We start from the raw sequence: 57,435 nt of genomic DNA on the forward strand, positions 1-57,435 counted from the left end.
CGCGGCTCGAAGTCGAACTGGAGACCAAGGGCGCGCTGGGCCAGGAAGAAGCCGCTTCGGAGAAGCAGCGCGAGCTGGAACACGCCACGCGCCGATGCGCCGAGCTCGAACGGCGGGCGAGGGCGCTCGACCACCTGCTCAAGCTGCTGCGCGAGAAGCGCTCGGCACTGGCGCGGCGCCTGCGCGCGCCGCTGCAGAAGCACCTCGACCACTACCTGCAGATCCTTTTCCCCGGCGCGCAGATCGAGGTCGGCGACGATCTCTCGCCCGGCCGCATCACGCGCCAGGGCCTGCGCGGCGCCCAGAGCGGCGAGTTCGAGGAGCTCAGCGTGGGCGCGCGCGAGCAGATGGGCGTGGTCGCCCGGCTGGCCTATGCCGACCTGCTGAGGGAGGCGAACAAGCCGACGCTGCTCATCCTCGACGACGCGCTGGTCCACACCGACGAGGAGCGCCTGCGGCAGATGAAGCGGGTGCTGTACGACGCGGCGCAGCGGCACCAGATCCTGGTATTCAGCTGCCACCCCGAGGCGTGGCGCGACCTGGGCGTGGTGGCGCGGAGCATTCCCTGAAGGGGTTCAAGTTTTTGGCGGCTCGATGGGCGGGCGCGAGCCCGGCCGGTTTCACGCAAGTGGTTGCCCGGTAGTCCAACTCGTCGAGCCGCCGCCCCGTTTGACTCGGACGCGGTGGAGCAAAGCTCCCTTGAGCTATCAGGGGGCTCAGTCCGCGTGGCTATACTGCGCCAGTCGCGTCGAACAAGGGCGCGATCGGGCTTGGACTCCCGTTGAAACTACTGCGACGCAAGCCGCAGTCACCCCGCAGGGTCTGCGGCTTCGTCGTTCGTGCTTCCAGTTTTGGCGGCTCGATGGGCGGGCGCGAGCCCGGCCGGTTTCACGCAAGTGGTTTCCCGGTAGTCCAACCCGTCGAGCCGCCGCCCCGCTTGGACTCGGGCGCGTCGGTTTTTAGCAAACCGAAACCCTTGGAGGCCTCTCATGGCTGCATCCGCTCGCGCATCAGCGCGCGTCTCTTCCCCTTCCGAATCCTCCGTCTCTCACGACGCCGAGCAGCTCGCGCTGCAGCTGTGCGACGACATCGGCAATCTCCAATCGATGCAGCGCGCCTACGCGTGCCTCGAAAAGCTCATCGTCCAGCAGGAGGTGAATGACGCTCAGGAACTCTATCCCAGCAGGGCCGAGCTCGCTGCGCTGGTCGGTGTGGTCAACGATGAGCTGCAGCGACGCATCGACACGGCCGAGGCCACGGCGCAATCGCTGCGCCATGGCCTGGGAAAGAGCGGCACGCCCTGAACGTGTCCGGCGACGTGCTCGCTGCTACTTGTCGGCCGGCACGAAGAAAAGGTATTCGCCGCGCCCCACCTCGGGCGTGATCGTGTAGCCCGCGCACAGGTCCCCCGTGCACTGGAGGAAGATCACGCGCGGCCAGATGGTCGCGGCCGTGGGATAGCCAGGCAGGTACTGCGGCACGTGCCACACGCCGAGGGAACCGACGGGCAGCGCGTTTTCGGTGCCGCGCGCGTTCTGCAGGCCGCTGCCCATGTTCACGCGCTCGACGCGCAGCGGCTGCTGCTGGACCGCCGCGGCCGCCGCCGTGGTGGCCGCGCAGCACGCGGCCAGCCAGAGGATGAGTACGGACCGGGTCATGTGGCGCTCCGGTGCGGTCATTGCGCGGCCTGCGCAGCGCGCGGTGCGGCCGCGACGTCGTCGGAGCGCTGGTCGAGCATGCGCGACGCGGCGCGGATGGAGGCCGCTTCGGCCGGGTCGATCGGCGTCACCGTGGCGCTGATGACTGGCATGGTGACCACGCCCGCATCTTCGGAGGCGGCAGCGGCCTGCTGTTGTTGCTGCTGCTGCTGCGGAACCGGGGCAGGCGCCGGCGGAGCCACGACGGCCACAGGCTGCGGAGCCGCTGGGGCAGGGGCGGGTGCAGGTGCCGCCGCAGCCACCGGACGCACCGGCGAGGCGGGCGCGCCGCTGGCAGAGGCCTGCGGACCGTAGGCCGTTACGCGCTCCTCGGCCGTCATCGACTGCGGGCACTTGGTGCCGGTCATCTCCAGCGCGGCCATCGCGGCCGGGTCCATGCAGTCCATCGCGAGCGAGGCGGCCTTCATGCCCTTGTTCCACAGCTCGCGGCTCATCTTCAGGCGCTTGCAGTGCTCGTCGGTCCAGGTGGTGCCGAAGCTCAGGCCCACGCCCGCACCGTTGGCGCTGGCGCTGGTGCTGCCCATGCAGGTGTCGTTGCTCGTCGTCAGGTTGGGTCCGTTGACCGACGGCACGTTCTTGATCGTGTAGCTGCCGCGGTAGTCGACGGTGTTGGTCGTCGCACCGGTGTTGTTGACGTTCTGGTTGCTGGTCATCGTCGTGTTCACGGTCGCCGGACTCGAAAACGTCACCGACTGGCTGTTGCCCTGTGCCGACGTGGTGGCCGAACTGGTCGACCCGTTGTTCGCGCCGGTGTTGGTGTTGGTCTGTTGAGCGAGGGCCACTGCGGAAACGCCCAGCAGCGCAAGAAAGATCAGCTTCTTCATTTTTCGACTCCTTTGAGAACCTTGAGGGGAGGGGCGCCGCCCCTCCCCATTGCCGATGACAGCAACCGTGCGCGCCGGGCTCAGGGAGCCGAGGCGGTCGCGCTTGCGCCGGCCGTGCCACCGGTGCCGCCACCGTTGGTGAAGCCGCCGGCATTGCCGAAGGAGATGTTGGTCACGCCGAAGGAGCCGCCCATGGAGCCTGCCGTCGCCGAGGTGGTCGTGCCGTTGATGGGCCCGTTGATCGCACCGGAGGAAGCGTTGTAGCCCGAGGTGGTGGTCGAGGTGCGGGTCACCAGGGCGATGCCGCCGCCAGGGCCGGCTGCCGTCGCGGCCGTATTGTTGGTCGTGGAGGAAGCCGCACCGCCTGCGCTGCCGCTCACGTGCGTGGCGCCGCCTGCGGAGTAGTTGGCGCTGCCTGCAGAGGTCGCATTGGCCGAAGCGTTGGCGCCGCCGATGGCCAGGCCGTTGCCCGTCGTCACGGCCATGCTGGTCACCTTGCCCGTGGTCGTGGCCGAGCCGCCTGCGGAAGCACCGCCGATCGCGAAGCCTGGCACCGCGAATGCGCCGCCCGAAGCGTTGGCATTGGCGGCCGAACTCGACGTGGCCGAGTTGTAGCTCAGTGCGCTGCCCGTGCCGGAGCTGGCGGCCGTCGATCCGGCGGCGCTGGACGAGCCGGTGGAGGTGGATGTCGCGGCGACCGCGGTGCTGCCGACAGTTGCCGAGGCGACGCTGCCGACCAGGACGACTGCAATGGCGATGAGAGTCTTCTTCATGATGCTTCCTCGATTGATGTGGAACAAACCCCGATTGCCGGACCACCCGGCCATCAGCTGCGGTCCGTGACGCTGTGTGGAGTGGCTTGCGTGACGACCGGGGTGCAGTTTCTGCGTCGGGGAAGCAACGAAAAATGCCTTGTGCTGGGTACTGCGAGGCTATTGCGAAAGATGTGGTCGAAGGCGTTTGCGGCGCTGCGGAAAAACGCGCTCGCCACACGATGGCCGCCATCGCGACGAAGGCTGCGGCATGGCAATGAAGAACCATGGCAACCAGATGCAACCGAGGTAATCGAATCTGCGGGCGCTCTGCGGGTATCTCCGGGGTCGGCCGTCTGAAATACGCCGGCGCTGCACGCCAGTTCCGGGGCCGGCCCAACCCGCGAAAGAGCCTCCGCGGGCTCGTCGACCTGGCCGTTCGGCCATCTGTCCGTTGTCACGCCGAGCCCGGGCGCTTTGTCCTGCCTGCGCGGTTGCGCGTACGGGGGATTTGTCTCCCCCACAAAAGGGCGCAGCGCTCATGTGCGGATGCAGGCCGATTCCTACAGTCATCCCCATGGTCCGACGCCCAAGCCCAAGCGGGGCGGCAGGCAGTCGGAACCGCACAACCGGGGAACACGAATGGAACTGCTCGCACTGCTGCCGACGACCTTCATGAACCTGCTGCGCGAAGACGCCGGCATGTCGTTCATGGAGTTCGCGCTCATCGGGTCGTTGGTGATGGTCGTGCTCCTGCTGCTTCTGCTGGCCATCCGGCGCGGCGCCTGAAAACGGGGAGACCGACATGCATGAATTCGACGCCGTCCTCGAACTGCTGGCGATGCTGGTCTCCGACCTTCGCATGCTCGCGCTGTTCGCACTGCTGGCCGTGGCTGCGGTCAGCGACTGGCGCTCCTACCGCATTCCCAACTGGCTGACCTTCGGCGGCGCGCTCTTCGCGCTGGTGTACGGCACGCTGGCCGCACGCACGCCGGCCGTGGGAGTCGCCAGCGCCTTCGGCGGTCTGGGCATCGGCTTCGCGGCGATGGTGCCGTTCTACGTGATCGGGATCATGGGCGCCGGCGACGTGAAGCTGATGGCCATGGCCGGGGCCTTCATCGGGCCGGAGCAGACGCTGATGGCGGTGCTCTTCACCTTCATTGCCGGCGGCGTGGCGGCCATGGCCTTCGCGATCCACCGGCGCCGCGTGGGCCACATGCTGGCCAACGTCAAGGACGCCGCCCAGGGCGTGATGTTCTCGGGCATCGCCGGCATCCGACCTTCGGGACGCATCGACGCGAGCCTGTCCATCGGCAAGCTGCCCTACGGCATCTGCATCGCGGCGGGCACGGCCATCGAGGTGCTCGCGCACCAGCTGGGCTACGTCTAGGCGTTCCTTCTTCTCTTTCCACCCTCTCTTCATTCATCTGCGACGGAGGTTCACATGAAGAACATCAAGGCGATCGGGCTGATCCTTCTGGCCCTGCTGACCGGGCTGGCGGCCGCCGTCTATGCGGCGGGATGGATCTCGAAGCAGGGCGGCATCGCGTCGAACAAGGTCGTCGTTGCGGCTGTCGACATCGAACTGGGCAGCCGCGTCAACCCGCAGATGCTCACCACGGTCGACTGGCCCCGCGGCTCGGTGCCCAACGGCGCGTTCAGCGACATCAAGGCGCTCGACGAGCGCGTGGTGAAGGTCGGCGTGCTGCGCGGCGAGGCGATCGTCGAAGGCAAGCTGGCGCCGGTGGGTACCCAGGGCGGGCTCTCGGCGGTGATCGCCACCGGCAAGCGGGCCATGACGGTGCGCGTCAACGATGTGGTGGGCGTGGCGGGCTTCGCGCTGCCGGGCAACTACGTCGACGTGATGGTCAACGCCCAGCAGGAGAAAGGCCGCGGCGAAGAGGCCCTGCAGATCAGCAAGACCGTGCTCGAGAAGGTGCTGGTGCTCGCGGTGGCGCAGGAGGCCAACCGCGACGACACCAAGCCGAAGGTGGTGAGCGCCGTCACGCTGGAGCTCTCGCTCGAGGACTCCGAGAAGCTCGACCTGGCGCGCAGCGTGGGCACGCTGTCCCTGGTGCTTCGCAACCAGATGGACAAGACCACGGTGGCCACCGACGGCATCACCAAGGGCCAGCTCTTCGGCGCGAAGGAAATCGTGCAGGTCGCCGCCACGGCACCCGCGCCGGCTCCGGCCCGTCCGCGAGTCCAGCGTGCAGGGCCCGCGGCACCCGCTTCAGATTGCGTCGAAGTGATCCAGAACGCAGCCCGCTCGCTGACCTGCTTCTGATCGCCTCGCTCCCGACCAACTCCGAAACGACCGACACGAACCGACAGGAGGAACACCAAGTGCGCCATATCTCCACAACACTCGCCAGCGTTCTGGCGACCCTCGCGACCGTGTCGGCTCCCGCCACGGCTGCAGAGGCCGCCGCCGCAACCGCTTCCACCGTGGCCGCCGTGCCGGCGACCGCCATCGTCGCGGTGCCGCCGGCGGTCGCCGGCAGCACAGCCAACGGCACCCGCCGCTGCACCGCGATCATTCCCGACGACCAGCCCACGCAGGCCGTGCTGGGCAAGTCGGTCGTCATTCCACTGAAGACGCGCGTGGTGCGCATCGTGGTCAGCGGGCAGCCGCCGAGCCGCGCACCGGTGCCGGCCGCGGCGATGGCGGCCGTGCCCGCGGGCATGCAGCCCGTCGCGCCGCCGCCAGCGAACGCGAACAACGGCGACGGCATCGCCGACGTCGACGTCACGCTGCTGAGCCCGACGGACCTGTTCTTTCGCGGCCGCCAGGCGGGCTCGATGAACGTGGTGCTGCAAAGCGCCGACGGCACCTGCTACATCAAGGACGTGGTCGTCACCATCGACCCTATGGCGCTGCAGGCCAAGCTGGCCGAGCTGATGCCCGAGGAGCGGCGCATCCACGTGCGCAGCGCGGAGAAGTCGATCGTGCTCACCGGCGAGATCAGCGACGCGCTCAAGCTCGACGACGTGATGAGCCTGGCCTCCGCCTATGGCGCGGACGGCAAGAAGGTGGTGAACCTGCTGCGCGTGGCGACGCCGCAGCAGGTGATGCTCGAGGTGAAGATCGCCGAGGTGAGCAAGTCGCTGCTCGACAGGCTGGGCGGCGGCATCAATCTCTCGCGCACCAGCGGCGGCGGATTGAACAGCTACTCGCTGGTCTCGAACTTCCTGAGCGGCGGCGGCGGCCTGGTGCAGGCGCTGCGCATCGGCCGCGGCACGGTGACCATCGACGGCCAGAAGGACGACGGCCTGGTGCGCATCCTCGCGGAGCCCAACATCATGGCCATCAGCGGCCAGCAGGCGAGCTTCCTGTCGGGCGGCAAGATCTTCATCCCGGTGGCGCAGAACGCGGCCGGCGGCAGCGGCACCAACATCACGCTGGAGGAGAAGGAGTTCGGCATCGGGGTCAAGTTCACGCCCACGGTGCTCAACGGCAACCGGGTCAACCTGAAGATGGTGTCCGAGGTGTCGGACCTGTCGCAGACCGGGTCTCCCTTCACCACGGTCGGCGGCGTCACGGCGGTGCTGCCTTCGCTCACGGTGCGGCGCGCAGACACCACCGTGCAGCTCAACGACGGGCAGAGCTTCGTCATCGCCGGGCTCATCAAGGCCAACGTGACGGAGTCGATCAAGCGCTTTCCCGGACTGGGCGAGGTGCCCGTGATGGGCGCGCTGTTCCGCAGCACCGAGTTCCAGAACGAGCAGACCGAGCTGATGTTCGTCATCACGCCGCGCATGGTGAAGCCGCTGGCCGAGGCGCCGCGGGTGCCGACGGACAACCACGTGGTGCCCAGCCGCGCCGAGGTCTATCTCAACGGAGCACTCGAAAGCTCCACCCCGGCCCCGGCCGCCCCCGACAGCGAACCCAAGTGAGGAGCACCGTCATGTTCACCATCGCCAGAACGACCACCGTTGCGCTCGTGTGCCTCCTGGGCGCCGGCTGCTCGCACGTCACGCCCAACTACGACGCCCGCTTCGGCGACGCGGTGCGCGACGCGAAACGGAAGATGACCATCAACCCCGACGCCGGCAAGAGCAACGACCCCGCCGTCGGCATGGACGGCCGCGCCGCGCGCGAGGCGATGAACCAGTACCACGACTCGTACAAGACGCCGCCGCCGGCAGTGAACGTCATCAACATCGGCGGCCAGATCGGCGGACAAGGAGCAGGGAGCTCGAAGTGATGCACGCACACGTTGCATCGGCCAGGCCCGCTTCCTCGGGACTCACGCGGAAAGGAGAGTGACACGAATCGAAACGAACTTTCTTCCCTATCCATGTTTTCTCGAACCTGATCCCCAACCGTTCAAACATCGAAAGGAACGAATCATGCAAAACCTTTTCAAGGCCATCGGCCAATCGACCCAGAACTTCCTGCGCGAAGAAGAGGGCGCCCAGGTCGTCGAATACGCGCTGATCATCGCGGTCGTCTCGATCGCCCTGGTCGTCGCGCTGAAGGGCCTCACGGCGAACAACGGCGGCTTCACCTCGTTCATCACCCGCGTGACGAACTGCCTCACCACGGCCACCTGCTCGTAAGCCGCAGGGCGAGCGAGCCGGGCCTGGCCCGGCTCGCTGTACGCCAGCTGCTGCGTTCGCATTCTTTCCCGCATGGAAAAGGAGTAGTCCCATGTTGAAGTCATTTCTGAAAGACGAGAGCGGCGCGCAGATAGTCGAGTACGCGCTGATCATTGCTGTCGTCTCCATCGCGCTGGTTGTCGCGCTGCAGGTTCTGACGACGGGCAACAGCTTCAGCTCGTTCATTACCCGCGTCGCCAACTGTCTCGATGGCACGGGCTGCACCTGAGCCCGCGTCTGCCGGACCACTTCTGTTGCACAGGAGCCGATCATGCATGTCCGCCGTTCTCTTCGCCGCCAGCGCGGCGCGATGATCGTCACAGCCGCGCTGATCCTGCTGTTCCTGATGGGGTTCATGGGCATCGCCCTGGACTTCGGGCACCTGTTCGTGGTCAAGACCGAGCTGCAGACAGCTGTAGACAGCTGCGCCCTGTCCGCCGCGCGCGAGCTCGACGGGCAGGGCACGGCGATCACCCGGGCGACGAGTGCGGGCCAGGTCGCCGGCAACGCGAACGGCGTGAACATGCAATCGAGCAACTGGAGCGGGAAGGGCCAGATCGTTGCGAGCGACATCACCTTCCGCGACGCCTCCTATGCAGTGACGACCACGCCGGCATTGGCGCGCTATGCTCAGTGCGCGCACACGCAACCCGGCATCAACATCTGGCTCATGAAGGCCATGGGCGCCTTCACGGGCAACGCGGCCGGCAACCCTGCCACCCGCAGCGTCATCGCAAGCGCGGTCGCCACCCGTGCGAGCGCGCAGTCCGCATGCCCCATCCCGGTCGCCGCGAAGCCCAAGACCGGCGGCACGGCACCCAACTACGGCTTCGCCGTGGGCGAATGGGTGACGCTCATCATGGCGCAGAACGCCGCCACCGGCGGGCAGATCGGGTGGGCCAATCTCGATGGGAGCAACAGCGCCTCCGAAACCTCTGCCGAACTCAATGGCCGCTGCGGCGCCAAGGTGGGCGACACCATCGGAACGCCAGGCGTGCAGACCTCGGTGGCCGACGTGTGGAACCAGCGCTTCGGCATCTACAAGAACACCAGCGACCCGAGCACGGCGCGGCCCGACTACACCGGCTACGCCTACACCTCGCTCAACTGGCCCGCGCAGTTCAACGCGTACAACGGCGCCCCAGGTGCCGGCGCGGGCCCGACTGCCCAGAATTTCGTGACCAAGCGCGCTGCCTTCGCTTCGTGCGCCGACACGGGCACCAAGGTGAAGGGCGCGAACAGCTGCGAGTCGATCACCGGGCTCTCGCTCAACAGCTTCCAGTCGCTGGCCGCGCCGGGCAACGTCGCCGGAGGCCACATGCAGTACGGCATGGACCGGCGCATCGTCACGGTACCGGTCATCGACGGCGGCAACCATGTGATCGACTACCTCTGCATGCTGATGCTGCAGCCGTTGAGCATTCCGATGACTGACACGCAGCTGGAATTCCTCGGCAACGCCGGTGCCGCCGGCAGCCCTTGCACGACCAGCGGGCTGGCGGGCGGAACGGCGGGGCCGCTGGTGCCGGTGCTGGTGAGATGAGAAGCGAAGAGAACCCAAGAAAGGGGCGCATGCCATGAAGCAGCCATCCCGTCGCACTCAGCAAGGCGTTGCGCTGGTCGAGCTGGCGCTGATCATCCCGCTGCTGCTGCTGCTGACCTTCATCACCACCGAGTTCGGCCGCGCGATGTACGAATACAACGCGGTGGTCAAGTCGACGCGCGACGCGGTGCGCTACCTGTCGGTGCAGACGCCGGGCACGAAGATCACCGAAGCGCGCAACCTGGTGGTCTACGGCAACACCGCAGGCACCGGCTCGCCGCTGGCGCGCGGGCTGAGCCTGGCGAACGTGCCGGCGGGCACCTGCTGCACCTGGCAGTCGGCAGGCGCCGCGCCGATCATCACCACGGTGACGATCCGGGTGACCGGCTACACCTTCCATTCGATGTTCCCCTCGGTGTTCGGCGTGGTCTTCGCCAACGCGAGCGGCAACATCGCGTTCAGCGACATCACCGCCAGCATGAGGGCCGCATCATGAGACGCAGCCACAACCGCCGGCTCGGCGGCGCGACCACGGTCGAGTTCGCGCTGGGCCTGATCGTCTTCCTCATGTTCACGCTGGGCATCGTGGACTTCGCCCGCATGCTCTTCACCTGGAACGCGGCGCAGGAAGCGACGCGCGCAGGCGCCCGGTACGCGGTGGTGTGCGACGACACCACCCAGCAGGCGCTGGTGCTCGCGCGCATGAAGGCGCTGCTGCCGCAGATCAGCACGGTGTCGGTGGCGTGGTCGCCCTCGGGCTGCACGGCCGCGACATGCCAGGGCGTGACCGTGAGCATCACCGGGCTCAACTACCAGTGGATCTCGCCCATCTCGGGCGCCACGGCGCCCCTGATCCCGATGCCGGGCTTCTCGACCTACCTGCCGCGCGAGGTCATGCGCAAGGACCCGAACAGCGCGGCCATCTGTTCCTAGCCATCAACGCAACGGACAAGACCATGAAGATCGCCATCATCTCCCCCAACGCCAACCACCTGCAGGACATGCGCAAGGTGCTGGAGGCGCGCTCGCACACCGTGTCGCTGTTCGAAGGCGGCAAGAGCCGGATGCAGTGGGTCGTCGACAAGGCCTCGCCCGATCTCCTGCTGGTCGACGGCATGTGCTGCGACCCGCAGGAGCTCAACCTGGTCGAGAAGCTCACGCTGCAACATCCGTCGATCGCGGTGGTGCTGCTGTGCGCGATGCAGACGCCCGAATTCCTGATCCACGCGATGCGCGCGGGCGTGCGCGAGGTGCTGCCATCGCCCGCCGACACGGCCGCGCTGGAGGCGGCCGTGGAGCGCATCGCGCACAAGATGGCCGGCGCACAGGCACGCGCGCCGGGGCAGGTGGTGGCCTTCATGCCGTGCAAGGGCGGCAGCGGCTCGACCTTCCTGGCGACCAACATCGCGCACCAGCTCTCGAAGGAGCGCTCGGTGCTGCTGGTGGACCTGAACCTGCAGTTCGGCGATGCGCTGTCGTACGTGAGCGACCTGCGTCCGACCTCGACGATGGCGGACGTGGCCCGCGACATCGGCCGGCTCGACGCCTCGTTGCTGGCCGCGAGCGTGGTGCGCGTGTCGCCGACCTTCGCAGTGCTCGCGGCGCCGGAGGACATCTCGCGCGCGATGGACGTGAAGGCCGAGCACATCGACGCGATCCTGCACATCGCGCTGGGCGTGTACGACTTCGTGATCTTCGACCTGGGCCCGCGCATCGACACGCTCTCGATCCGCGTGCTGGACCGGGCCGACCGCATCTTCCCGGTGCTGCAGCCCAGCCTGCCGCACATCCGCAACGTGACGCGGCTGATGCACGTCTTCAAGTCGCTGGGCTACCAGCCCGGCAAGGTCGAGCTGCTGGTGAACCGCAGCGCGGGCGGAGGCGAGATCGGCCTGTCGGACATGCGGCGCTCGCTGGTGGGCGCGACGCTCACGATCGTGCCCGACGGCGGCAAGGACGTGGATGCGTCCATCAACCGCGGCGTGCCGCTGGCCGAGATGTCGCGCGGCAGCGCGCTGGCCAGGAAGCTCACCGACATCGCCCACTCGCTCAGCCCGCGCCAGGAGGCGGCGCCCGGCTTCATCGGGCGGCTGTTCCGCCGCGCCTGAGCGCGCATCGCCCAACCCATTCAACAGCAAGGCAGGTCCCCATGTCATTCAGAGAACAGCTCAATGCCATCGATACCGACAGCGCGATGCGGCAAGGCGGGAGTGCCGTGGAGCAGTCCGTCTCGCCCTATGCCTCGGACGCCTACAAGTCGCTGAAGGAGCGCATGCACCTGAAGCTGCTGGAGCGCTTCGACCTCTCCGCGCTCGAGACGCTCAAGCCCGAAGTGCTGCGCCAGGAAATCTCGACCATGACCACGCGGCTGCTGCAGGAGGAGCCCGAGGCGCTCAACGACATCGAGCGGCGCACGCTGATCCGCGACATCCAGCACGAGATGCTCGGCTTCGGGCCGATCGAGCTGCTGATGGCCGACCCTTCGGTCTCCGACATCCTGGTCAACTCGCACGAGAAGATCTATGTGGAGCGCAGGGGCAAGCTGGAGCTGACCAACGTCAGCTTCACCGACGAGAAGCACCTGCTGCGCATCATCGACAAGATCGTCTCGCTGGTGGGGCGGCGCATCGACGAGTCGAGCCCGATGGTCGACGCGCGGCTGCCCGACGGCTCGCGCGTGAACGCGGTCATCGCGCCGGTGGCGCTCGACGGGCCGATGATGTCGATCCGGCGTTTCGCGAAGATCCCGCTGCGCATGGAGAACCTGGTGAGCGAGCTGAAGACGTTGACGCCGCAGATGGCGCAGATGCTCGAGGGCCTGGCCCAGGCGAAGGTCAACATGCTGATCTCGGGCGGCACGGGCGCCGGCAAGACGACGCTGCTGAACATTCTCTCAGGCTTCATTCCGCCGAGCGAACGCATCATCACCATCGAGGACGCAGCCGAGCTCCAGCTGCAGCAGCCGCACGTGGCGCGCATGGAGACGCGGCCGATGAACATCGAGGGCAAGGGCGAGATCACGCAGCGCGCGCTGGTGCGCAACGCGCTGCGCATGCGGCCCGACCGCATCGTGATCGGCGAGGTGCGTGGCGCCGAGGCGGTCGACATGCTGCAGGCCATGAACACCGGCCACGAGGGCTCGCTCACCACCATCCACGCGAACACGCCGCGCGACGCGCTGGCGCGGCTGGAGAACATGATCGGCATGGCCAACCTGAACCTGCCGCACCGCACGGTGCGCCAGCAGATCGCGTCGGCCATCACGGTGATCGTGCAGGTGCTGCGCCTGGTGGACGGGCGCCGCAAGGTCACGAGCATCCAGGAGATCACCGGCATGGAAGGGGAGGTGGTCACCATGCAGGAGATCTTCAGCTTCCGCCAGACCGGCATGGGCCCCGACGGACAGGTGCGTGGGCATTTCCAGGCCTCCGGCGTGCGGCCGAAGTTCGCGGAGCGGCTGCATGCGTACGGCGTGGACCTGCCGGATGCGATGTTCGACCCGACCAAGCACTACGAATGACCTGACCAGGCAAGCAACAGGAGGCCATCATGCTCAACAACCTGGGGGGCAACACCCTCATCACCGTCACCGTGCTGGTGTTCGTGACCGTGCTGCTCATGCTGGAGGGGCTCTACATGCTGTGGCGCTCCTACAAGGGGCCCGAAGCGCGCAAGATCGAGAAGCGGCTGCAGGCGTTCTCCGCCGCGGTCGACCGCACGCCGCAGGCCCACCTGGCCAAGGAGCGCATGCTCAGCGAGGTGCCGTGGATGCAGCGCCTGCTGCTGACGCTGCCACGCGCGCACATGCTGGACCGCTTCATCCTCCAGGCCGGGCTGGAGTGGACGGTCTCCAGCTTCCTGCTGGTGTCGTGCGTGCTCGGCGTGCTCGGCTTCTTCGCATCGATGGTGATCGTGCACCAGTCGCTCCTGGTCGGGCTGGTGGTGGGAGGCTGCCTGGCGATACTGCCGCTGCTCTACCTGCAGAACCAGCGCAGCCGCCGGCTGACGCGGCTGGAAAAGCAGCTTCCCGAGGCGCTGGACCTCGTCACGCGGGCGCTGCGCGCCGGGCACTCGTTCGCCAGCGGCATCCAGATGATCGGCGAGGAGATGGCCGAGCCCATCGCCGGCGAGTTCCGCATGGTCGCCGACGAGGTGAACTTCGGCGTGTCGCTGCAGCAGGCCCTGACCAACCTCAGCGAGCGTGTGCCGCTGACCGACCTGCGCTACTTCGTGGTGTCGGTGCTGATCCAGCGCGATTCGGGCGGCAACCTGACGGAGGTGCTGGGCAACCTCAGCCGGTTGATCCGCGAGCGGCTCAAGCTGCTGGCGCGGGTGCGGGTGCTGTCGTCGGAAGGGCGGCTGTCGGCCTGGATTCTCGGGCTGATGCCGTTCGCGCTGGCGGCGCTCATGAACGTGTTCAACCCCGAATTCATGTCGCCGCTGTGGACCGATCCGATCGGGCAGACGGTGATCAAGTACATGCTGTTGGTGATGCTCGTGGGCGTCGTGCTGCTGCGCAAGATCGTGAAGATCCGCGTCTGAAGGAGAAGAACCATGACCATGCTGTTTCCCGTTCTCGTCTTCCTGGCCGTGTCGATGGCGATCGTCGGAGTGGCCGTCTGGCTGTCGCCGACGCGCACCGAGCAGCGGCTGCAGGCGGTGGCCATGCCGGCAGGCAAGTCGGCATGGACCGAGAAGGCCGTCAAGATCGTCGGGCCGTTCGCGCAGCTCTCTTCGCCCACCAGCGATGCCGAGCTCTCGCCACTGCGGGTGCGCTTCCTGAACGCGGGCATCCGCCACCCGGACGCCTACATCATGTACTTCGGCATGAAGACGCTGCTGCCGCTGGGCTTCGCCGCGCTGGCCTACGTCGGCCTGCGGGCGACGGGTGCGGCGGACGACAGCACGGTGATGCTGCTGTGGCTGGCAGTGGTGGCGCTGGCCGGCTGCTACCTGCCCAACCTGGTGCTGCGCCTGATGATCCGCTCGCGCCGCCGCGAGATCTTCGAGAACTTTCCAGACGCCGCCGACCTGATGCTCGTGTGCGTGGAGGCCGGGCTGGGCCTCGATGCCGCGCTGGCCAAGGTCACGGAGGAAATCCAGGTGAAGAGCGCGGCGCTGGCGCAGGAGCTGCACTGGACCAACCTCGAGATGCGCGCCGGCTCCACCCGCGAGAAGTCGCTGCGCAACCTGGCGCTGCGCACCGGCGTGGACGAGATCGGCACCTTCGCGACCATGCTGACCCAGGCGGACCGCTTCGGCACCAGCATCGGCGAATCGCTGCGGGTGTTCTCCGAGGACCTGCGCCACAAGCGCCACGTGCGTGCCGAGGAGCTCGCGGCCAAGGTGCCGACCAAGATGCTGGTTCCGCTGGTGCTGTGCATCTTCCCGTGCATCTCGCTGGTGATCCTGACGCCGGCGGCGATCCGCATCGTGCGGATGATCATGCCGATGCTCAACGGGACCTGAGCCCTTCAGTCGAACCTTCATTTCCTGGATGGAAAGAAGCCCTGCGCGCCGGTTGCGGCGCGCAGGGCTTCGGGCTTTGGCCTTCGCGTGTCGTGCTGCTGGATTCAGTGCGCGGGGGCGTGGAGCTGGTGCTTCATCGCGTAGATGTACAGCTCCAGGCGGTTGCCCACGCCGAGCTTCTGGTAGATCGAGGTGAGGTGGTTGCGCAGCGTGTGTTCGGTGACGAAGAGCCTGGCGGCCAGGGCCTTGTTCGAGGCGCCGCTGCCTTCGACCACCGTGTGGATGATCTCGCGCTCCTTGCTCGTCAGGCTGGCCTGTTTGGCAGCTTCCGGATCGGCCTTGGGCTGCTGCTTCTTCACCGCGGTCAGCTCGTAGAAGACGCGGCCGATGGACTGCGCGTCGACGCAGAGCTCGCCGTTGTGCACGCGCTCGATCGCGTCGATCACCTGCTGCGCCGGCGCATCCTTGCGCATCACGCCGCGTGCGCCCTGCAGCACCGCGAGGTCGAGCGTGCGCTGTTCGCGCTCGCCGGTGAGCACCATGACGCGCGACACCTCGTTGGACACCAGCCGGGGCAGGATGTCCAGCGCGCTGTGGCCGTCGAGGTCCAGGTCGAGCACGATGACGTCGGGCGCGAGGCTCTGCGAGGTTGCCACCGCGTCCTCGCAGCAGCAGGCCGTGCCCACCACCTTCATGCGCGGATGCTCGCCGTCTATCAACCGCGACAGGCCCCAGAGCATGGTCTGGTGGTCGTCCACGAGCAGGACGCTGATGGGGTGGGTGGCTGGCTGCATGGTGGGCTCCTTGAACTTGGCTTTGGCTTGTCTCGTGTCGGTGCAGCGCGTGCTGGCTGGCATGCGGTGTTCGTCGGTTCTCAGATCGGTATTTCCACCAGCACGGCGGTGCCGCCGCTCTCGCACTGGCGGACCTGCGCGCGGCCGCCGAGGGCCGCTGCGCGTTCGGTGATGGAGTGGGGCCTGAACCTGGTGAAGCTCTCCTGGCCGGCTTCGTTCTCGATGCGAACGTGCAGCCGGCCATTGCTGCAGGCCAGGCGCACGCTGCCGCGGCGGGCCTGGGTGTGCTTGCAGATGTTGTTGAGGCCCTCGCCGACCAGCTGCAGCACCTCGGCGCTCACCCGGTCGTCGAGGTGCAGCGGGCCGTCGACGGCCACCGCGATGTCGATGCCGTAGAGGCCCTTGATCCGCGCGGCCTGGCGGTGCAGCTGCGGCAGCACCAGGCCGCCGCAGCCGTTGGCGCCTTGCCGGACTTCGCCCGCATAGCGGCGCAGGTCGGCGATGACGCCGTCGGCCACGTCCGTGAGCTTTTCCAGGTCTTCGCTCAGCGGGTTGTCTGCCGCCGCCTTCCTGCGCAGCGCGCACAGGCCCATGCGCAGGCCGATGTAGGGCTGCACGGCGGTGTCATGCAGGTCGAGCGCGAACTTCAGGCGCTCCGCCGTGGCGGCTTCGGAGGCCATGCGGTCGAGCACCTCGATGGTCTCGATGATCGGGAAGATCTGCTCCATCAGGTGCGTGAGAAAGAGCGCATCGGGCTTGTTGAAGAGGCCGTCGCGCGATGACACGAAGACGCGGCCTTCGCCCAGCCGCATCGGCAGCGGCGCGCTGATGAAAGCACGCGCCTCCAGCATCGCCGCCACCGCTTCGCAGCGTTGCGCGCCTTCCTCGTCCTCGGCGCGCCAGCCGGCTGCGGCAGTCGGCTCGAAGACATGGCTCTGTGCGCACAGCCGGCTCAGCGGCCAGGGCAGGCGGTTGCTGAGCACGGTCTGGCCGGTCGGCAAAGCCATCAACGCCATCAGCGGCGACTCGGCGATGCGGCCGATGGTCTCGACGCTGACGTGCTCGCAGGCGTCGTTCTTGCGCAGCGTGCGCAGGACCCAGTTGCCCGAGGCGGTGTCGCGCGTCAGCAGGATGCAGTGGCTGGCCCTGAAGAAGACCAGGGTCTTTTCCATCGTGCGGGCGATGGTGCGGCCGGCGCCGAAGCGCGGGTTGGAAAGCTGGCTGACGTCGCCCAGCAGCGCGAGCCGGCGCTGCAGCCCGAGCTTGGAGCCGCCCCAGTGCACGATCATGTGGCCGAGCGCCAGCAGGAAGGTGCTGCGCATCAGGAGCTGGGGCGCGTCGTTGCCGGTGCTGGTGGCCAGCCCGCAGGCCGCGAAGGACGCGACCGACGCCACCGTCACGCGGGCGCCTTCCTCGAAACCCCAGCGGAAGGCGGAGGTGAGGATCGCGAAGAAATAGAAGAGGAAGAAGAGGCTCTGTACGCCGTCGGTCACGAAGATGATGAGCGTGAACCACAGCACGTCGGACCAGTGGATGACCTTGCCCTGGAAGTACGGGCGGCCCATGCGGGTGCATGCGTAAACCAGCAGGCTGTGCAGCACATAGCCGCAGAAGGCCAGCCACACGGTGCCGTGGATGTGCTCGCGATGGTCCCCGGCATCAACCACCACCGCCAGCAGCGCCGAAACCGAGAGCACCAGCCGCATACGCGCGACCATGAGCGCATCCGCGGCGACACCCGTATCGGCTTCGGGGGCGGCGGTGGTATGGGCCAGCATGGCTTGGGGTTCCCGGCATGAGTCGGATCACGCGATGCAGGGCGCGGGGCCATGGCTGCAGGCGGAGCCGGACGGTGTCAGTCTGGAATTCATGCCTCGCACCTGAAAGGGATGTATGTGAAGGTTTCACATTACTACTTTGGTAGTCGAAAACAATGGCGCCAGAGGTCGATCGTCAATCTGTGACTCTTGTTGCACTTGGTTGCAAAGGTGCCGGTGCGCCGGGATTTTCGGGAGGCTGTCGAGGGGATGCGGTCCTGGCACCTCGTGGCCGGCGGGATATTTGCGGGTACCTGTTCAGCGCAACGACGCGGCCTTGTCCGGCTTGCGGGGCCGGCTTCAGGCGCGCCGTTCGACCAGTGCGGTGCGGCCCAGCGGCGTGACGCGGAGAACGACCGCCTGCCTGGATTTCTGCGGGCTCTGCCGGGTCCGGCAGGGCGGTGGCAGCGTGGCTTCGACCATGCCCGCGGCGTTAAGCACGGCGACGGAGTTGATTTCCGCCGGGTCGTCGATGCGCAGCGGGAAGACCGAGTTGCCGATCTTGCGAAGGTAGTCCAGCGGCATTACCGGCCACCCCGGCTCCTCGAGCGCCGCCACGGCCGCGCCGGCGCGCAGGCCGGCGATCTCGGCGTGGCCTTCCTCGGTGATGTCGAACACCACCGCGCTCTCGTACTGCTGGTAGCCGAAGTGGTCGAGATGGAACTCGGCTTCCACCAGGCCGGTGGCCATCAGTACGGAGGCGTGCCTGATGTCGGGGTCAGCAGTGAGCGTGACTGGAAGCTTCTCGTGCAGAAGCCGGAGGAGGAGGGTGAGCGGCATACATGCTCCCGTCTGCACCGTGGCTGGTGCACATCGAGCAATGGGCAGGAACTGCGGACGGATGCCCGCATCGCAGCGCCGATCGCAGATGCCGCTTCGAGACGCGCAGCAGCGCTACCGCGGGCGGAACGCCGCGGGTGCACGATCTCCGTTCGTCGAGGGGCAGCATTGGCGTGAGCGCTTTAAATGTGATTTTTTCACTTTAGTTATTTAGTTGTACTCCCGCCGCCCGACCTTGTCGAGAGTTTGTTTCGTGAAGGATTGCTCGCTCAGGGCGAGAACGTGACGTGCTGCGCGATCAGTACGCCGTCGACCACCCGGTCGCCCACGACCGTGACCTTGCGGCCGTTCTGGAGGTCTGACTGGGTGCCGTTCTCGAAAACGGCCGTGCTGGCATCCACCGGCTGGCCGCGGACCCTGAAGCTGGCGGGCGGCGTGAATCCGCCGATGGCGCCGATCACCGTGAAGGAGGCCGGTCCGCCCGTGCCCGGCACGTTGCGGATGCGCAGCTTCTTCACCACCAGCACCCCGCCCGACATGAACCCGTCGACTTCGACCTTCACGCCGTTGCCGAGCGAGTTCGCATTGCCGCCTGCGATCTGCGCATTGGTCGCGTCGACCGGCGTTCCAAGCACCCTGAAGGAGCCGCGCGAAGCGAAGTCGGTGATGACGCCCGCGAGCTGCACCGCCACGCCGTTGCTCGTCGGAATGGCGTACCAGCCCTGCACCCTGGTGGCCGAGAGCACGCCGCCGACAGGGGCCGCCGTGCCGCGGGCCCGCACGACCACGCCGTTGGCGAGCGACGATTCGTCCAGGCCCGTGAACGCGGCCGTGCCGTAGTCGACGGTTAGCTGGCCGAGCATGAAGGTCTTGTGCGCCTTGTCGAGGTTCTGCACCGCGCCTGTGGTCAGCGGATCGGTGAGGGCAGGGGCCACCTGGATGCGCGTGGCCCTCAGCATGCCCGGCGCGCCGGGCAGGCCCCACACCTGGATGACGCTGCCCGCCCTGACGTCGGAAAGGCCGTTGGCGTCGGCCCAGACCGTGGCCGAGTCGACGCTGACGCCGATGCCCATCACCACGAAGGTGCCGCCGGCGAGGTCGATGTTCGAAACCGCACCGCGCAGCTCGGCCGCCGAGACGACCTGGTTGGCGATGCCGCTGGTGAAGTTGGCGTCGACCTTGCCCGCGATGCGCGCGCTCATGCCGATCTGCAGTTCGGTCGCATCCTCGATGGTGAAGGTGGCACTGTCGGTGTCGTAGCGCAGCCCGTTGAGGATGACGCTGCCCAGGCCGTCCGCCGCGCCGATGCCGGCTGCGTCCGCCGTCACGCCGGTGCCGCCTGAGCCCACGCCGGAGCCGTCGGTGTTGCTGTTGCCTGCAGTGCTGCTGCCCGCGCCGGCGTCGCTGCCGGTGCCTCCCGTAGCGCCCGTGGCGCCTGTGCCGCTCGAGCCGCCTGCGGCGCCGGTCGAGCCCGTACCGCCGGTTCCGGACCCCGCCGAAGCTGTGCCGGTCCCGGTCCCGGTTCCGGTTCCGGTTCCGGTTCCGGTTCCGGTGGGGTCTGTCCCCGCGGTTCCCGCAGTTCCCGCGGCCCCGGTGGCCGCCGGCGGCGAAGTGCTGCCCGTGCCCACGCCAAGGCCTGCGATCGAGCCGCCTCCGCTCCCGCCGCCTCCGCCGCACGAAAGCAGCAGCGCCATGATCCCGGCCGACAGCAGGCCGAAGATGATCCTGCGAGGTGTCTTGATCGTGCTCATGGCCTGGGCTCGCTTTCTGATGGGGGCGGCCGTGCCGGCGCCCGATCGGCTGGCTCGTCTTCGAAGTAGGTGTAGATGCCCACGCGGATGCGCGCCTTCGCGCCGGCGGGGGCCTCGTCGACCGCCTTCGACATGTCCTGGGCCAGCTCGTGGTGCAGCGCCGTCCAGCGCTCGCGCACCAGGCGCTGGATCCGTTCGCAGTCCTCCAGCGAGAGGCCGCGTGCGTACACCGCGCGTTCCAGCATCCGCGGCTGCTCGCCCAGGGTGTTGGCGACGGCGGCCAGCAGGTGGTCGCGGCCGTTGTCGCCCAGGAAGGCGAGCATCGACTGCAGGTCTTCGACCGGCACGAAGCCGTCGGTCGTGAGCTCGACCACGCCCTTGTCCTCGTCCTCGCTCACCATGTTCAGGCGCACCAGCTCGTCGAGGATGGTGCGGTGATGCACGTTGCCGCGGCTGCTCAGGCGCGCGACGGCCTCGAACGAGGGCGCGTCCTGGCCCGCCGTGATGGGCAGCCGGCGGTAGGTGTCATCTTTAGTAAGCATCTGCAGCCACAACGTGAAGGTCTTGGCCGCAGCCGACAGTTCCGTATGGGGCAGGGGATCGGTGGTTGCCCTGACCTTGGCCGTCACCGCCTTGCGGTTCAGGCCGGTGGTGACCGAAAGCTGGCTCAGGTTCGGGTTGGGAACGCCCTGCTTGCGCCAGCTGCGCTGGGCTTCCTCGATCAGCAGGTCACGCAGCAGCTCCTCGATGTGCGGATGCTTGACCCCCATGGCGAGCGCGAGCCTGACCACCGGGCGAAGAAGCCGGGCGCAGGCAGCGAGGGTCCAGTCCAGCCGGTGTTCCATGGAGTCGCGATGTGTTCCCGAAACTGCGGTTCAAAGAGGATGCGGCGCAGGTCGCCAATTGCGATCTGCTTGCAATTGTCTTGCGCAACAGTATGAATGTGAATGCTTTGGACTACTGCAAAGGTGTAGGCCAGGTGCACTAAACCAACAGCGCCCACAGCGTCCGCCGAGGCTCGCGAAGCGGGCATCGGCGTTCATGGCGGTTCAGGCGCCCGGGGCGCCCGGGGCACTCGTGGTCGCCGGATCGTGCTGCAGGCGTGGCGGCAGCCGGTCGTCCAGCCAGTCCATGCGCCAGGCCAGCAGCGCCACCGCGCCGACGATGCAGGCGGCAGCCACCGCACCCGCGAGGCCATGCCGTTCGCGGTACGGATCGGGCGCGATGCGCTTCGCCCCCGGCGGCACGCGCGCGGTCTGAGAGAGCATGCCGCCGAGCCGCACGCTCACCTTCATGCGGCCGTTGATGGCCCACCCGCTCGCATCGAGGATCGGCCCCAGGCTGCGCTGCCGCAGCTTCAGCCAAGCGATCAGCATGCGGGGCCCCGAGATGGCGATCACGATGCCGGCGAGCGCCACCGGTATCCACTGCCCCAGGTCGATGAACTTGCCGAAGATTCCCACCAGCACCGCGCTGATGCTGCCCAGCGCCACCCCGATGGCCGCGACGGTACCCACGTCGATGCGGCTGCCGGCGGATGGCACACCCGGCTTGGCAGCCGCTTTGGCGGCGGCATTCGCACCCGCCGCCTGGTCGGCCGTGGCCACCCGGCCGGCCAGCGACTGGAGCGCATTCTGCGAACCCGCCTCGCTCGCGGCGGCGCGCTTGGCCACCTGTTCCTCGATCATGCGCACGAACTTCTTGTAGGGCGCGAAGAAGGCCTGGCCGACGCTGGTGGGGTTCTCGATCAGCTTGGTGATGGTGGCGTCCCAGTCGCGGCCGTGGCGGTCGTAGAAGACACCGTTGCGGCCGACGAAGAGAAAGTCGACGTCGCCCGCGGTGAAGGCGGCGACGATGCTCATCTTCTGCCCCTGCCGCGTGCAGTCGCAGTAGGCCAGGCAGGTCTTTGCAAGGCCTGCCAGCGCCGCATGCCGGGCGGTGTCCTGCACCTGCACGGTGAGCTCGCAGCTGCGTCCGTCGAGGTAGAGCGTGCCGGCCTGGAAGATGGCGCCCTCGCGCTGGTAGAAGGCCTTGAACGACACGAAGTTGTGCAGCAGCACCAGCAGGTCGCGCTGCAGCCGCAGCAGCTTTTCGAGGTCGACCAGCAGCCGGTTGTGCTGCTCGGCGGCCTCGTCCTCGGCGATGAGTGCGAGGAGGGCGTCGCGCGTCGCGAGCAAGGCATCGATGCGTTCGCGCGGCAGGCCTGCGAGCGCATTGGCCGGGCGCGACGCGATCCAGGCCTCGCAGGGCGCCAGCCGGCGGCGCAGCTGTTGCCACTGCTCCTCCTCCAGCGCATCGCGCTCGCCCAGGAGCGGCGCCACGGCGTCATGTGCGAAGACGGCCATCGCCTCGGCCCACGCGGGGTTCAGGCTGGTGCCGCGCAAGGGCAGCGAGCGGCTGGGCGTGACAGACGCCAGCGGCAGCTCGGCAATAGGCTGCGCGCCCACGTCGAGGGTGTGGCCCGACAGCGCGTCGTATGCCTGCGGCGACGGATTGAGCGCCGCCACCGCCTGGACGTCGTAGGCCGCGACGCGGCAGCGCGCGAAGAAGTCGTCGATCTTGGCAGCGACCGCGCGCAGCGCCTCGGTCGCCGCGAGCGTGCGGTCTCCCAGCGGCAGCAGCGCCTCGTCGCTGCCTTCGGCGCGCGCGTACCAGTCGCGCATGGCCTTGGCGTCTGCCATGAAGGCCTCGGCGCGGGCGCGGTCGAGGCCGGGTTTCCTGTCGTGGCGGTCGGGCGTGCTGCCGTGGGTGCGCATTGCCTCCTCGATGGTGGCGCGCAGCGCGTCGTCGGCGGCGGTGTCGGGGGTGACCACGCCGTCGCCGTTGAAGCGCATGGCGGCGAGCCACTCGCTGCGGTTGGAGATGTCGGCGAGCGTGAGCGTGTTCGAATCGTTCTTGCCGAGCAGGTCGAGGATGCGCCGGCCTTCCTTCGCGAGATCCGCACCCGCGGCGCCCTTGTCGTCGAGGTCGTCCAGCGACAGCGTGCCGCCGCCGGCGAGCAATGCGTCGGGGCTGCGCAGCCGCTCGCAGGCCCAGCGGCAGGCCGCGATGACCTCGGGTGGGCGCACGCGGCCGTCGCCGTCGGTGTCGATCAGGTCGAGCGTGCGGGGATCGAAGTCGATGCCGCGGGTGGGGCAGGCGAGCGCGACCCACAGCTTCTGGTCGAGTTCGGCAATGTGGGCGATGTCCGCGCCGCTGCGGAACACCACCTGGTCTAGGCCGCCTGCGCGGATGAAGCTCCACCGGTGCGGCGTGGTCGCGGGAACCGGCGTGCTGGTGCCGGGGACGCCGGCGGGAATTGTCTTGGAGGGAAGGGTGGCGGTCGTCACTGTGGCGGGATTCCTGCGGCGTGGCGCGCGCGATGAGGAGAAAGAGCGACGCGCCGGTTCTTCGTCTGCGCATGAGCCTAGATCGCGCGGCAGCCGTGCCTTGAGGACAGACGGCGCGCAGCCATGTCGGCCTATGCCGACACCGCCGTTCGCAAAGTAGAGGCCAAGGTGGAGGCCTATGGCAAATGTCCTGCACCTGTCGTCGCCTGCGGATGGCGGCGTGCAGGCCGAGCGCGGCCAAGACTCGGCTCATCCGCAGATCGATCACACACAGAGCCGAGGAGCCATCAGCATGACGCAGAACCCCAAGCAGACGCCGCGCGAGGAGCCGGAAGTGACGCAGGAAGAGTCCGTCCCTACCGATGGCCGCGACGTCGAGGGCGAAGAGCTCATGAAGGGCGTGACCAACAAGAAGCTGCACGAGAAGGGCGAGGCCGAGCACAAGACCCCCGAGAAAGCCGCGACGCACGGCGGCAAGCGCGATCCCGACTGAGATGGCGGCCGTCCTGAGCTCCCCGGCAGCCCCCGGCGCAGCCGCGGCCACCACGCGGTGGCAACGCTGGCGGCGGTGGGCCCTTCCCGCGCTGGGTGTCGTCGTCCTGGGCCTGTTGCTGTCGCACATCCACAAGATCGACTGGGCCGGCGCCTGGCATGCGCTGCAGAAGTATTCGCCCTGGCTGCTGCTGGCCGTGCTCGGGCTCGCCACCGCGAGCCACGCGCTTTACGGCTGCTTCGACCTGATCGGCAGGCGGCACCTGCGGCACAAGCTGTCGGCGCCGCGGACCTGGGCCATCGCCGTCACCAGCTATGCGTTCAACCTCAACCTCGGCTCGCTGGTCGGCGGCATCGGGATGCGCGCGCGGCTCTATGCACGCGCGGGTCTCGACGAAGCCACCGTCGCGCAAATCGTGGGGCTGAGCCTGGCGACCAACTGGCTCGGCTACGGGCTGCTGGCCGGCGGGCTTTTCGCAGCCGGTGCCATCCATCCGCCGCGGCAGGCGCACATCGGTGACGGCGCCTTGCGCGCGCTCGGCGTGGCGATGATCCTGCTGGCCGTCGGCTACGTGGTGGCCTGCGCCGTCTCCCGCAGGCGCGAATGGGTGATCAGGGGTCGGCACGTGCGTCTGCCTGGCGGGCGCATCGCCGCGATGCAGCTGGTGCTGTCGAGCGCCAACTGGGCGCTGATGGGCGCCGCCATGTACCTGCTGCTGGGCCAGAAGGTGCCCTATGCGACGACGCTGGCGGTGCTGATGGCAGCCTCCATCGTCGGCGTGATCACGCCGATCCCGGCCGGGCTGGGTGTGCTCGAAGCCGTGTATCTCGCCCTGTTGTCGGGCACGGTGAGGCAGGGCGCGCTGATGGGGGCGGTGCTGGCGTACCGGGCGCTGTACTACCTGGTGCCGCTGGCAGGCGGGCTGGCGCTCTATCTGCTGCTGGAACGCACCCTGCCGGCGCAGGCCGATGGGGCAATGCCGCCGGCCGAGGCGCCGGCGGGGTGAACGACGAGGCTGGCGCCTGCGGGCTCAGAGCCCGTAGTACCTGTTGATGCTGGCCGTGTAGCTCTCGTCGTAGTCGGGGATGCTGGTGTCGGCGTACTTCGGGGCGCCTTCCAGCGTCTCCTTCTGCAGCGGAACCACGTAGCCTTCCTGCGCGGTGTCGTACTTCAGCATGTTCCAGGGAATGGGGTAGCGGTCCTTGCCTATGCCAAGGAAGCCGCCGAACTCCAGCACGGCGTAGCGCACCTGCCCCGACAGCTTGTCGATCATGAGGTCATCGATGGTGCCGAGCTTGTCGCCGGCGGAGTTGTAGACGGACGTTCCTTCGACACGGTCCGACGAGATGACGTTTGCCGTGATGGCCATGGCTGTTCTCCTTGCCGGCGCATCTGGGGAACGCCGACGCTCGCTTCAAAGCCCAGGACGCGGGTCTCTCGCGGATGCGCGGCGCCTTTCATCGGCGATGCGCGGGTCGGGCTGTAGGAAGACGCGTCGTTCGCGGCTGGCCGGCGGCTACCACGCGGCCTCGCCGCCCTGGAGCGCCCGCAGCGCGAGCAGGAAGGTCGCCGCGTTCCAGCTCTGGCCGGCCATGCCCATGGGCGCGAGCGTGCGGCCGTGGAACCACTCGGTGAAGCGCCAGTCGTCCAGCGCATTGGACTGCGCCAGCCGCGCGAGTTCGCTCCAGGCCTTGGCCTGCTCGCCGAGCCTGGCGAGCGCCATCACCCAGAAGCCTCCGACGAAGGGCCAGATGCCGCCGTTGTGGTACTGGTGCACGATGTTCTGCCTGTGGCGGCCCATGTAGGCCCGCCACAGGGCGTGATGGCGCGGCAGCGGGTGCAGCACCACGCGCACCGGATAGGGATCGCTCGCATGTGCCCGGTCGATGGTGTCGACGATGCGGCGCGCCATGTCAGTGTCGGCAAGCCCGCCCTGGATGGCCAGCACGTTGCCGAACACATCGCCTTCGTCGCCGACCACGGCCAGGTTCACGAAGCTCAGGTACAGCCCCGGGTCGCGCCGGCCGCGGCGCGCGTAGTGCTGCAGCAGCCGCGCGCGGTGGTATTCGGGAAGATCGCGCTGGAAGGGATTGAACAGGTGGTTGAAGTGGTAGTGCGTCGCCTCCGCGTGGTCGAGCGCGAAGCGGCGCTTGACCTCGTACCACAGCGCATTCGTATAGAGCACGTAGCCCGAGCGCGGCATGATGTCGGCCCAGTCGCTGGCCTCGTTCTGCTGCAGCAGGCGGAAGTGCTGATGCTCCTGAGCCAGCAGCCAGCCGATGGCGCGGCCCGCTTCCTCCTGCCAACGCGAAGGGCCGACCTGCCCATGGCGGCGCACGTGGTCCACCGCGATCAGCCACCACAGCGTGGCGTCGATGCAGCCGAGGTACCAGAAATCCGCGTCGCGGCCTTCCGGATCGACGTACTTCGGGATCTGCCCGTTGGCCGCCTGCTGCGCCACCAGTGCCTCGAGGCTGGCCACCGCGCCTTGCTCCAGTGCGGGCACGCCGCTGCCGCACATGGCCATCACGCATATCGCGGCGTCGCGCCCGAAGATGCGCGTGTAGCGCCGTGCCTCGGCGGCCTCCGTCCGCGCAGCCGCCAGGATGCCGTGAGAAGTGAGATTGCGTTCCAGAAGTTCGAGCGAGGCTTTTGAGCAGTCTTCGATCAGTGCGCGTGCGGAAGCGTCGAGGTCGGTCATGGATTCCATGTTGGCTTGAGGCCCTCCTTTTTAACAACCGTGGGCCAGGGCGGATGTAAAGCCATGTCATGTGCGCCCGCTTCCGGTGCACGTGCCGGACATACGGGCAGCTCTCCGACAAGGCGAATGGGCGCAGACCGTAACCACGGACAGGCGCGCGCTCGCAAATTCGATGAGGTCAGGCGAGAGCGGGCAAGCAGGCGGGGTTGGGCCCGATGCGCCGTTCTGCCGGTCATCAACCAAGGAACGCAGGTGCCCTCCAACCAACCGATTCAGAGCGAGCGAGACGCCTACCTTTTCAGAGAGGGCACACATTCCCGCCTCTACGACCTGCTCGGCTGCCATCCCGCTGCGGGCGGCGGCGCCGACTTCGCGGTGTGGGCGCCCAACGCGGAGTCGGTCTCGGTGGTCGGCGACTGGAACTACTGGTCGGGCGACGCCGATCCGCTGCAGCCCGACCCCGGCGGGACCGGCATATGGAGCGGCCATGTCGCGAATGCCGCGATCGGCCAGACCTACAAGTACCGCGTCCGCTCGCGCCACGCCGGCTACACGGTCGACAAGGCCGACCCGGTGGCCTTCGCCGCAGAGCTGCCGCCAGCCACCGCCTCGCGCATCTGCGAGCTTTCGTACCAGTGGGGCGATGGCGAATGGATGGCCGATCGCGGCCGTCGCAACGCGCTCGATGCGCCGATGTCGGTCTACGAGGTGCACCTGGGCTCCTGGCGCCGCGAGGACGGCCGCTTCCTGGGCTACCGCGAGATCGCGCACCAGCTCGCCGCCTACGCGATCGAGATGGGCTTCACGCACGTGGAGCTGATGCCCGTGACCGAGCACCCGTTCTACGGCTCCTGGGGCTACCAGACCACCGGCTACTTCGCGCCGACGTCGCGCTTCGGTTCGCCGCAGGACTTCATGTACCTGGTCGACCACCTGCACCAGCAGGGCATCGGCGTGCTGCTCGACTGGGTGCCCTCGCACTTTCCGACCGACGAGCACGGCCTCGCGTACTTCGACGGCACGCACCTGTACGAGCATGCCGATCCTCGCCAGGGCTTCCATCCCGAGTGGAACTCGAGCATCTTCAACTACGGCCGGCCCGAGGTGCGCAGCTTCCTCGTGTCGTCCGGCCTTTTCTGGCTCGACCTGTACCACATCGACGGCCTGCGGGTGGACGCGGTGGCCTCGATGCTCTACCTCGACTACGCGCGCGGCCCCGGCGGCTGGGTTCCCAACCGCCATGGCGGGCGCGAGAACCTGGAGGCCATCGAGTTCCTGCAGACGCTCAACCGCGCCGTCTACCGCGAACACCCCGACGCGCTCACCGTGGCCGAGGAATCCACCGCCTGGCCGCGCGTCTCGCGCCCCACCGAGATGGACGGCCTGGGCTTCGGCGAGAAGTGGAACATGGGCTGGATGCACGACACGCTCGCCTACATGAAGGAAGAGCCGGTATACCGCAAGTACCACCACCACAAGCTGACCTTCTCGCTGGTCTATGCCTTCCACGAGAACTTCGTGCTGCCGTTCTCGCACGACGAGGTGGTGCACGGCAAGCGTTCGCTGCTGGGCAAGATGCCCGGCGACAGCTGGCAGCAGTTCGCCAACCTGCGGGCGCTGTACGGCTTCATGTGGTCCCACCCGGGCAAGAAGCTGCTGTTCATGGGCAGCGAGTTCGGCCAGCGCCGCGAATGGACGCACGACGGCGAGCTCGAATGGTGGGTGAGCGGCCTCGAAGGCCACGCGGGGCTGCAGCGGCTGGTGACGCAGCTCAACCGCGTCTATCGCGCATCGCCCGCGCTGTACCGGCTCGACTTCTCTCCTGCAGGCTTCGAGTGGGTTGCGGCCGACGAAGCCGACCTGAGCGTCTTTGCCTTCCTGCGCAAGGCCGACGACGGCAGCCCGCCGCTGCTGACCGTGAGCAACATGACCCCGGTGCCGCGCACCAACTACATGCTGGGCGTGCCGCTGGGCGGCCGCTGGCGCGAGGTGATCAACACCGACGCGACCGAGTTCGGCGGCTCGGGCTGGGGCAATTTCGGGGGCGTCGAGGCGGCGCCCGTGGGTTCCCACGGACGCAGGCAATCGGTGTGCCTCACCTTGCCGCCGCTGTCCACGCTGATCCTGGAGCACCAGCCCTCATGAAGAACATTTTCTCGACCAGGCCCGCCGCAGCCGCGAGCGCCGGCGCGGAAAGCGACCTCGGGGCATGGCAGGGCGATGCCCGCGCCGTCGTCGACGCGGTGCTGCCCAGCATCGACAACGGCCGCTTCGCCGTCAAATGCGTGGCCGGCGAGCGCGTGACGGTGCGCGCCCATTGCTTCACCGACGGCCACGACGTGCTGCGCGTGCAGCTGTGCTGGCGCGCCCATGAGCAGTCGGAGTTCCGCGAGGTTCCGATGAAGCCGCTGGGCAACGACGTTTGGGAGGCCGGTTTCTCGCCGCCCTCTGCGGGGCGCTACGTGTACACGGTGGTGGCCTGGGTCGATCCCTTCGAATCATGGCGCCACGAGATGAGCCGCCGCGTGGACCTGGCCGACGTTCGCGTCGCCGCGCAGGTCGGTGCGCTGGAGATCGCCGCGGCGGGCGCTCGCGCCGAGGGCGACGACCGCGTCACGCTCCAGCGCTGGGCCACCGAGCTGGACGCCACGGCCGCCAACCCGGGCACGGACGTCGCCGCCCTGAAGGCACTGGCGCTCGACGACGAATACGCCGTGCTCGCGCGGCGCCACCCCGATCGCCGCCATGCGGTGCGCCACACGGTGGAGCTTCCGCTGGTGGCGGATCGCGAGCGCGCCCGCTTCAGCACCTGGTACGAGCTCTTCCCGCGATCGGCCGGCACGCAGCCCGGCGTGCACGGCACCTTCAAGGACGTCGAGGCGCGGCTGCCGGCCATCGCCGAGATGGGTTTCGACGTGCTGTACTTCCCGCCGATCCACCCCATCGGCCGCATCCAGCGCAAGGGGCCCAACAACTCTCTGGAGGCCGGCCCCGGCGACGTGGGCAGCCCGTGGGCCATCGGTGCGGAGGAGGGCGGGCACAAGTCGATCCTGCCGGAGCTGGGCACCGAGGAAGACTTCCGCCGCCTGCTCGCGCGCGCTGCGGAGCACGGCCTGGAGATCGCGATGGACATCGCCTTCCAGTGCGCGCCCGACCACCCGTACGTGAAGGCGCATCCCGACTGGTTCCGCTGGCGCCCCGACGGTACCGTGCAGTACGCCGAGAACCCGCCGAAGAAGTACCAGGACATCTACCCCTTCAACTTCGAGTGCGAGGGGTGGCGCGCGCTGTGGGCCGAGCTCAAGAGCGTGATCGACCACTGGATAGGGCAGGGCGTGCGCATCTTCCGCGTGGACAACCCGCACACCAAGGCCTTCCCGTTCTGGGAGTGGGTGATCGGCGAGGTCAAGCGCAAGCACCCCGATGCAATCTTCCTGGCGGAGGCGTTCACGCGGCCGAAGGTGATGCACCGGCTCGCGAAGCTGGGCTTCTCGCAGTCGTACACCTACTTCACCTGGCGCAACACGAAGGAGGAGCTGCAGGAGTACTTCACCGAGCTCTCGACCGAGCCGGGCATCGACTACTTCCGGCCCAACGTGTGGCCCAACACGCCCGACATCCTGCACGAGCAGCTGCAGAGCGGGGAGACTGCCGTGTTCATGTCGAGGCTGGTGCTGGCCGCCACGCTCGCGGCCAACTACGGCATCTACGGGCCGGCCTACGAGCTGCGCGAGCACTTGCCGCGCAGCCCGGGCAGCGAGGAGTACCTCGATTCCGAGAAGTACCAGCTGCGCCACTGGAACCACGACGACCCGGCGAGCCTGGCGCCCTTCATCGCGCGGGTGAACCGCATCCGCCGCGAGAACCCGGCCCTGCAGTCGGACCGCACGCTGCGCTTCCTGCACATCGACAACCCGCAGCTCATGGCCTATGCGAAGAGCTCGGCCGACGGCGCGAACGTGGTGGTGACGGTGGTCAACCTCGATCCCCACAACGTACAGGAAGGCTGGGTGGGCCTGGAGCCCGCCAGCGTGGGCGTGAACCCGCCTTCGCGCGCCTTCCAGATGCACGACCTGCTCAGCGGGCAGCGCTTTCTCTGGCAGGGCGACTGGCACTACGTGCGGCTGGATCCGCGCAGCGTGCCCGCCCACATCTTCGTGGTCCGCAGGCGCCATGGCGACGAGCGCGACTTCGACTACTTCCTCTGAGGTCGCCCGCCCATGAATGCACCCGTCTCCCACATCGCGCTCGAGACCGTCGAGATCGACAACAGCGACGATCCGCTGTGGTACCGCGATGCGGTGATCTACCAGCTCAACGTCAAGGCCTTCTTCGACTCCAACAACGACGGCATGGGCGACTTCAAGGGCGTCACCGCCAAGCTCGACTACGTGAAGGAGCTGGGCGTCAACACCATCTGGCTGATGCCCTTCTATCCCTCGCCGCTGCGCGACGACGGCTACGACATCTCCGAGTACGAGGACGTGCACCCGCAGTACGGCACGCTCGACGACTTCCGCGAGATGCTGGCCGAGGCCCACAAGCGCGGCCTGCGGGTGATCACGGAGCTGGTCATCAACCACACCTCCAGCGAGCACCCGTGGTTCAAGGCCGCGCGGCTCGCGCCGCCCGGATCGCCCGAGCGCAACTTCTACGTGTGGAGCGACACCGACCAGATCTACCAGGGCACGCGGATCATCTTCACCGACACCGAGACCTCCAACTGGACCTGGGACCCGGTCGCCAAGCAGTACTACTGGCACCGCTTCTTCAGCCACCAGCCCGACCTGAACTTCGACAACCCCGCTGTGCTGGAGGCCATCTTCAAGACGATGCGCTTCTGGCTCGACATGGGCGTGGACGGCTTCCGGCTCGACGCCATTCCGTACCTGGTGGAGCGCGACGGCACCAGCAACGAGAACCTGCCCGAGACGCACGCGGTGATCAAGCGGCTGCGCGCGGCCATCGACGCTCAGTACAAGAACCGCTTCCTGCTGGCCGAGGCCAACATGTGGCCCGAGGACGTGCGGGAATACTTCGGCGACGGCGACGAGTGCCACATGGCCTATCACTTCCCGCTGATGCCGCGCATGTACATGGCCATCGCGCAGGAAGACCGCCACCCGATCGTCGAGATCATGGCCCAGACGCCCGACATTCCCGAGGGCTGCCAGTGGGCCATCTTCCTGCGCAACCACGACGAGCTCACGCTGGAGATGGTGACCAGCAAGGAGCGCGACTACATGTACACCATGTACGCGGCCGACATGCGCGCGCGCATCAACCTGGGCATCCGCCGGCGCCTGGCGCCGCTGATGGAGAACGACCTCGACCGCGTCAAGCTCATGAACGGCATGCTGCTGTCGATGCCGGGCTCGCCCATCATCTACTACGGCGACGAGATCGGCATGGGCGACAACGTGTTCGTGGGCGACCGCAACGGCGTGCGCACGCCGATGCAGTGGAACCCCGACCGCAACGCCGGCTTCTCGCGCGCCGACCCGCAGCGCCTGTACCTGCAGCCGATCATGGATCCGCTGTACGGCTACGAGGCGCTCAACGTGGAGACGCAGGCGCGCGACAGCAGCTCGCTGCTGAACTGGACCAAGCGCATGCTGGCCGTGCGCAAGACCAGCCACGCCTTCGGCCGCGGCAAGCGGCGCTTCCTCAAGCCGGGCAACCGCAAGATCCTGGCCTACCTGAGCGAGTACGACGGCGACGTGATCCTGTCGGTGTTCAATCTCTCGCGTGCCGCGCAGCCGGTGGAGCTGGACCTGTCGGAGTTCAAGGGCTTCGTGCCCATCGAGATGCTCGGGCGCGCGCCGTTCCCGCCCATCGGCGAGCTGCCGTACCTGCTCACGCTGGCTTCGTACGGCTTCTACTGGTTCAAGCTCACGGCCGAGGCCGACGCCCCGAGCTGGCACCAGGAGGGCGTGGCGCTGCAGGAATGGCCCACCCTGGTGCTGTTCGACGGCTGGACCAGCTTCTTCCGCGACCGCGTGATGCCCTGGCGCATCGGCATGTCGGAGCGCATGCGCAACCAGTTCGAGCTCGAAACCTTGCCGCGCCACATCGAGATCCAGCGGTGGTACGCCTCCAAGGGCACGACGATCCAGCGCGCGCGGCTGGCCGACCATGCGGTGTGGGAGGCGAACGGCCTGAGCTGGCTGCTGCCGCTGCTCGAGCTCGACGGCCCGCCCGGCGGCGCCACCTACTTCATGCCGCTGGCGCTCGCCTGGGAAGAGCGCGACGAGGAGCGCATGGCCGGCGTTGCGCAAGCTGCGCTCGCCAAGGTGCGGCAGCAGGCGCAGGTCGGGCTGATGGGCGACGCCTTCTACGACGAGGCCTTCTGCCGCGAACTGGTGCGCACCATCGGCAGCGGCGCCGAGCTCGCGACCGCGAACGGCAAGCTGGTCTTCAGGCCCACGGCCGCCTTCGCGGAAACCGCGACCGACATCGACGCGCTTCCCGTCGGCCGGCCCAGCGGCGTGAGCAGCAACACGGTGGTGACGCTGGGCGAGACTCTGTTCCTCAAGGGGTACCGCCACGTGCGCGAAGGCATCAACCCTGAGCTGGAGATGGGCCGCTTCCTCACCGAGGTGGCGCGCTATCCGCATTGCGTGCCGGTGCTCGGCGCGCTCGAATACATGACGGCCGACGGCCGCACGATGACGCTCGCGATGGTGCAGCGCTACGTGGCGAACCAGGGCGACGGCTGGGACTACACGCTGGGCTACCTGGAGCGCTTCCTGCGCGACGTGGCCACGTCGGACAGCGATGCGCCGGAGGTGGCCGCGGTGCACGGCGGCTTCCTCGCGCTGATGGCCAAGCTGGGCCGGCGAACGGCCGAGCTGCACGAGGCGCTGGCCTCGCGCACCGGCGCCGCGGCCTTCGACCCCGAGCCGCTCTCCGCGACCCATGTCGCCGGTTTCAAGGCGCGCGCGGCCGCCGACGCCACAGCCACGCTCGAAATGCTGCGCGAGCGCTTCGAGCAGCTGCCGCCCACCGCCCAGACCGATGCGCGCATGCTGCTGGACGCCGGCGAGGCGCTGCGCGCGAGCATCGAGGCGAAGCAGCCGGCCGAAGGCGGCGGCGTCATGAGCCGCTACCACGGCGACTACCACCTCGGCCAGGTGCTCGTGAAGGACAACGACTTCGTCATCATCGACTTCGAGGGCGAGCCGGCGCGCAGCTTCGACGAGCGCCGCATGAAGGGTTCGCCGCTGCGCGACGTGGCGGGCATGCTGCGCTCCTTCAACTACGCGCGCTGGTCCGCACTGCGCCGCGTGGCACAGAGCACGCAGGAGGCCGAGCGCCTTGCCGGACCCGCGATCGCCTGGGAGCAGGCCACGCGCGATGCGTTCCTGGCCGGCTACGGCCTGGCGCTCGATGGCGAGCTTCTTGCTCTCTTCGAACTGGAGAAGGCGCTCTACGAGCTTCGCTACGAACTCGGCAACCGCCTCGACTGGGCCCAGGTCCCGCTGCACGGCGTGCTCGCGCTGGTGCGGCCGGGGCGCGGCTGATGCCGCCCCCGACCCCACCGCTGTCGGCAACTGCCGCGAACCCCAAGCCAACCTAGCGAAACAAGGGAAGAACCACCATGGAAAACTTCGGCATTCACCTGGAGCCGTTGCGCGCCATCCTCTACCAGATCGGCGCCTTCATTCCCCGGCTGCTGGTCGCGCTGGTGGTGGTGCTCGTCGGCTGGCTCGTGGCCAAGGCGGCGCGCTTCGCGGTGACCAAGGCCCTGCGCGCCATCAACTTCAACGTGCTGACCGAGCGCGCGGGTCTCGACAACTTCCTGCGCCAGGGTGGCCTGGCGGGCGACACGAGCAGCCTGTTCGGCGTGCTCGCGTACTGGCTGGTGATCCTGGCGTCGCTGCTCATCGCATTCAACGGCATGGGGCTGAGCTACATCGCCGACCTGCTGGGGCGAATCGTCTGGTTCGTGCCGAACGTGTTCGTGGCGCTGCTGGTGCTGGCCTTCGGCTCGTACTTCGCGCGCTTCGTGGGCGACGCGGTGGCCAGCTATTTCCGCGGCGTGAAGATGCAGGACGCGGCGCTCTTCGCTAAGGCCGCGCAGTACGCGGTGATGGCCTTCGTGATCCTGATCGCACTCGACCAGGTCAAGGTGGGCGGCGACATCGTGCGCGAGAGCTTCCTGGTGATCCTCGCGGGCGCCGTCTTCGCGCTGGCACTGGCCTTCGGGCTGGCGGGGAAGGACTGGGCCAAGTCCTGCATCGAACGCTGGTGGCCGAAGGAGGCCCGGGATGTCAGGGTCCAGCCGCCGATGCCTGCCGCCCCGCCGAAGCCCGTGCCTCCAACTTCCGTCACCGGCGTCGGTCCCTACGGCCGGCAAGACAACGACCGCCCGCCGCGCTGAACGCGGCACCTCGCTCTCCTATCCCTTCCTCCAACCTGCAGCTTCCGGATGACATCAAAAAACACTGGCAATCCCGCGATCACGGCCGTCTGGCCCGGCCGGCCTTACCCTCGCGGCGCCACCTGGGACGGGGAGGGCGTCAACTTCGCGCTCTTCTCCCAGCATGCCGAGAAGGTCGAGCTGTGCCTCTTCGACGACCGCGGCCGTCACGAACTCCAGCGCATTCCCATGCGCGACCGCACCGACGGCGTGTGGCACTGCTACCTGCCCGAGGCGCGACCGGGCCAGGCCTACGGCTACCGGGTGCACGGCCCCTACAAGCCCGAGGAGGGCCACCGCTTCAACCCCAACAAGCTGCTGCTCGACCCCTACGCGAAAGACCTGGTGGGCGACCTGCGCTGGGGCGATGCGCTCTACGGCTACACGGTCGGCAGCAAGCGCGAGGACCTTTCCTTCGACCGCCGCGACAGCGCACCGCTCATGCCCAAGGGCCGGGTGCTCGAAACCGCCTTCACCTGGGGCGACGACCGCCGCCCGATGATCCCGTGGCAGGACATGGTGATCTGCGAGATGCACGTGCGCGGCTTCACCATGACCCACCCCGACGTGCCGCCCGAACTGCGCGGCACCTACGCGGCGCTGGGCTGCGCGCCCGTGGTCGACTACCTCAAGCGCCTGGGCGTCACCACCGTCGAGCTGCTGCCGGTGCACGGCTTCCTCAACGACCGTCACCTGTCGGAGCGCGGCCTTCGCAACTACTGGGGCTACAACACGCTGGCCTTCTTCGCCCCCGAGATGCGCTACAGCGCCTCGGGCAAGGTGAAGGAGTTCAAGACCATGGTGAAGACGCTGCACTCGGCGGGCATCGAGGTGATCCTCGACGTGGTCTACAACCACACCTGCGAGGGCAACCAGCTCGGGCCGACGCTGTCGATGCGCGGCGTGGACAACGCCTCCTACTACATCGTCAACGGCGACAACCGCCGCTACTACGACGACTTCACCGGCTGCGGCAACACCGTCAACCTGGAGCATCCGCAGGCGCTGCAACTGGTGCTGGATTCGCTGCGCTACTGGGCCGAGGAGATGCACGTCGACGGCTTCCGCTTCGACCTGGCCTCGGCGCTGGCGCGCGAGTCGGGCAAGGTGGAGAACCTGGGCGGCTTCTTCGACGCCATCGGCCAGGATCCGACGCTCAACCGAGTGAAGCTCATCGCCGAGCCGTGGGACCTGGGCCACGGCGGCTACCAGGTCGGCAACTTCCCGCCGGGCTGGGCCGAATGGAACGACCGCTACCGCGACGGGCTGCGCGGCTTCTGGAAGGGCGACGGCGGCCTGCTGGGCGAGCTGGCCCGGCGCATCACCGGTTCGGAGGACCTCTACGGCTGGTCGGGCAAGCGGCCCACCTCCAGCATCAATTTCGTCACCGCGCACGACGGCTTCACGCTGCATGACTTGGTCTCGTACAACGACAAGCACAACGAGGCCAACGGCGAGGACAACCGCGACGGCAGCAACAACAACATCTCCTGGAACTGCGGAGCCGAAGGCGCCACCGAAGACCCCGAGGTGCTGGCGCTGCGCGAGCGGCAGAAGCGCAACCTGCTGGCCACGCTGCTGCTGTCGCAGGGCGTGCCCATGCTGCTGGCGGGCGACGAGCGCGGCCACACCCAGCAGGGCAACAACAACGTCTACTGCCAGGACAACGAACTCGGCTGGCTTGACTGGACGCCCACGCCCGAGCGGCTCGCGCTGGTGAGCTTCGTCGAGCGGATGGTGGCGCTGCGGCGCGCGCATCCGTCGTTCCGCCGGCGGTCGTTCTTCGCGGGCCAGCCGGCCGAGGTGGAGACCGTGACCGACGTGCACTGGCTCAGGCCCGACGGCGCCGAGATGCGCCCGGAGGACTGGAACGACGGCAACGCCCGCTGCATCGCGATGTACCTGCCCGGCGGCGGCATCGTCGACCGGGGACCGCGCGGCGAGGCGCAGCACGACGACGACTTCATCGTGCTGTTCAACGCCCACCACGACGAGATCGCCTTCACGCTGCCCGCGACTTCACACGGCGCATGGCGGCTGCTGGTCGACACCGCCAGCACCGCGCCGCCGCTGACCACCGAGGACGCCGCCGCGCATGCGCCCGCGTGGAGCGAGCCCAGCTATCCGCTGCAATGCCGCTCGCTCGTGGTGATGAGTCGGCCGGACGTACGGCCATGACCACGCACGCGCACCGCATGCCCTTCGGCGCCACCGTGCAGGCGCAGGGGGTCGATTTCGCGCTCTGGGCCCCGTCGGTGGAGACCGTGCTGCTGGAGCACGGCGCCGCCGGATCGCAGCCGATGGAGCGCGATGCCCACGGCTGGCACCGGCTCACGGTGCCGCAGGCAGGGCAGGGCGACAGCTATGCCTTTCGCCTGCCCGACGGCACCCGCGTGCCCGATCCGGCCTCGCGCTTCAACCCGGAGGACGTGCACGGCCCGAGCCGGGTGGTCGATCCGCAAAGCTTCGCGTGGACCGACGACGCATGGCGCGGCCGCCCCTGGGAAGAGGCGGTTGTCTACGAGCTGCACCTTGGCACCTTCACCGAGGAAGGCACCTTCGAGGCCGCGCGGCAGCGGCTGGAAGAGCTGGCCGAGCTCGGCATCACCGCGGTCGAGCTGATGCCGCTGGCGGACTTTCCGGGCCGCCGCAACTGGGGCTACGACGGCGTGCTGCCCTTCGCGCCCGATGCCTCGTACGGCACGCCGGACGAGCTCAAGGCGCTGGTGGACACGGCGCATTCGCTCGGGCTGATGGTGCTGGTCGACGTGGTCTACAACCACTTCGGACCGGAGGGCAACTACCTGCACGCCTACTGCCCCGAGTTCTTCAACGGCGAGCACCAGACCCCGTGGGGCCCGGCCATCAACTTCGACGGGCCGGGCTCACGCACGGTGCGCGACTTCTTCATCCACAACGCCTGCTACTGGATCGAGGAGTTCCGCTTCGACGGCCTGCGCATGGACGCGATCCACGCCATCCACGACGAGACGCGGCCGCACGTCGTGCAGGAGATCCGCCAGGCGCTCGACGAGGGCGCGGCCCGCGACCGCCACGTGCACCTGGTGCTGGAGAACGACGCCAACCAGGCCTCGATGCTGATGCGCGACGGCCGCGGCATCCCCGTCGCCGGCACTGCGCAATGGAACGACGACCTGCACCACGCGGTGCACGTGTTCGCCACCGGCGAGCGCGATGGCTACTACACCGACTATGCGGCCGACCCGGTCGCCAGCTTCGCCTGCGCGTTGGCGGAGGGCTTCATCTACCAGGGGCAGCCGTCGGCCTTCCGCCATGGCGAGCGACGGGGCGAGCCGAGCACCCGGCTGCCGCCGCAGGCTTTCGTCTCCTTCCTGCAGACGCACGACCAGGTCGGCAACCGCGCCTTCGGCGAGCGCATCCACGCGCTCGGCGACCCGGTGCTGGTGCGCGCAGCGATGGCCTGCCTGCTGCTGTCGCCGCACGTGCCGATGTTCTTCATGGGCGACGAGTTCGCGGCTTCGACGCCGTTCCTGTACTTCTGCGACTTCGGCCCCGAGCTGGCCACCGCAGTTTCCGAGGGGCGGCGCTCCGAGTTCGGCGGGTTCGCGGCATTCGCCGACGAGGCCGCGCGTGCGCGCATTCCCGATCCGAACGCCGAGTCCACCTTTGCGGCCTCGAAGCTGCGCTGGCGCGAGCGCGGCACGCGCGCGCACTTCGAGCGGTTGTGCGAAGTGCGGCAACTGCTCGAAGTGCGGCATCGCCTGATCGTGCCCCGGCTCGCCGGCATGACGGCTGCAGGCGTCTACCGCAGCGATAACGGCACGCTGCAGGTGAGCTGGGACCTCGGGACTTCCGGCCGGCTGCATATGCTGGCCCATTTCGGCGAACAGCCCGCGGCGAGCCGGGCTGTTCCGCCCGGCGCGCTGGTTCATGGTGAAGGCGCCGCCATTCAAGAAGGTGCGCTGCAGCTCGAACGCGGCGCGGTGTACGTGACGCTGGAGGATCCACCGGGTGTCGGATGAAACGAGCGAGCCGCATGACGCGGTCACTGACGAACTGGTTCGGCTGTGCGAGCACCACGGCATCGCCACCAGCTATTTCGATGCCTTCGGGATTCGCAGGGAGGCCAGCGCAGGCTCCCTGATGGCGCTGCTGGCCGAGTTCGGCGTCCGGCTCGGCCGCGTGGCGGATGCCGGGCCCGCGCTGGAGGCGGCGCGACACGCAAGCCAGGCCCAGGCGCTGCCGCCGGTGCTCGTCGTTCGAACGCCTGCGGCCGGATGGCAGGTGCGGCTGCGGCTGGCGCCATCGACCGGGCGGGTCCGCTGGCAGTTGCAGGACGAGCATGGGACAGTGCTCGAAGGCGAGAGCGACGTCTCCCCGGACCAAACAGCGCAGGGCGAACGCACCCTGCACGTCCCTGTCGAGCTCGAAGCCGGCTACCACCGGCTGCGCGTGGAGGGCCTGCCCGGCGAGACGCTGGTGCTGGCCACTCCCGGGCGCTGCTACCGCCCGTCCGCCGTGCAGGACGGCGGACGCGTGTGGGGCGTGGCGGTGCAGCTCTACGGGCTGCGCTCGCCGCGCAACTGGGGCATCGGCGATTTCGGCGATCTGGAAGAACTGGCGGTGCGGACGGCCGGGCAGGGCGCCGACCTCATCGGGCTCAACCCGCTGCACGCACTGTTCGCAGGAACGCCGGAGCATGCAAGCCCGTACAGCCCCTCGTCGCGTCAGCAGCTCAACGTGCTCTACATCGACGTCGAGGCGGTCGATGGCTTTTCCAGCTGCGCTGCCGCGCGAGAAAAGGTGGGCTCGCCGGACTTCCAGCAGCGCCTGGCCACGCTGCGCGCTTCGCCGCTCGTCGACTACGCCGGCGTGGCGGTGGCGAAGTTCGAGGTGCTGGAGCTGCTCTTCGCCCATTTCCGCGAGCACCACCTCCCGCCGGAGGGCGTACCTGACGAAGCGGGCAGGGCGTTCCTCGATTTCGTCGATCGCCGCGGCGAGGCCCTTCGGCGTCACGCGGTGTTCGAGGCCCTGCGGGCGCACTTCCTCTCCACCGAAGAAGGCTCTGGCGACTGGCACTCATGGCCCGACGCATGGCGCAATCCCGATTCCGCCGAGGTCGCCGCGTTCGCGCGCGTGCATGCGGACCGCGTGCACTTTCACCAGTACCTGCAGTGGGTGGCCGACCGGCAGCTCTCGCACGTCGCGGCGCGATGCCGCGCGCTGGGCATGGGCGTGGGCCTCTATGCGGACCTGGCGGTGTCGGTCGACCGCGGCGGCTCCGACGCGTGGTCCTTCCAGCAGGGCTTTGCCGAAGGCGCCAGCATCGGCGCACCGCCCGACGAGTTCAACCCGGCCGGCCAGCGCTGGGGCCTGCCGCCGCTGAAGCCGGGCAGCCTGCGCGCCGACGGCTACCGCTTCTTCATCGAGACGCTGCGCGCCAGCATGCGCGCAGCGGGCGCATTGCGCATCGACCACGCGATGGGCCTGATGCGGCTCTTCTGGATTCCGCCCGGACGCGGGGCGGGCGAGGGCGCATACGTCTACTACCCGCTGGAGGAGATACTCGCCATCGTCGCGATCGAAAGCCATCGCCAGCGCTGCATGGTGGTGGGCGAGGATCTCGGCACGGTCGAGGACGCGGTGCGCGAGGGCCTGTCTCGAGCCGACGTGCTCTCCTACCGCCTGCTCTATTTCGAGCGCCGCCACGGCGGCGGCTTCAAGGCGCCGGCCGAATATCCGCCGGCCGCGCTGGTCGCGATCAGCACGCACGACCTCGCGACCTTCGCGGGCTGGTGGACGGCGGCCGATCTTCGCGAGCGGCTGGCACTAAACCTGTTTCCCGATCCGGCCGTCTTCGACAAGCAGCTGGCGGACCGCATGCGCGAGCGTGTCGAGCTCATCCAGTCGCTGCTGCAGGAAGGCCTGCTGTCCCGCGACGAGGCCGCCGAGGCTGCCGGCCTTTCGATGCCTTCGCAGCGGCTGGTGGAGGCGGCGCATGCCTTCCTCGCCAGGACGCCATCGGCGCTGATGGCGGTGCAGATGGAGGACGTGGCCGGCACCGTCGAGCAGGCCAACATGCCGGGGACGGTCGACGAACACCCCAATTGGCGCCGCAAGCTGGCGCAGCCCGTGGCGGCGCTGGCGCAGGGCGACCGCATGCGCGGGCTGGCGCGGGTGCTGGGCGAAGCGCGGCCGCGGCAGTCGAATCACGAAGCGCCGGCCGGCCTGCAGACGCGCATTCCGCGCGCCACCTACAGGCTGCAGTTCCACAAGGACTTCGGCTTCGACGACGCCATCCGCGTGCTGCCTTACCTCGCGAAGCTGGGCGTGAGCCATGTCTACTGTTCGCCGATACAGCGCGCCCGGCCCGGCAGCATGCACGGCTACGACGTGGTCGCGCACGCCGAGATCAACCCCGAGCTCGGCGGCGCGGAGGGCTTCGCGCGCTTCGTCGATGCGCTGAAGTCGAACGGCCTGGGCCAGCTGCTGGACATGGTGCCCAACCACATGGGCGTGTTCGGCGCCGACAACGCCTGGTGGATGGACGTGCTGGAGAACGGCCCGGCCTCGCTCTTCGCGCAGCACTTCGACATCGACTGGCAGCCGCTGAACCCCGAGCTGGCCGGCAAGGTGCTGCTGCCGGTGCTGGGCGGGCACTACGGCGAGGTGCTGGAGCGCAGCGAACTGGTGCTGTGCTTCGAGGAAGCGGCCGGCAGCTTCGCCATGCGCTATTTCGAGCACCGCTTTCCGGTGGCCCCCGAAACCTACCCGGCAGTGCTGGAGCCCGCGCTCTCGCGGCTCGGCGGCGTCGATGCGGACCGGCTCGCGAGCCTTTCGACTGCCTTCGGGCGACTGCCGGGGCGCAATGCCACGTCGCCGCACGAGCAGGCCGAGCGCGTGCGCGACAAGGAGCTGCTCAAGGCGCGGCTCGCGGACCTGGCCCTTGGCCCGCCCGAGGTGGCCCGTGCGGTCGCCGCCGCGGTGGCCGAGTTCAACCTGGCCTCGATCGAGGGGCGCGACGCGCTGCACGGGCTGATCGAGACGCAGGCCTACCGGCTCGCGCACTGGCGCGTGGCGGCCGACGAGATCAACTACCGCCGCTTTTTCGACATCAACGATCTCGCGGGCGTGCGCATGGAGCGCGACGAGGTGTTCGAGGCCACGCAGTCCTTCGCGCTGGACCTCGCCGCTTCGGGCGCGGTCGACGGGCTGCGCATCGATCACCCCGACGGGCTGTACGACCCCGCGGGCTATTTCCGCAAGCTGCAGGAAGGCTATGCACGACGCGCCGGCCTGGCGCTGCCGACCCACGACGCCGGTGGCCGGCCCGCGCGGCCGCTCTATGTGGTGGCGGAGAAGATCGCCGCCGCGCACGAGGAGGTGCCCGACAGCTGGCACGTGCACGGCACCACCGGCTACCGTTTCGCCAACGTGGCCAACGGCGTGCTGGTCGATACCGCAGGCGAGGACGGCGTGCTGCACGCCTGGCAGCGCTTCAGCGGCGTGACGGAAGACTTCGCCTCGATCTGCCGCGAAGGCCGGCGCGAGGTGATGCGCAACGCGCTGTCCTCGGAGCTCAACGTGCTCTCGGGCGAGCTGCTCCGTATCGCCCGGGCCGACCGGGGAACGCGCGACTACACGCTCAACGCGCTGCGGCGGGCGCTGGCGGGCGTGTGCGCATGCATGAGCGTCTACCGCACCTACATCGTCGAGGGGCCGTCCCCGCAGGACGCGCACTTCATCGACGAAGCCGTGGCCGAGGCTGCGCGGCGCAGCGGTGATGCCGACTTGTCGGTGTTCGAGTTCCTGCGCGGTGCGCTGCGTGGAGAAGTGGCTGATGGGGCGCCGGCCGCGCTGGCTGAGCGGGTAAAACGCTTCGCGATGCGCTTCCAGCAGTTCAGCGCGCCGGTGGCGGCCAAGGGCGTGGAAGACACGGCCTTCTACCGCTACTTTCCGCTGAGTTCGCTCAACGAGGTGGGCGGGGAGCCCGATCTTTTCGGCATCGAGGTCGAGCAGTTCCACGAGCTTTCGGCCGACCGCGCGCTGCGCTGGCCGCACACCATGCTCGCAACCTCGACGCACGACAACAAGCGCTCGGAAGACGTGCGCAATCGCATCGACGTGCTTTCGGAGATTCCGGACGAATGGATGCACGCCCTGGCGCGCTGGCACGGCAAGTGCCGCGGATCGCGCGTGCAGCTGCCGGGCGGCGGCGAGATGCCATCCCCGGCCGACGAATACCTGCTCTACCAGACCCTGCTGGGCACCCTGCCGCCGGGCGGGCTCGCTGCTGCAGAGCTTTCGGACTACGCCGATCGCATCTGCCAATACATGCGCAAGGCCGCGCGCGAAGCCAAGCTGCGCACGCGCTGGACACAGCCGGACGAGCCGTACGAATCGGCTCTGGAGCACTTCGTGCGCGAGATCCTGGCTCGCGCCGAAAACGGGGAGGAGGGCGCCTGCCTGCGCGACATCCGGCAGCTGTCGGACCGGCTGGCGACGCTGGGCGCCTGGAACAGCCTGACCCTCACCTTGCTGAAATACGCCTCGCCCGGCGTGCCCGACCTGTACCAGGGAAGCGAGCTGATCGCGCTGAGCCTCGTGGACCCGGACAACCGTCGCCCCGTGGACTACGCGCTGCGCCAGCAGTTGCTCGAGGAGCTGGACCAGACGGCCGGCAGGAACGATCTTTCGTCACGGATCACGGCGATGGCCGCGGCCCCTCACGATGGTCGCGCGAAGCTCTGGTTCATCTGGCGCCTGCTGAGCTTGCGCCGGTCGCAGCCGCTGCTGTTTTCCGAAGGAAGCTATGAACCGCTGGCGGTCGAGGGCCCGCTGGCGCGCCACGTCGTGGCGTTCGCGCGGCGGCATGGCGACCAGGCCGTGCTGGTTCTGGCCGGCCGCCTGTTTGCGTCGATTTCTGGAGAAGCCGCTGCGCCGAGACTGCCGGAGGCGAGGAGCTGGGACGGCACGACCATCCGCCTGCCGGGTTGGCTCGCTGGCGCTTCGTTCCTAAACCTGCTGACCGGGGAGGCCGTCTCTGCCTCAGGGGATGCGGCGCGCCTTCGCCTCAGCGAAGCATTCGTCGCGATGCCCTGGGCTGCGTTGGCCGTGGCTGGCACGCGCTGAGATGAATGAGTCGGTCGGTTTGACAGGCGCCGACACCAGGTCCCCGCTGCGGACAGGCCGATGCGTGCAAAGGTCGAAACAATTGCCTGGAATCCTGTGAAGCGATTGTTTCGACAAGCCGCGGCTTGATTCGACATGGAACGACCGGACGCTCGCTCTGGTCCGACCTGGGGTCCCGATAGCATGTGCTGGCGGAGTCCGCATCCTGAATATTGGAGATGCCGCAGCAGGGGAGGCGTTCGACAATTCGGCGCCATCAAGCCCACTCGACATCGAGATGATCGAACGCTTCATCCTGCCCTTCGGGAGGAATGTCTCTTTTCCGAATTCGAATCCGGAACCACCTCGCCGGCTTGCTGCGCTGGTTGTCACAGCCTCATTGCTGTCAGGCTTCCATTCCAGCTCACTCGCAGAAATCCGCCTATGGAAGCGCGGCGCGCCGGGTGGGTTCAACGCCGTGCTTTATGTTCAGAACACGGGCACACAAGCGCAGCAGTGCGCCGTGTCCTGGGCCGACGCCAATCGTGCCTTCGGCAACGGGCATACGGTGATCGTCAAGCCGGGCGCCACGGAGAGCATCCAGACGGGCGTGGTGGCGGTCAACGAGGAGGCTCGTTGTCATCCATGGGTCGATCCGCAGGAACAGCGAGCCCAGGAGGAGCGGCGGCGCCGGGAAGCCGATGCCCAGCGTGCAGATGCCCTGCGCAGGAGCCAGCAAGAGGAGCAGCGGGCGCGGCAGCAGCTTTTCGGGGCGCCGGCCGAAGCAGCGAAGGCCGGCAGCACCGGCGTCGGGCAGCAAAGCGGTGCTGCCGTGACCCCGCACGCAGCAGCGGCGCCGCAGGCTACCGCGCGTGCTGCTCCGGCCTTGGTGCGTCCCGCGCAGGCCGCCGCGCCTTCTTCGCCGATCTACCAGCCGCCGCCCGACCCTTCCGTGACGCGCGCCAGTCGCGCGACGCAGTTGATCGGCGCGGTGGGAGCGGGTCTGGACGCAATGAGCCGTGCATCCGAGGGTGAAGAGCAGGAAAAGCTCTATCGGCAAGATCGGGCGGCGCAGATCGAGAACGATGCCAGGCAGGCTGTCGGAAATGGTGCAGACGTCAATCCATGGGGGGTCGAGAAATGACGCGGGTTCGCAAGCATGTTCTTGCAGTTGCGCTCGCCGCAGCGCTTATCTCGCTGGCAGGATGCGCGACTCATCCGTGGGAGCATGAGCGAGCAGCCGAGAAATGGATCGAGAGCACGGTTGTTCCCATTCAAAAGTCGCAGCCCCAACAGGCCGTCGCGCTGCTGCAAAAGCGCCTGAACGAGGCGTGCGCGCCCATCGAAGGTCTGGGAAAGATGTCCTTCTGGCAGATGAAGGGCTACAACGGCGAAAGCGGCAATCACCGGGCTTGTGCCCTCTACAGCGCGCAGCTCGCGATGGTGCTGTACCAATCCGGGCAATTCCGAGAAGCGGTTCCCTACATGTCGCAAGCGCTGCTCGACAAGGCATCGAGAGTGCCGGGGACCACCCCGCCCCTCAATGGCATGCTATGCGAAAGCATGAGCTGGTACGGTGTCCGTGACCCTCAGATGCGCAGCGCACCGCTTTTCGTGGCGTACTTCGACACCATGGAGAAAGCCGGCGACGCACGGGCGAAGGACTTCATGTACAAGTCCTATCTTTGCCGCCTGGACGTCGACTACGGCGCCAGTCCGACGGCGCTTGAAGACGAGTTTGTGATGCGGACGCGGGCGTACTACGGAGAGGATGCGGCCCAGAAGAGTCAGCAGTACATCACGGTGATCCACCGCAAGCTGAAGCCCGCTCGCTTCGCGCTGCAGTCACAGCCCTATACCCCGCAAAGATTGGCGAAGGACGCCGAGCTCCTGAACAACGCGATCGCGCAAGTGCGACGCCAGGGATTGGATGCCCCCATCGGGACCATGCCTTCGCCGTATCCGCTGCACTTGCAGGCCTTGATGGCCGACAAGGAAAGAGCCCTCAGGACCAACGCCACGAATGAAGCGTACAAATAAGGAAGGCGGCGCGAGCCGGGGAGGGGGAGCGGCGCCTTACATCCCGGTGACCAGCCGCACCAGTTCAGCGAGCCGGGTCACGCCGGTCTTCAGGTGGATGGATTTGATCTGCGAACGAATGGTGCCGATCGACACCCCGCGGGACTCGGCGCAGGCCTGGGGCATGAGGCCTTGAACGCAGATCGAGGTGCAGACTTCGCTTTCGGCCTGAGTGAGGCCGAAAACGATGCGCAGGCTGCTTTGTCGTTCCGCCATGGATCGATCACCGGAAGCGACCATCAGCGTCAAGGGCCTCTGCCAGTCCTTGGCCACCGCAGAGCTGGCTGACAACGGAGTCAAGCGCAGCACCAAAGGGCTGTGGGGCGCCGGTCGTCGAAGGGCGATCGCGCCTTGACGGCAGGCCTCGTGCCATTCCCGTGCCGTCGATGGCGATGGCGGCGATGGCTCGAAACGGCCGTTCACGAAGCGCAGCGCCTTCTCGCGCGCCATGAGCCTGCTGGCCGCCGAATTCGCGCGCAGCAAGCGCCGCGAATCGTCCAGCACGAAGATCGCGCAGCCCAGGGCATCGAACACCGATTCGACGTGGTTCACCTGCTGTTGCGAACTCTCAAGCTGGGCTTGCAGGCGCAACGCTCGTCCCATATGCGTGCCAATGCTCTGGAAGCTTTGTCGGGAGGAGGTCGACCCGATGTCGTCCGTCCCGCCATGCAAGCTCAAGAAGTGCGACAACCTGGTTGTCCTGGAAACGAATGCGCCTTCCCAATACCCCAGGTCCAGGGGACGCAGGAATTCCTGGTGATAGATGCTGTGCGAGCGCTGTCTGTCCCGATTCCATTGCCGGTCGTCGTACCAGCGGCCCACGTCCCATTCCGCGGCCACGGCCCGGGACGGGTCATATCGATGAAATTCGTCGTTGTAGCCCTGCTGGATCTTGCCGGCCAACTCGTCGTCGTCGGCCGCGACATCGCTGGCAAGGGTCTGGCCGGCGCCATCCAATGTCACGATGGCGACCAGTCGAGTGCCCGTCAGTGCACGAATCCGGTCGAGGGCGCGTCGCCACGGCTGCTCGCCCATGCCTGCGGCGTATATGTTCTCGATCAGTGCTTGCATCTAACTACCACCTTGCTCCGGACGAAGAGGGGTTCCATTTGCCATCTTTTATTTAACATAATGAACATTGTGTTTGATATGGCTGGATTCCAGGGAGGCCATCCCCCCGAAAATCCAGAAAGCAAATCTACCTCCGCGGACTGTTCCCCATGTCCAACACCAGACTGCCTTCCTTCAGATTCCTGATCGGCTTCGAAGCCGCTGCCCGCCTGGGGAGCTATTCGCGGGCGGCGGACGAACTGAGCATCTCCCAATCCGCCGTCAGCCATCAGATCGCCCAACTCGAAGAGCAAGTCGGCCAGCCGCTGTTCCGACGCAAAGGACGCGGCGTCGAATTGACGGTCTCCGGACGCTTGCTGCTCGACAGCGTCGGCAAGTCGCTCGACCAGATCCGCAACGGGCTCGACCGCATCGAAACCTACATGGATGACAGCCTGGTCACGCTGGTCTGTCCGGCGCCGATCGCCGAAGGCTGGCTGCAGCCGCGCCTCGAGATGCTGTTGCGCGAGCATCCAGCGCTCTGTCCGATCATCTCGATCGACGAGACCGCGCGCTACATCGACGAGATGGACGTGGATATCGCCATCACCCGCGAGCCGCTCAGGCAGCGCGGCGTGTTCGAGGTCCCGCTGCTCGAAGACGAACTCGCCGCAGTCGTGCATGCAGACTCCGCCGACAAGGCTGCCGCCGGGTTGCTTTGCCTCGAATCCGACCTCACGAGCAACCGCATCGGTCCGTTCATCCGCGAGCACTTCGGCAAGCTGCGCAAGCGCGCCATCTACGACGATCCGCGACTCCTGCTCGACTCAGCCTTGCGCGGCCACGGCGTGGCACTCGTGTCCCGCCTGTTGGCCGACGAAGCCCTGCACACGGGCCAGCTTCAGCGCCTTGGTGAACGAGGAAGACCACGATCTCGCGGCCCGCCTGTGCGGCAACCGGGTACGGCTCGAGGTGCAGCCGGTCGACGATCTCTGGATGCGCGACGCCGGCCCCGTCTTCGTGCGCGACAGCGCCTCTGGCCAATGGGCCGGGGTGGATTTCAATTTCAACGGCTGGGGCCGCAAGCAGGAGCATGAACACGACGCGGAAGTCGCCGGTTACGTGGCCAGTGCAGCCGGCGTACGGCGGCTGAGTACCCGGCTCGTGCTGGAGGGCGGCGGCATCGAGGTCGACGGGCAAGGCACGGCCATCATCACCGAGAGCTGCGTGCTCAATGCCAACCGCAATCCCGGCCTGGGCAAGGAAGCCTGCGAAGCCGAGCTGAAGCGGCTGCTGGGCCTGCGCAAGATCATCTGGCTGCCTGGAATCGCGGGGCGCGACATCACCGACGGCCACACCGATTTCTATGCCCGCTTCGCCTCGCCCGGCATCGTGGTGGCCGGCCTCGACGAAGACCCCGGCTCCTATGACCGGGCCGTGACCCGCCGGCACCTCGAGATCCTGAAACAGGCTACGGATGCCCGCGGCCAGCGGCTGCGTGTGGAAGTTCTAAGAGGGCCGGATTCCGTACGCCGGAAGCTGGAAACGCCCGAGTTCGCCGCCGGCTACATCAACTTCTACGTGTGCAACGGCGCGGTGATCGCGCCGCAGTTCGGCGATTCACGAGCCGATGGCAACGCCCGGTCGCTGCTGCAAGAGCTGTTTCCGCGCCGGGAGGTCGTTCAACTGGACATCGACGCCATTGCCGCGGGCGGCGGCGGCATCCACTGCACGACTCAGCAGCAGCCGGGCTGAGCAGAAGGAGCGAAGCTCACCACTTGCCATCCTTGGGCACAGCCTTGGGCGCGTTGGCCCTCGCATTGGCAGCTGCGGCGATCATCGAGGCAGCCTCCGAGCGGTTCGCCTTGTTCGCGAAGTCCACGGCAGTCATGCCCAGCTGGTTCTTCATGGTCGTGTCCGCGCCCTCGTCGAGCAGCAGCTTCACCGCGTCGTTGGAGCCGTACATGGCCGCCATCATCAGCGGTGTGGTGCCGTTGGGCGACTGCGCGTCGATGAAGGCGAAGTTCTCGAGCAAGGTCTTCATGATCGCGATCTGCCCGCTGGTGGCGGCGTAGTGCAGCGGCGTCCAGCCGGTCTTGTTGACAGCGGCGTCGCGCTTGAGAAGCTGGTCCACCACATCCTGCTGGCCCTTGATGGCCGCGAGCATCAGAGGGGTCTCGTCCTTCGGGCTGGCGATGTCCACGTCGGTCTGCGGCGCCTCGATCAGCACCTTGATCACCTTCGGCGAAGGCTCGCGCAATGCGATCAGGAGGCCCGTCTGACCGTGTTCATCGCGGGTGTTGGGGTCGAATCCGCGCTGGATGAGGTTCCTGACGCCGCTGGCGTTGTCGCCGCGCACGGCCCGGAAAAAGTCTTCGAAGGAACCGGAATGGGCTGCAAAAGATGCAGCAATGACAATGAGATAGATCGATTTCTTGAAGTAGTTTTTCATGATTTGACTTCCCTGAACAAGGCTTCGAAATTGTCGCTCGTGGCCTTGGCGACGGCCTCCACGGGCATCTTTCGCAGCTCCGCGATCTGCTGCGCCACGTAGGGCACGTAGGACGGGTTGTTGGTCTTGCCGCGGTACGGCACCGGCGCGAGGTACGGGCTGTCGGTCTCGATCAGCATGCGGTCCAGCGGGACGAAAGCGGCCACGTCGCGCAGGTCCTGGGCCTTCTTGAACGTCAGGATGCCGGAGAACGAGATGTAGAAACCCAGGTCCAGCGCCGCCCGCGCCACCTCGGCAGTCTCGGTGAAGCAGTGGAACACGCCGCCGGCCGCGCCGGGCGAGGCGTCCTCGCCCTCCTCCTTCAGGATCGCCAGCGTGTCCGCCGAGGCTTCGCGGGTATGGATGATCAGCGGCTTGCCGGTCTGGCGGGCGGCGCGGATGTGCACGCGGAAGCGGTCGCGCTGCCATTCGAGGTCGGAAATGCTGCGGCCGCCCTTGCGCTCCTCCATCTGGTAGTAGTCGAGGCCGGTCTCGCCGATGGCCACCACGCGCGGGCGCTGCGAGAGGCGCACCAGGTCTTCGACGGTGGGCTCGGCGAAGTCCTCGTTGTCGGGATGCACGCCCACGCTGGCCCAGAAGTTGTCGTAGGCGGCCGCGAGGGCCTGCACTTCGTCGAATTCCTCGAGCTTGGTGCAGATGCACAACGCCCGGTCGACCTGCGCCGCAGCCATGGCGGCGCGGATCTCAGGCATCTGGCCCGCGAACTCGGGAAAAGTGAGATGGCAGTGGGAGTCTGTGAACATCGGGAATGAGGGGATGGCGGTGCTCGCCCCTGGCTGGGCCCCATGCGGGGTCCGTATGGGAGGCTGGCGCCGTCGAACGAGTTCCGCGCCACCGTGACGGCGGCGGAAGACTCAGATGGTTTGCGTGGGGCGGTCGGAGGCCATCGAGCCGCCGAGCGCCGCTTCGATGCGCGCCTTCAGCTGGCGCGACTTCTCGTCGGAAGGAAAACGGATGCCCACGCCCGGAGCCCGGTTGCCTGCGGCGCGCGGCGGCGTGATCCAGGCCACCTTTCCGGCCACGGGGTAGCGCTGCGGGTCTTCCGGCAGCGTCAGCAGCACATAGACGTCGTCGCCAAGGCGGTATTCGCGCGAGGTCGGAATGAAGATGCCGCCCTCGGCGAACAGCGGGATGTAGGCCGCGTACAGCGCGCCCTTTTCCTTGATGGCGAGCTGGATGACGCTCGGCCGGGCGGGTGCGGAGGATGCTGCGGGCGCAGCGGGTGCGGCAGGTTGGTTCATGGTCGGCGACGAGCGGCAGAGTTTAGGGTGGTTCGCGCTTCGCTCACAAGCGCTTCGAGCATGAGGCCCGCGTTGAACGGGTGCTCCGCGGTCCTTGCGGCGCTCGCGAGCGACTTCGACCAGCGCGCGAGCGCCAGCCGTGGCGGTGCCGCGGGCAGGTCGGCCGCTTCGAAGAATCGGGGCGCCGCGCCGTTGCCGACGGCCATCAGGTCATGGCAGAGCTTCTGCAGCGCGCCTACCGCCTGCGCAGGTGCGTGGTCGGCCAGAGCGCCGACGTCGCCTCGCACCATGGCCTTGGGCAGCAGTGCCCAGGCCTTGGGCGACTGCCCTGCCCGCGCGAGGCGCAGTGCATCGCTGGGCCGGCCGCCGGCGGCGCGCAGCAAGGCAGCCGCGTCGGCCGCAGGCACGTCCTGCGCGACCAGCCAGGCTTGCGCCTCGGCGGTTTCGGGCCAGGGAAGCGTGAAGCCGAGGCAGCGGCTGCGGATGGTCGGCAGCAGCTGCCAGGCGGCCTCGCTGGCGAGCACGAAGCGGACATCGCCGACGGGCTCCTCCAGCGTCTTCAGCAGCGCATTGGCGGTGATCGTGTTCATGCGCTCGGCCGGATACACCAGCACCACCTTGCCGCGTCCGCGCGCGCTGGTGCGCTGGGCGAAGCCGACCGCGTCGCGCATCGCCTCGACACGGATCTCGCGGCTGGGCTTGCGCTTCTTGTCGTCGATCTCCGCCTGGGCCTTCTCGTCGAGCGGCCAGCTCAGCTCGTGCATGGCGACTTCGGGCATCAACACGCAAAGGTCGGCATGCGTGCGCACCTCGATGGCGTGGCAGCTCGCGCAATGGCCGCAGGCGGTGCCCTGCTCCGTCGGCTGCTCGCACAGCCAGGCGGAGGCCAGGGCCAGCGCCAGTTCGTACTGGCCGATGCCGGACGGCCCCTGCAGCAGCCAGGCATGGCCGCGCTGGCGCAGCAGCTCCGTCAGCGGCCGGCGCAGCCAGGGAGACAGTGCCTCGGCGCTCATCGAATGCCTCCGCCGGCCAGCACACCGCGCGCAATCAGCTCGGACTCGATCTGCCACCAGACCTGTTCGCGCGTCTGGCTGGCGTCGATTCGCACGAAGCGTTGCGCGTCGGCGCTCGCGCGGTCGGCATAGCCCTGCGCCACGCGGCGGAAGAACTCGACCGGCTGGGCCTCGAATTTGTCGGGCACACGGGCGCCGGCCAGCCGCTGCGCGGCGATCTCCGGAGCCAGGTCGAACCACAGCGTGACCTGCGGCTGCAGCAGCTTCGCGCTGCCGGCCTGCGCCTGGACCCATTGCTCGAGCGTCGACAGGACGGCGTTGTCGAAACCCCGCCCCGCGCCCTGGTAGGCGAAGGTGGCGTCGGTGAAGCGGTCGCACAGCACCACGTCGCCACGCGCCAGCGCCGGCTCGATGACCTGCGCGATGTGGTCGCGCCGGGCGGCGAAGACCAGCAGCGACTCGGTCAAAGGGTCCATCGGCTTCTCGAGGATCAGCCCGCGCAGCGTTTCGGCCAGCGGCGTGCCGCCGGGCTCGCGCGTGCGCACGACGGTGCGGCCCTGCGCCTTGAAGCGCGCCTCCAGCGCATCGAGATGGCTCGACTTGCCCGCGCCGTCGATGCCTTCCAGCGTCAGAAAAAGGCCCTGTTCGCTCATTGGGTCGTCGCCTTCGGTTTGGTGTCGCCGCCGCCGCGCTGGTAGCGGTTGACTGCTCGGTTGTGGTCGTCGAGCGAACTGCTGAACTGGCTGGTGCCGTCGCCGCGCGACACGAAATACAGCGATTTGCTCTGGGCCGGCTGCACGGCCGCCAGCAGCGCCGCCTTGCCCGGCATCGAGATCGGCGTGGGCGGCAGGCCGCCGCGCGTGTAGGTGTTCCAGGGCGTATCGGTCTGCAGGTCTTTCTTGCGCAGGTTGCCGTCGAAGGTGGTGCCCATGCCGTAGATGACCGTCGGATCGGTCTGCAGCGGCATACCGATGCGCAACCGGTTGGCGAAGACAGCTGCGATCTCCGCCCGGTCGTTGGCCTTGCCTGTCTCCTTTTCGACAATACTGGCCAGAATCAGCGCCTCATCGGCCGATTTCAGCGGCAGGTCGGATGCTCGGGCAGCCCAGGCGGCTTCGAGCTTCTTGTCCATGGCCCGCATCGCGCGCTGCAGCAGGGCGACATCGGTGGAGCCCTTGGAGTAGGTATAGGTGTCCGGGAAGAAACGGCCTTCAGGATGCACGCCGGGCCTTCCCAGCTTGGCCATCAGCGCCTCGTCGGTCATGCCCGCGCTGTCGGGCTTGAGCTGGTCGGCCTTGGCGAGCGCGGCGCGTACCTGGCGGATGTTCCAGCCTTCCACCAGCACCACGCTGCGCGTGGCCTCCTCGCCGCGCACCAGGATGTTGAGCAGCAGCTTGGGCGTCACGCCGCGTTCCAGCTCGTAGCTGCCGGCGCGCATCTGGCGGTCTTGTCCGGAGATGCGGAACCACAGGTAGAGCAGTTGCGGCTGGACGTCGACGCCCGTGTCGGCCACAGCCTGGGCGATGCCGCGCGGCGTGGTGCCGGGCTCGACCGACAGGTCGACGCTGGGCGCAGGCAGCTTGAGCGGCTGGTGCACCCACCATAGGCCGGCGCCGCCGAGCGCGAGCGCGACCAGGGCTGCGAGCAGGAAAAGCGTGAGAAAGAAGCTGCGCACGGATCCGATGTGGGGGTGACGGAGAAAAACGGAGGAAAAACCAGCAGGCCCCGGACGAGAGACAGGTGCCCTTGCGAACCGCAGGGCCGGAGCCCCCGCCGCCCCGAAGGGACAGGCCCGGCCATGATAATTCAGCGATGACCACTGTCGTTCTCAATGGGGTGACCGCCCTCTCCCATCTCGGCGTGATCCGGGCCGAAGGTCCCGACGCCGCCAGCTTCCTCCACGGCCAGCTCACACAGGACTTCTCCCTGCTCGGCGCCTCCGATGCCCGCCTCGCCGCCCTGTGCACCGCCAAGGGCCGTGTGATCGCAAGTTTCATCGGCATCAAGCCGCAACCTGAGCTGATCCTGCTGGTGTGCAGCCGCGACATCCTCGCCGCCACCCTCAAGCGCCTGTCGATGTACGTGCTGCGCGCCAAGGTCAAGCTGACCGATGCGACCGCGCAGTTCGCGCTCTACGGCCTGGCAGGCACCGCGCTCACGGCCAACGGACTCGACGCCGCTGCCCAGCCGGGCAAGCGCACGGCGGTCGGCGATGAAGTCAGCGCCGTGTCGCTCTACCCTGCCGACGGCGTGCCGCGCGCGCTCTGGATCGCCCCCGCAGGCCACGCTGCGCCAACGGGTCCGGCCCTTGAAGACAACCTGTGGCAATGGAGCGAGGTGCGCAGCGGCATCGTGACGCTGACGACCCCGGTCATCGAAGCCTTCGTGCCGCAGATGATCAACTACGAATCCGTGGGCGGCGTGAACTTCAAGAAGGGCTGCTATCCCGGCCAGGAAGTGGTTGCGCGCAGCCAGTTCCGCGGCACGCTGAAACGGCGCACCTACCTCGTGCAGGCTGACGCGCCGGTGTCCGTGGGCCAGGAAGTGTTCGCCGCCGACGACGCCGAGCAGCCCGTGGGCACCGTGGCGCAGGCAGCGCCGGCGCCCGGTGGCGGCTGGTCCGCGCTGGTCTCGATGCAGATCGCCGCGCTCGATGCCGGCGGCTTGCGCGCAGGCGCGGCCGACGGCCCTGCGCTCACGGTCGAGCCGCTGCCCTACCCGCTGCTCGAAGACATCTGAGCCCGCGCACTCCTTGAACCCCCAACGCCTTTGAAAACAGGCGTTTGGCGCTGTCGGAAACGACGGCGCCATTTTTTTGCGTGTCTGCCAACCCCGTTGCCTTTGCTGCGCCGTAGAAGCCGGCACCGATCAACTCCGGCAAGGAAGACACACCATGAAGCGCAGACTCTTTTCCACCGCCCTGGCCGCGACAGCCATGACCGCCATGGTCTCGCTCCCGGCCTGCGCCCAGCCATCGGAACGCCCCTATGTTCCTTCCACGCCGTCCAGCCGCATCGGTTCGCTGATGCAGATCAGCGTGGTCGACCGCGGCACCGGCGCCGAATTGCCGATCTACCGCCATCGCGGCGAATACTGGGTGGCCGGCCGCCCCGGCGCACGCTATGCCATCCGGGCGCGCAACGCGATGGGCGAGCGCATCATGGCCGTGATGTCCGTGGACGGCGTCAACGTGGTCACGGGCGAGACCGCGGGCGTACTGCAGAACGGCTACGTGTTCGGCCCCCGCGAGCGCAGCGACATCACCGGCTGGCGCAAGAGCGATTCGCAGATCGCGGCCTTCGAATTCGCGGCGGCCGGCAATTCGTACGCGAGCCGCACCGGCAGGCCCGACGACGTGGGCGTGATCGGCGTCGCGATGTTCCGCGAGCGCATGCCCGAGCCGCTGCCTCCGCCTGTCACGCCGTTCCCGCGCCGCGACGACCACGGCGGATATGGAGGGTATGGCCCCGAACGCGAGCGCCGCAACGAATCGTCGTCGTACCAGGGCGATGCGCGGGCCAAGTCAGGCGCCGCGGACAGCGCCGCACCCGCGGCGGCCGCCGAATCCTCTTCATCGGGCAACCTGGCGCGCCAGTCGGCGCCCAGCCCGAGCCTGGGCACCGCCCACGGCCGCCGCGAAACCTCGTACGTCGGCAAGACCACCTTCGAGCGCGCACAGTCGTCGCCCGACGAGGTCGTGCGCATCCGCTACGACAGCCGCGAGAACCTCGTCGCCGCGGGCATCATCCCGGTGCCGCCCGCGCCGCGCTGGCCGCGTCCCGCGGGCCCGTCGCCTTTCCCCGGCTCGGACCCGGGCTACGTGCCCGATCCTCCGAGCCGCTACTGAGAAGACGAAGCGGGCCGAAGCGGCCGGCGCATCTCGATGTGCGGGATGCCGGCCTCCTCGAAGCCCTCGCCGTGCGGCACATAGCCCAGCCGCGTGTAGAAGCGCTCGGCACTGCGCTGCGCGTTCAGCGCGACCACGCTGTCGCCGCGCTTCCGGGCGGCGTCTTCCAGCACCTGCATCACCGCGGCGCCATGTCCGCCGCTGCGCAGGTTGCGGTGCACCGCCACGCGGCCGATGTGCGAGATGCCGTTCTCGGCCGGCAGCAGCCGCGCCGTGGCGATGACCTGCCCGAGCCGGTTGCGCGCCACGGCGTGCAGCACCACGGCATCCTGCTCGTCCCACTCCAGCGATTCGGGAATGTTCTGCTCTTCGATGAACACCGCACGACGCAGCGCACCGGCGCCTTCGCCCAGCGTGGCCCAGTCGCCCGTCTCGATGGTGCGCATGGCCTCGCCCGCCTCGTAGCCCAGCAGCACCTCGCGCAGTGCCGGCGGAACCGGCTTCGAGGTCTGCGTCGCCGGATCGGCGAACACGTAGACCAGCTCGCAGCCGACGAGAAACTGGTCCTGCCGGAACAGCCCGCCTTCGAACACGATCGACGAGTTGCCGATGCGCACGCAGCGCATGCCGACGTCGAGCACGTCGTCGATGCGCGCCGATGCGCGAAAGTCGACCGTCGCCTTGCGCACGTACAGGTCGCCGCCCATCGCGTGCATCGACTCCTCGTACGGCAGCGCCAGCGCACGCCAGTAGTCGGCGATGGCGGTGTCGAAGTACATCAGGTAGTGCGCGTTGAAGACGATCTTCTGCATGTCGACTTCGGCCCAGCGCACGCGCAGGCGGTGGAAGAAGCGGAAGTCCTTGCGTCCGGTGGATGTCGTCGTGTCGCTCATGGTGTCTGCAATGCCTCCTTGATTGCCCGGGCCGCGTCGTCCTGCGCCTGCAGCGCCTCCGGAATCGCCCGGCCCATCTTGATGAATTCGTGGATCACGCCGCGGTAGATCTCCAGGTCGACCGGAACGCCTGCCGCGCGCAGCTTGTCTGCGTAGGCGATGCCTTCGTCCACCACCGGGTCGCATTCGGCAAGGCCGATCCAGGCCGGCGCCACGCCGTCGACGTCGTCGGCCAGCAGCGGCGCGAAGCGCCAGTCGTCGCGGTCGGCGGGCGTGTTGACGTACTGCGCGAAGAAGAAGTCGATCATGGCCTTGGTCAGCAACGGGCCGTCGACGTGGCGCAGGTGCGAGGCCGTGTCCTGGTGCGCGGTGGTGCCGGGGTAGATCAGCATCTGCAGCGAGAGCGGCAGCCCCGCATCGCGCGCGAGGATGGCGCAGACCGCCGCCAGCGTGCCGCCCGCGCTGTCGCCGCCCACCGCCAGCCGCGAGGGGTCGAGGCCCAGGCTTGCGCCTTGCTTCGCGATGAACTGGAAGGCATCCCACGCGTCGTTCGATGCGGTCGGGAACTTGTGCGCGGGGGCCAGCCGGTAGTCCACGGAAATCACGGCGCAGCCGCTCTTCATGCTCAGCACGCGGCACAGCGTGTCGTGCGTGCGGATGTTGCCGACGGTGAAGCCGCCACCATGGAAATAGATCAGCACCGGCAGCACCT

50 protein-coding genes and 1 pseudogene (2 of these 51 cut by a window edge) are annotated in these 57,435 nt (G+C 68.1%); 31 read left to right on the top strand and 20 right to left on the bottom strand.

Annotated elements, in window-relative coordinates:
• Positions 1-569, top strand: partial view of an AAA family ATPase gene (locus tag FHY06_RS03260; protein WP_184603339.1) — the 3' portion only. 2,059 nt of this gene lie to the left of the window's left edge; 569 of the gene's 2,628 nt are visible here — the last part of the coding sequence; the start codon falls outside the window, past its left edge; the stop codon is at positions 567-569.
• 420 nt (positions 570-989) lie between these two features.
• A complete protein-coding gene (locus FHY06_RS03265; protein ID WP_184603341.1) occupies positions 990-1,304 on the top strand; it encodes a hypothetical protein in 315 nt (104 codons plus the stop codon).
• A 24-nt stretch (positions 1,305-1,328) separates the two neighbouring features.
• On the opposite strand, the gene FHY06_RS03270 is transcribed toward FHY06_RS03265, so the two are convergent.
• The 3 genes from FHY06_RS03270 to FHY06_RS03280 form a co-directional block, all read right to left on the bottom strand.
• Positions 1,329-1,658 carry a hypothetical protein gene (locus tag FHY06_RS03270; RefSeq protein WP_019652682.1) on the bottom strand — a complete coding sequence of 110 codons (330 nt, stop codon included), beginning with the start codon at positions 1,656-1,658 and terminating at the stop codon, positions 1,329-1,331.
• A 17-nt stretch (positions 1,659-1,675) separates the two neighbouring features.
• Entirely contained in the window at positions 1,676-2,542 is an 867-nt protein-coding gene (locus tag FHY06_RS03275) for a hypothetical protein (RefSeq protein WP_184603344.1), read from the bottom strand.
• An 80-nt stretch (positions 2,543-2,622) separates the two neighbouring features.
• The gene (locus tag FHY06_RS03280; protein ID WP_126181803.1) at positions 2,623-3,315 is read right to left on the bottom strand and encodes a hypothetical protein; all 693 of its coding nucleotides are present in this window, start codon (positions 3,313-3,315) and stop codon (positions 2,623-2,625) included.
• A gap of 621 nt (positions 3,316-3,936) precedes the next feature.
• On the opposite strand from FHY06_RS03280, the gene FHY06_RS03285 reads away from it, so the two are divergent.
• The 14 genes from FHY06_RS03285 (at position 3,937) to FHY06_RS03350 (ending at position 14,908) form a co-directional block, all read left to right on the top strand.
• Positions 3,937-4,083, top strand: a complete 147-nt coding sequence (locus FHY06_RS03285; protein WP_019652679.1) for a hypothetical protein — start codon at positions 3,937-3,939, stop codon at positions 4,081-4,083.
• A 16-nt stretch (positions 4,084-4,099) separates the two neighbouring features.
• Positions 4,100-4,684 carry an A24 family peptidase gene (locus FHY06_RS03290; protein WP_184603346.1) on the top strand — a complete coding sequence of 195 codons (585 nt, stop codon included), beginning with the start codon at positions 4,100-4,102 and terminating at the stop codon, positions 4,682-4,684.
• A gap of 54 nt (positions 4,685-4,738) precedes the next feature.
• Positions 4,739-5,581 (top strand): Flp pilus assembly protein CpaB, encoded by an 843-nt coding sequence (cpaB, locus tag FHY06_RS03295; protein WP_126181805.1) that lies wholly within the window; start codon positions 4,739-4,741, stop codon positions 5,579-5,581.
• A 59-nt stretch (positions 5,582-5,640) separates the two neighbouring features.
• The gene (locus tag FHY06_RS03300) at positions 5,641-7,191 is read left to right on the top strand and encodes a type II and III secretion system protein family protein (protein WP_184603348.1); all 1,551 of its coding nucleotides are present in this window, start codon (positions 5,641-5,643) and stop codon (positions 7,189-7,191) included.
• Between the two features lie 11 nt (positions 7,192-7,202).
• Positions 7,203-7,502, top strand: a complete 300-nt coding sequence (locus tag FHY06_RS03305; protein WP_132798749.1) for a hypothetical protein — start codon at positions 7,203-7,205, stop codon at positions 7,500-7,502.
• Positions 7,503-7,647: 145 nt separating this feature from the next.
• Positions 7,648-7,857 carry a Flp family type IVb pilin gene (locus FHY06_RS03310; protein WP_019652674.1) on the top strand — a complete coding sequence of 70 codons (210 nt, stop codon included), beginning with the start codon at positions 7,648-7,650 and terminating at the stop codon, positions 7,855-7,857.
• Positions 7,858-7,948: 91 nt separating this feature from the next.
• Complete coding sequence (locus tag FHY06_RS03315) at positions 7,949-8,125, top strand: Flp family type IVb pilin (RefSeq protein WP_019652673.1); 177 nt, start codon at positions 7,949-7,951, stop codon at positions 8,123-8,125.
• A 42-nt stretch (positions 8,126-8,167) separates the two neighbouring features.
• Positions 8,168-9,439 (top strand): pilus assembly protein TadG-related protein, encoded by a 1,272-nt coding sequence (locus FHY06_RS03320; protein ID WP_184603351.1) that lies wholly within the window; start codon positions 8,168-8,170, stop codon positions 9,437-9,439.
• 34 nt (positions 9,440-9,473) lie between these two features.
• A complete protein-coding gene (locus tag FHY06_RS03325; protein ID WP_126181808.1) occupies positions 9,474-9,935 on the top strand; it encodes a TadE/TadG family type IV pilus assembly protein in 462 nt (153 codons plus the stop codon).
• A complete protein-coding gene (locus tag FHY06_RS03330) occupies positions 9,932-10,372 on the top strand; it encodes a TadE/TadG family type IV pilus assembly protein (RefSeq protein ID WP_132751003.1) in 441 nt (146 codons plus the stop codon). The genes FHY06_RS03325 and FHY06_RS03330 overlap by 4 nt, the downstream gene beginning before the upstream one ends.
• 23 nt (positions 10,373-10,395) lie before the next feature.
• On the top strand, positions 10,396-11,547 hold the full coding sequence (locus FHY06_RS03335) for a CpaE/TadZ family protein (protein ID WP_184603353.1): 1,152 nt from the start codon (positions 10,396-10,398) through the stop codon (positions 11,545-11,547).
• Between the two features lie 41 nt (positions 11,548-11,588).
• Entirely contained in the window at positions 11,589-12,959 is a 1,371-nt protein-coding gene (locus tag FHY06_RS03340) for a TadA family conjugal transfer-associated ATPase (RefSeq protein ID WP_184603355.1), read from the top strand.
• 29 nt (positions 12,960-12,988) lie between these two features.
• Entirely contained in the window at positions 12,989-13,981 is a 993-nt protein-coding gene (locus FHY06_RS03345) for a type II secretion system F family protein (protein WP_019652667.1), read from the top strand.
• Between the two features lie 12 nt (positions 13,982-13,993).
• Positions 13,994-14,908: a type II secretion system F family protein gene (locus tag FHY06_RS03350; protein ID WP_184603358.1), complete on the top strand. Its 915-nt coding sequence runs from the start codon at positions 13,994-13,996 to the stop codon at positions 14,906-14,908.
• Positions 14,909-15,012: 104 nt separating this feature from the next.
• Here the strand turns inward: FHY06_RS03350 and FHY06_RS03355 are convergent, their stop codons facing one another.
• The 6 genes from FHY06_RS03355 to FHY06_RS03380 all read right to left on the bottom strand — a co-directional run bounded on the left by FHY06_RS03355 (position 15,013) and on the right by FHY06_RS03380 (position 23,379).
• Positions 15,013-15,702: a response regulator gene (locus FHY06_RS03355; protein WP_026346192.1), complete on the bottom strand. Its 690-nt coding sequence runs from the start codon at positions 15,700-15,702 to the stop codon at positions 15,013-15,015.
• Between the two features lie 80 nt (positions 15,703-15,782).
• Positions 15,783-17,480, bottom strand: coding sequence for a sensor histidine kinase (locus FHY06_RS03360; RefSeq protein ID WP_184603360.1), 1,698 nt, complete (start codon positions 17,478-17,480; stop codon positions 15,783-15,785).
• Positions 17,481-17,819: 339 nt separating this feature from the next.
• Entirely contained in the window at positions 17,820-18,299 is a 480-nt protein-coding gene (locus tag FHY06_RS03365) for a hypothetical protein (protein ID WP_126181812.1), read from the bottom strand.
• A gap of 269 nt (positions 18,300-18,568) precedes the next feature.
• A complete protein-coding gene (locus FHY06_RS03370; RefSeq protein ID WP_184603362.1) occupies positions 18,569-20,050 on the bottom strand; it encodes a DUF5666 domain-containing protein in 1,482 nt (493 codons plus the stop codon).
• Positions 20,047-20,895, bottom strand: a complete 849-nt coding sequence (locus tag FHY06_RS03375) for a DUF6502 family protein (RefSeq protein ID WP_126181814.1) — start codon at positions 20,893-20,895, stop codon at positions 20,047-20,049. Before FHY06_RS03375 ends, FHY06_RS03370 begins: the two co-directional genes overlap by 4 nt.
• Before the next feature lie 204 nt (positions 20,896-21,099).
• Positions 21,100-23,379: a hypothetical protein gene (locus tag FHY06_RS03380; RefSeq protein ID WP_184603364.1), complete on the bottom strand. Its 2,280-nt coding sequence runs from the start codon at positions 23,377-23,379 to the stop codon at positions 21,100-21,102.
• A 292-nt stretch (positions 23,380-23,671) separates the two neighbouring features.
• Here FHY06_RS03380 and FHY06_RS03385 point away from each other — a divergent pair, with 292 nt between their 5' ends.
• A complete protein-coding gene (locus tag FHY06_RS03385; RefSeq protein WP_126181816.1) occupies positions 23,672-23,872 on the top strand; it encodes a hypothetical protein in 201 nt (66 codons plus the stop codon).
• 1 nt (position 23,873) lies between these two features.
• Complete coding sequence (locus FHY06_RS03390) at positions 23,874-24,878, top strand: lysylphosphatidylglycerol synthase domain-containing protein (RefSeq protein WP_184603366.1); 1,005 nt, start codon at positions 23,874-23,876, stop codon at positions 24,876-24,878.
• A 24-nt stretch (positions 24,879-24,902) separates the two neighbouring features.
• Here the strand turns inward: FHY06_RS03390 and FHY06_RS03395 are convergent, their stop codons facing one another.
• Together FHY06_RS03395 and FHY06_RS03400 are read right to left on the bottom strand one after the other, a co-directional pair.
• Complete coding sequence (locus FHY06_RS03395) at positions 24,903-25,241, bottom strand: PRC-barrel domain-containing protein (protein ID WP_184603368.1); 339 nt, start codon at positions 25,239-25,241, stop codon at positions 24,903-24,905.
• Between the two features lie 147 nt (positions 25,242-25,388).
• Positions 25,389-26,573 carry an amylo-alpha-1,6-glucosidase gene (locus tag FHY06_RS03400; RefSeq protein WP_184604096.1) on the bottom strand — a complete coding sequence of 395 codons (1,185 nt, stop codon included), beginning with the start codon at positions 26,571-26,573 and terminating at the stop codon, positions 25,389-25,391.
• A 252-nt stretch (positions 26,574-26,825) separates the two neighbouring features.
• Between FHY06_RS03400 and glgB the strand changes: the two genes are divergently transcribed.
• The 9 genes from glgB to FHY06_RS03445 all read left to right on the top strand — a co-directional run bounded on the left by glgB (position 26,826) and on the right by FHY06_RS03445 (position 46,128).
• On the top strand, positions 26,826-28,718 hold the full coding sequence (gene glgB / locus FHY06_RS03405) for a 1,4-alpha-glucan branching protein GlgB (protein WP_145759334.1): 1,893 nt from the start codon (positions 26,826-26,828) through the stop codon (positions 28,716-28,718).
• On the top strand, positions 28,715-30,781 hold the full coding sequence (locus FHY06_RS03410; protein ID WP_184603370.1) for an alpha-1,4-glucan--maltose-1-phosphate maltosyltransferase: 2,067 nt from the start codon (positions 28,715-28,717) through the stop codon (positions 30,779-30,781). The genes glgB and FHY06_RS03410 overlap by 4 nt, the downstream gene beginning before the upstream one ends.
• A gap of 12 nt (positions 30,782-30,793) precedes the next feature.
• The gene (treS, locus tag FHY06_RS03415) at positions 30,794-34,096 is read left to right on the top strand and encodes a maltose alpha-D-glucosyltransferase (RefSeq protein WP_184603372.1); all 3,303 of its coding nucleotides are present in this window, start codon (positions 30,794-30,796) and stop codon (positions 34,094-34,096) included.
• 77 nt (positions 34,097-34,173) lie between these two features.
• On the top strand, positions 34,174-34,956 hold the full coding sequence (locus FHY06_RS03420) for a mechanosensitive ion channel family protein (RefSeq protein WP_126181821.1): 783 nt from the start codon (positions 34,174-34,176) through the stop codon (positions 34,954-34,956).
• Between the two features lie 48 nt (positions 34,957-35,004).
• A complete protein-coding gene (gene glgX / locus FHY06_RS03425) occupies positions 35,005-37,173 on the top strand; it encodes a glycogen debranching protein GlgX (protein ID WP_126181822.1) in 2,169 nt (722 codons plus the stop codon).
• A complete protein-coding gene (treZ, locus tag FHY06_RS03430) occupies positions 37,170-38,999 on the top strand; it encodes a malto-oligosyltrehalose trehalohydrolase (RefSeq protein ID WP_184603374.1) in 1,830 nt (609 codons plus the stop codon). Before glgX ends, treZ begins: the two co-directional genes overlap by 4 nt.
• Entirely contained in the window at positions 38,989-44,109 is a 5,121-nt protein-coding gene (locus tag FHY06_RS03435; RefSeq protein WP_184603376.1) for a malto-oligosyltrehalose synthase, read from the top strand. The genes treZ and FHY06_RS03435 overlap by 11 nt, the downstream gene beginning before the upstream one ends.
• A gap of 277 nt (positions 44,110-44,386) precedes the next feature.
• Complete coding sequence (locus tag FHY06_RS03440) at positions 44,387-45,232, top strand: hypothetical protein (RefSeq protein WP_132751019.1); 846 nt, start codon at positions 44,387-44,389, stop codon at positions 45,230-45,232.
• Positions 45,229-46,128, top strand: a complete 900-nt coding sequence (locus FHY06_RS03445) for a hypothetical protein (protein WP_132751020.1) — start codon at positions 45,229-45,231, stop codon at positions 46,126-46,128. The genes FHY06_RS03440 and FHY06_RS03445 overlap by 4 nt, the downstream gene beginning before the upstream one ends.
• 36 nt (positions 46,129-46,164) lie before the next feature.
• Here the strand turns inward: FHY06_RS03445 and FHY06_RS03450 are convergent, their stop codons facing one another.
• Positions 46,165-47,238: a helix-turn-helix transcriptional regulator gene (locus FHY06_RS03450; RefSeq protein ID WP_184603378.1), complete on the bottom strand. Its 1,074-nt coding sequence runs from the start codon at positions 47,236-47,238 to the stop codon at positions 46,165-46,167.
• A gap of 149 nt (positions 47,239-47,387) precedes the next feature.
• Here FHY06_RS03450 and FHY06_RS03455 point away from each other — a divergent pair.
• Positions 47,388-48,068: pseudogene (locus FHY06_RS03455) on the top strand (LysR family transcriptional regulator); the annotation flags it as partial.
• A gap of 61 nt (positions 48,069-48,129) precedes the next feature.
• Complete coding sequence (locus FHY06_RS03460) at positions 48,130-48,972, top strand: agmatine deiminase family protein (RefSeq protein WP_409327434.1); 843 nt, start codon at positions 48,130-48,132, stop codon at positions 48,970-48,972.
• Positions 48,973-48,988: 16 nt separating this feature from the next.
• Here the strand turns inward: FHY06_RS03460 and FHY06_RS03465 are convergent, their stop codons facing one another.
• The 6 genes from FHY06_RS03465 to mltG form a co-directional block, all read right to left on the bottom strand.
• A complete protein-coding gene (locus FHY06_RS03465) occupies positions 48,989-49,669 on the bottom strand; it encodes an ankyrin repeat domain-containing protein (protein WP_184603380.1) in 681 nt (226 codons plus the stop codon).
• Positions 49,666-50,472, bottom strand: coding sequence for a TatD family hydrolase (locus FHY06_RS03470; RefSeq protein ID WP_184603382.1), 807 nt, complete (start codon positions 50,470-50,472; stop codon positions 49,666-49,668). Before FHY06_RS03470 ends, FHY06_RS03465 begins: the two co-directional genes overlap by 4 nt.
• Positions 50,473-50,583: 111 nt before the next feature.
• Positions 50,584-50,970, bottom strand: a complete 387-nt coding sequence (locus FHY06_RS03475; RefSeq protein WP_019652641.1) for a PilZ domain-containing protein — start codon at positions 50,968-50,970, stop codon at positions 50,584-50,586.
• Positions 50,967-51,983 carry a DNA polymerase III subunit delta' gene (locus FHY06_RS03480; RefSeq protein WP_019652640.1) on the bottom strand — a complete coding sequence of 339 codons (1,017 nt, stop codon included), beginning with the start codon at positions 51,981-51,983 and terminating at the stop codon, positions 50,967-50,969. The genes FHY06_RS03475 and FHY06_RS03480 overlap by 4 nt, the downstream gene beginning before the upstream one ends.
• Positions 51,980-52,636 carry a dTMP kinase gene (tmk, locus tag FHY06_RS03485; RefSeq protein ID WP_132798707.1) on the bottom strand — a complete coding sequence of 219 codons (657 nt, stop codon included), beginning with the start codon at positions 52,634-52,636 and terminating at the stop codon, positions 51,980-51,982. Before tmk ends, FHY06_RS03480 begins: the two co-directional genes overlap by 4 nt.
• A complete protein-coding gene (mltG, locus tag FHY06_RS03490) occupies positions 52,633-53,658 on the bottom strand; it encodes an endolytic transglycosylase MltG (protein ID WP_184603384.1) in 1,026 nt (341 codons plus the stop codon). Before mltG ends, tmk begins: the two co-directional genes overlap by 4 nt.
• Before the next feature lie 137 nt (positions 53,659-53,795).
• On the opposite strand from mltG, the gene ygfZ reads away from it, so the two are divergent.
• Both ygfZ and FHY06_RS03500 read left to right on the top strand, forming a co-directional pair.
• Entirely contained in the window at positions 53,796-54,722 is a 927-nt protein-coding gene (gene ygfZ, locus FHY06_RS03495) for a CAF17-like 4Fe-4S cluster assembly/insertion protein YgfZ (RefSeq protein ID WP_019652637.1), read from the top strand.
• Between the two features lie 154 nt (positions 54,723-54,876).
• Complete coding sequence (locus FHY06_RS03500) at positions 54,877-55,830, top strand: hypothetical protein (protein ID WP_184603386.1); 954 nt, start codon at positions 54,877-54,879, stop codon at positions 55,828-55,830.
• On the opposite strand, the gene FHY06_RS03505 is transcribed toward FHY06_RS03500, so the two are convergent.
• Together FHY06_RS03505 and FHY06_RS03510 are read right to left on the bottom strand one after the other, a co-directional pair.
• The gene (locus FHY06_RS03505) at positions 55,824-56,723 is read right to left on the bottom strand and encodes a YbgC/FadM family acyl-CoA thioesterase (RefSeq protein ID WP_132751029.1); all 900 of its coding nucleotides are present in this window, start codon (positions 56,721-56,723) and stop codon (positions 55,824-55,826) included. The genes FHY06_RS03500 and FHY06_RS03505 overlap by 7 nt on opposite strands.
• Positions 56,720-57,435 carry the 3' portion of an alpha/beta hydrolase gene (locus FHY06_RS03510; protein ID WP_260310119.1) on the bottom strand. 202 nt of this gene lie beyond the right edge of the window, so the window shows 716 of its 918 coding nt (coding positions 203-918); its start codon lies off the right edge, out of view — the gene reads right to left on this strand; its stop codon occupies positions 56,720-56,722. The genes FHY06_RS03505 and FHY06_RS03510 overlap by 4 nt, the downstream gene beginning before the upstream one ends.

The sequence above is a fragment of the Variovorax atrisoli genome (assembly GCF_014195185.1).
GTDB classification, from domain to species: domain Bacteria; phylum Pseudomonadota; class Gammaproteobacteria; order Burkholderiales; family Burkholderiaceae_C; genus Variovorax; species Variovorax atrisoli.

Coding starts and splice junctions, on each gene's coding strand:
- FHY06_RS03265 (WP_184603341.1), top strand. CDS start 990: ATGGCTGCATCCGCTCGCGCATCAGCGCGCGTCTCTTCCCCTTCCGAA.
- FHY06_RS03325 (WP_126181808.1), top strand. CDS start 9,474: ATGAAGCAGCCATCCCGTCGCACTCAGCAAGGCGTTGCGCTGGTCGAG.
- FHY06_RS03360 (WP_184603360.1), bottom strand. CDS start 17,480: ATGCTGGCCCATACCACCGCCGCCCCCGAAGCCGATACGGGTGTCGCC.
- FHY06_RS03270 (WP_019652682.1), bottom strand. CDS start 1,658: ATGACCCGGTCCGTACTCATCCTCTGGCTGGCCGCGTGCTGCGCGGCC.
- FHY06_RS03375 (WP_126181814.1), bottom strand. CDS start 20,895: ATGGAACACCGGCTGGACTGGACCCTCGCTGCCTGCGCCCGGCTTCTT.
- treS (WP_184603372.1), top strand. CDS start 30,794: ATGAATGCACCCGTCTCCCACATCGCGCTCGAGACCGTCGAGATCGAC.
- FHY06_RS03345 (WP_019652667.1), top strand. CDS start 12,989: ATGCTCAACAACCTGGGGGGCAACACCCTCATCACCGTCACCGTGCTG.
- cpaB (WP_126181805.1), top strand. CDS start 4,739: ATGAAGAACATCAAGGCGATCGGGCTGATCCTTCTGGCCCTGCTGACC.
- FHY06_RS03335 (WP_184603353.1), top strand. CDS start 10,396: ATGAAGATCGCCATCATCTCCCCCAACGCCAACCACCTGCAGGACATG.
- FHY06_RS03465 (WP_184603380.1), bottom strand. CDS start 49,669: ATGAAAAACTACTTCAAGAAATCGATCTATCTCATTGTCATTGCTGCA.
- FHY06_RS03480 (WP_019652640.1), bottom strand. CDS start 51,983: ATGAGCGCCGAGGCACTGTCTCCCTGGCTGCGCCGGCCGCTGACGGAG.
- FHY06_RS03475 (WP_019652641.1), bottom strand. CDS start 50,970: ATGAACCAACCTGCCGCACCCGCTGCGCCCGCAGCATCCTCCGCACCC.
- ygfZ (WP_019652637.1), top strand. CDS start 53,796: ATGACCACTGTCGTTCTCAATGGGGTGACCGCCCTCTCCCATCTCGGC.
- FHY06_RS03365 (WP_126181812.1), bottom strand. CDS start 18,299: ATGCCGCTCACCCTCCTCCTCCGGCTTCTGCACGAGAAGCTTCCAGTC.
- treZ (WP_184603374.1), top strand. CDS start 37,170: ATGACCACGCACGCGCACCGCATGCCCTTCGGCGCCACCGTGCAGGCG.
- FHY06_RS03280 (WP_126181803.1), bottom strand. CDS start 3,315: ATGAAGAAGACTCTCATCGCCATTGCAGTCGTCCTGGTCGGCAGCGTC.
- FHY06_RS03310 (WP_019652674.1), top strand. CDS start 7,648: ATGCAAAACCTTTTCAAGGCCATCGGCCAATCGACCCAGAACTTCCTG.
- FHY06_RS03410 (WP_184603370.1), top strand. CDS start 28,715: ATGAAGAACATTTTCTCGACCAGGCCCGCCGCAGCCGCGAGCGCCGGC.
- FHY06_RS03440 (WP_132751019.1), top strand. CDS start 44,387: ATGATCGAACGCTTCATCCTGCCCTTCGGGAGGAATGTCTCTTTTCCG.
- FHY06_RS03450 (WP_184603378.1), bottom strand. CDS start 47,238: ATGCAAGCACTGATCGAGAACATATACGCCGCAGGCATGGGCGAGCAG.
- FHY06_RS03420 (WP_126181821.1), top strand. CDS start 34,174: ATGGAAAACTTCGGCATTCACCTGGAGCCGTTGCGCGCCATCCTCTAC.
- FHY06_RS03445 (WP_132751020.1), top strand. CDS start 45,229: ATGACGCGGGTTCGCAAGCATGTTCTTGCAGTTGCGCTCGCCGCAGCG.
- glgX (WP_126181822.1), top strand. CDS start 35,005: ATGACATCAAAAAACACTGGCAATCCCGCGATCACGGCCGTCTGGCCC.
- FHY06_RS03385 (WP_126181816.1), top strand. CDS start 23,672: ATGACGCAGAACCCCAAGCAGACGCCGCGCGAGGAGCCGGAAGTGACG.
- FHY06_RS03390 (WP_184603366.1), top strand. CDS start 23,874: ATGGCGGCCGTCCTGAGCTCCCCGGCAGCCCCCGGCGCAGCCGCGGCC.
- FHY06_RS03350 (WP_184603358.1), top strand. CDS start 13,994: ATGACCATGCTGTTTCCCGTTCTCGTCTTCCTGGCCGTGTCGATGGCG.
- FHY06_RS03505 (WP_132751029.1), bottom strand. CDS start 56,723: ATGAGCGACACGACGACATCCACCGGACGCAAGGACTTCCGCTTCTTC.
- FHY06_RS03400 (WP_184604096.1), bottom strand. CDS start 26,573: ATGACCGACCTCGACGCTTCCGCACGCGCACTGATCGAAGACTGCTCA.
- FHY06_RS03370 (WP_184603362.1), bottom strand. CDS start 20,050: ATGAGCACGATCAAGACACCTCGCAGGATCATCTTCGGCCTGCTGTCG.
- FHY06_RS03285 (WP_019652679.1), top strand. CDS start 3,937: ATGGAACTGCTCGCACTGCTGCCGACGACCTTCATGAACCTGCTGCGC.
- FHY06_RS03275 (WP_184603344.1), bottom strand. CDS start 2,542: ATGAAGAAGCTGATCTTTCTTGCGCTGCTGGGCGTTTCCGCAGTGGCC.
- FHY06_RS03290 (WP_184603346.1), top strand. CDS start 4,100: ATGCATGAATTCGACGCCGTCCTCGAACTGCTGGCGATGCTGGTCTCC.
- FHY06_RS03355 (WP_026346192.1), bottom strand. CDS start 15,702: ATGCAGCCAGCCACCCACCCCATCAGCGTCCTGCTCGTGGACGACCAC.
- tmk (WP_132798707.1), bottom strand. CDS start 52,636: ATGAGCGAACAGGGCCTTTTTCTGACGCTGGAAGGCATCGACGGCGCG.
- FHY06_RS03395 (WP_184603368.1), bottom strand. CDS start 25,241: ATGGCCATCACGGCAAACGTCATCTCGTCGGACCGTGTCGAAGGAACG.
- FHY06_RS03500 (WP_184603386.1), top strand. CDS start 54,877: ATGAAGCGCAGACTCTTTTCCACCGCCCTGGCCGCGACAGCCATGACC.
- FHY06_RS03340 (WP_184603355.1), top strand. CDS start 11,589: ATGTCATTCAGAGAACAGCTCAATGCCATCGATACCGACAGCGCGATG.
- FHY06_RS03315 (WP_019652673.1), top strand. CDS start 7,949: ATGTTGAAGTCATTTCTGAAAGACGAGAGCGGCGCGCAGATAGTCGAG.
- FHY06_RS03330 (WP_132751003.1), top strand. CDS start 9,932: ATGAGACGCAGCCACAACCGCCGGCTCGGCGGCGCGACCACGGTCGAG.
- FHY06_RS03305 (WP_132798749.1), top strand. CDS start 7,203: ATGTTCACCATCGCCAGAACGACCACCGTTGCGCTCGTGTGCCTCCTG.
- FHY06_RS03320 (WP_184603351.1), top strand. CDS start 8,168: ATGCATGTCCGCCGTTCTCTTCGCCGCCAGCGCGGCGCGATGATCGTC.
- FHY06_RS03470 (WP_184603382.1), bottom strand. CDS start 50,472: ATGTTCACAGACTCCCACTGCCATCTCACTTTTCCCGAGTTCGCGGGC.